The sequence below is a fragment of the Streptomyces fildesensis genome (genome assembly GCF_016107395.1).
GTDB lineage: Bacteria > Actinomycetota > Actinomycetes > Streptomycetales > Streptomycetaceae > Actinacidiphila > Actinacidiphila fildesensis.
Genome location: NZ_JAAIKO010000043.1, coordinates 1 through 56,189, shown reverse-complemented (window position 1 = coordinate 56,189; position 56,189 = coordinate 1). Strand labels below are relative to the sequence as shown.

General features: G+C 70.9%; 55 protein-coding genes (1 of these 55 running past the window's edge). 15 read left to right on the top strand and 40 right to left on the bottom strand.

From position 1 onward, the window contains the following. The 9 genes from lepB (C6N31_RS34910) to proS form a co-directional block, all read right to left on the bottom strand. Window positions 1–828, bottom strand: partial view of a signal peptidase I gene (gene lepB / locus C6N31_RS34910; RefSeq protein ID WP_244809453.1) — the 5' portion only. The gene continues 453 nt to the left of window position 1, outside the view; the window shows 828 of its 1,281 coding nt (coding positions 1–828); its start codon is at window positions 826–828; its stop codon lies off the left edge, out of view. After that, the gene (lepB, locus tag C6N31_RS34905) at window positions 821–1,531 is read right to left on the bottom strand and encodes a signal peptidase I (RefSeq protein WP_138356440.1); all 711 of its coding nucleotides are present in this window, start codon (window positions 1,529–1,531) and stop codon (window positions 821–823) included. The genes lepB (C6N31_RS34910) and lepB (C6N31_RS34905) overlap by 8 nt, the downstream gene beginning before the upstream one ends. Before the next feature lie 33 nt (window positions 1,532–1,564). After that, entirely contained in the window at window positions 1,565–1,912 is a 348-nt protein-coding gene (gene rplS, locus C6N31_RS34900) for a 50S ribosomal protein L19 (RefSeq protein ID WP_138356441.1), read from the bottom strand. A gap of 134 nt (window positions 1,913–2,046) precedes the next feature. Then, window positions 2,047–2,859 (bottom strand): tRNA (guanosine(37)-N1)-methyltransferase TrmD, encoded by an 813-nt coding sequence (trmD, locus tag C6N31_RS34895; protein ID WP_138356442.1) that lies wholly within the window; start codon window positions 2,857–2,859, stop codon window positions 2,047–2,049. Then, entirely contained in the window at window positions 2,859–3,443 is a 585-nt protein-coding gene (rimM, locus tag C6N31_RS34890; protein ID WP_138356443.1) for a ribosome maturation factor RimM, read from the bottom strand. Before rimM ends, trmD begins: the two co-directional genes overlap by 1 nt. Before the next feature lie 148 nt (window positions 3,444–3,591). Further along, window positions 3,592–3,831 carry an RNA-binding protein gene (locus C6N31_RS34885; RefSeq protein ID WP_138356444.1) on the bottom strand — a complete coding sequence of 80 codons (240 nt, stop codon included), beginning with the start codon at window positions 3,829–3,831 and terminating at the stop codon, window positions 3,592–3,594. 2 nt (window positions 3,832–3,833) lie between these two features. Continuing rightward, entirely contained in the window at window positions 3,834–4,292 is a 459-nt protein-coding gene (gene rpsP / locus C6N31_RS34880; protein ID WP_138356445.1) for a 30S ribosomal protein S16, read from the bottom strand. 195 nt (window positions 4,293–4,487) lie between these two features. After that, the gene (locus C6N31_RS34875; protein WP_138356446.1) at window positions 4,488–5,084 is read right to left on the bottom strand and encodes a hypothetical protein; all 597 of its coding nucleotides are present in this window, start codon (window positions 5,082–5,084) and stop codon (window positions 4,488–4,490) included. Between the two features lie 306 nt (window positions 5,085–5,390). Continuing rightward, the gene (proS, locus tag C6N31_RS34870) at window positions 5,391–6,803 is read right to left on the bottom strand and encodes a proline--tRNA ligase (protein WP_138356447.1); all 1,413 of its coding nucleotides are present in this window, start codon (window positions 6,801–6,803) and stop codon (window positions 5,391–5,393) included. A 152-nt stretch (window positions 6,804–6,955) separates the two neighbouring features. On the opposite strand from proS, the gene C6N31_RS34865 reads away from it, so the two are divergent. The 4 genes from C6N31_RS34865 (at window position 6,956) to C6N31_RS34850 (ending at window position 13,529) form a co-directional block, all read left to right on the top strand. Beyond that, window positions 6,956–7,780 (top strand): SAM-dependent methyltransferase, encoded by an 825-nt coding sequence (locus tag C6N31_RS34865; protein WP_138356448.1) that lies wholly within the window; start codon window positions 6,956–6,958, stop codon window positions 7,778–7,780. Window positions 7,781–8,024: 244 nt separating this feature from the next. Then, window positions 8,025–10,502 carry an excinuclease ABC subunit UvrA gene (locus C6N31_RS34860; protein WP_138356449.1) on the top strand — a complete coding sequence of 826 codons (2,478 nt, stop codon included), beginning with the start codon at window positions 8,025–8,027 and terminating at the stop codon, window positions 10,500–10,502. 120 nt (window positions 10,503–10,622) lie between these two features. Then, window positions 10,623–12,566 (top strand): glycoside hydrolase family 20 protein, encoded by a 1,944-nt coding sequence (locus C6N31_RS34855; RefSeq protein ID WP_138356450.1) that lies wholly within the window; start codon window positions 10,623–10,625, stop codon window positions 12,564–12,566. A 111-nt stretch (window positions 12,567–12,677) separates the two neighbouring features. After that, entirely contained in the window at window positions 12,678–13,529 is an 852-nt protein-coding gene (locus C6N31_RS34850; protein WP_138356451.1) for an NAD(P)H-binding protein, read from the top strand. 44 nt (window positions 13,530–13,573) lie between these two features. Here C6N31_RS34850 and C6N31_RS34845 read toward each other — a convergent pair whose 3' ends face one another. From C6N31_RS34845 to nsdA, 6 genes are all read right to left on the bottom strand, one after another. Next, on the bottom strand, window positions 13,574–14,089 hold the full coding sequence (locus tag C6N31_RS34845) for a GNAT family N-acetyltransferase (RefSeq protein ID WP_138356452.1): 516 nt from the start codon (window positions 14,087–14,089) through the stop codon (window positions 13,574–13,576). A gap of 72 nt (window positions 14,090–14,161) precedes the next feature. Further along, complete coding sequence (gene ffh, locus C6N31_RS34840) at window positions 14,162–15,703, bottom strand: signal recognition particle protein (protein WP_138356453.1); 1,542 nt, start codon at window positions 15,701–15,703, stop codon at window positions 14,162–14,164. A 121-nt stretch (window positions 15,704–15,824) separates the two neighbouring features. After that, window positions 15,825–18,305 carry a [protein-PII] uridylyltransferase gene (locus C6N31_RS34835; RefSeq protein WP_138356454.1) on the bottom strand — a complete coding sequence of 827 codons (2,481 nt, stop codon included), beginning with the start codon at window positions 18,303–18,305 and terminating at the stop codon, window positions 15,825–15,827. Between the two features lie 59 nt (window positions 18,306–18,364). Further along, a complete protein-coding gene (locus C6N31_RS34830) occupies window positions 18,365–18,703 on the bottom strand; it encodes a P-II family nitrogen regulator (RefSeq protein WP_138356455.1) in 339 nt (112 codons plus the stop codon). Then, window positions 18,700–20,052 carry an ammonium transporter gene (locus C6N31_RS34825; protein ID WP_138356456.1) on the bottom strand — a complete coding sequence of 451 codons (1,353 nt, stop codon included), beginning with the start codon at window positions 20,050–20,052 and terminating at the stop codon, window positions 18,700–18,702. Before C6N31_RS34825 ends, C6N31_RS34830 begins: the two co-directional genes overlap by 4 nt. A 280-nt stretch (window positions 20,053–20,332) precedes the next feature. After that, a complete protein-coding gene (nsdA, locus tag C6N31_RS34820) occupies window positions 20,333–21,793 on the bottom strand; it encodes a transcriptional repressor NsdA (protein WP_138356457.1) in 1,461 nt (486 codons plus the stop codon). Between the two features lie 279 nt (window positions 21,794–22,072). Between nsdA and C6N31_RS34815 the strand changes: the two genes are divergently transcribed. Beyond that, window positions 22,073–22,756, top strand: coding sequence for a bifunctional DNA primase/polymerase (locus tag C6N31_RS34815; RefSeq protein ID WP_198359009.1), 684 nt, complete (start codon window positions 22,073–22,075; stop codon window positions 22,754–22,756). 121 nt (window positions 22,757–22,877) lie between these two features. Here C6N31_RS34815 and ftsY read toward each other — a convergent pair whose 3' ends face one another. After that, a complete protein-coding gene (ftsY, locus tag C6N31_RS34810) occupies window positions 22,878–24,083 on the bottom strand; it encodes a signal recognition particle-docking protein FtsY (RefSeq protein ID WP_138356459.1) in 1,206 nt (401 codons plus the stop codon). Between the two features lie 323 nt (window positions 24,084–24,406). On the opposite strand from ftsY, the gene C6N31_RS34805 reads away from it, so the two are divergent. Then, complete coding sequence (locus tag C6N31_RS34805; protein WP_138356460.1) at window positions 24,407–25,393, top strand: LLM class flavin-dependent oxidoreductase; 987 nt, start codon at window positions 24,407–24,409, stop codon at window positions 25,391–25,393. Here the strand turns inward: C6N31_RS34805 and C6N31_RS34800 are convergent. From C6N31_RS34800 to C6N31_RS34785, 4 genes are all read right to left on the bottom strand, one after another. Next, the gene (locus C6N31_RS34800) at window positions 25,390–26,808 is read right to left on the bottom strand and encodes a sugar porter family MFS transporter (protein WP_138356461.1); all 1,419 of its coding nucleotides are present in this window, start codon (window positions 26,806–26,808) and stop codon (window positions 25,390–25,392) included. The two genes, C6N31_RS34805 and C6N31_RS34800, sit on opposite strands and share 4 nt — an antisense overlap. 214 nt (window positions 26,809–27,022) lie before the next feature. Further along, window positions 27,023–30,715, bottom strand: a complete 3,693-nt coding sequence (locus C6N31_RS34795) for an SMC hinge domain-related protein (protein WP_198359008.1) — start codon at window positions 30,713–30,715, stop codon at window positions 27,023–27,025. A 180-nt stretch (window positions 30,716–30,895) separates the two neighbouring features. Further along, entirely contained in the window at window positions 30,896–31,099 is a 204-nt protein-coding gene (locus C6N31_RS34790) for a hypothetical protein (RefSeq protein ID WP_138356463.1), read from the bottom strand. A gap of 343 nt (window positions 31,100–31,442) precedes the next feature. Beyond that, the gene (locus tag C6N31_RS34785) at window positions 31,443–31,724 is read right to left on the bottom strand and encodes an acylphosphatase (protein WP_138356464.1); all 282 of its coding nucleotides are present in this window, start codon (window positions 31,722–31,724) and stop codon (window positions 31,443–31,445) included. Between the two features lie 121 nt (window positions 31,725–31,845). Here C6N31_RS34785 and C6N31_RS34780 point away from each other — a divergent pair, with 121 nt between their 5' ends. Next, window positions 31,846–32,730 carry a CAP domain-containing protein gene (locus tag C6N31_RS34780; RefSeq protein WP_138356465.1) on the top strand — a complete coding sequence of 295 codons (885 nt, stop codon included), beginning with the start codon at window positions 31,846–31,848 and terminating at the stop codon, window positions 32,728–32,730. A 94-nt stretch (window positions 32,731–32,824) separates the two neighbouring features. Then, window positions 32,825–33,247 carry a winged helix-turn-helix transcriptional regulator gene (locus C6N31_RS34775; RefSeq protein WP_138356466.1) on the top strand — a complete coding sequence of 141 codons (423 nt, stop codon included), beginning with the start codon at window positions 32,825–32,827 and terminating at the stop codon, window positions 33,245–33,247. Between the two features lie 48 nt (window positions 33,248–33,295). Here C6N31_RS34775 and mutM read toward each other — a convergent pair whose 3' ends face one another. The 10 genes from mutM to C6N31_RS34725 form a co-directional block, all read right to left on the bottom strand. Further along, window positions 33,296–34,171, bottom strand: a complete 876-nt coding sequence (mutM, locus tag C6N31_RS34770; RefSeq protein ID WP_138356467.1) for a bifunctional DNA-formamidopyrimidine glycosylase/DNA-(apurinic or apyrimidinic site) lyase — start codon at window positions 34,169–34,171, stop codon at window positions 33,296–33,298. Window positions 34,172–34,241: 70 nt separating this feature from the next. Beyond that, window positions 34,242–34,979 carry a ribonuclease III gene (gene rnc / locus C6N31_RS34765; RefSeq protein WP_138356468.1) on the bottom strand — a complete coding sequence of 246 codons (738 nt, stop codon included), beginning with the start codon at window positions 34,977–34,979 and terminating at the stop codon, window positions 34,242–34,244. 19 nt (window positions 34,980–34,998) lie between these two features. Continuing rightward, entirely contained in the window at window positions 34,999–35,172 is a 174-nt protein-coding gene (rpmF, locus tag C6N31_RS34760; protein ID WP_138356469.1) for a 50S ribosomal protein L32, read from the bottom strand. 2 nt (window positions 35,173–35,174) lie between these two features. Next, a complete protein-coding gene (locus C6N31_RS34755) occupies window positions 35,175–35,795 on the bottom strand; it encodes a YceD family protein (protein WP_138356470.1) in 621 nt (206 codons plus the stop codon). Between the two features lie 202 nt (window positions 35,796–35,997). Next, on the bottom strand, window positions 35,998–37,065 hold the full coding sequence (locus tag C6N31_RS34750; protein WP_138356471.1) for a cell division initiation protein: 1,068 nt from the start codon (window positions 37,063–37,065) through the stop codon (window positions 35,998–36,000). A 56-nt stretch (window positions 37,066–37,121) separates the two neighbouring features. Then, window positions 37,122–37,601: a pantetheine-phosphate adenylyltransferase gene (gene coaD, locus C6N31_RS34745; RefSeq protein WP_187145035.1), complete on the bottom strand. Its 480-nt coding sequence runs from the start codon at window positions 37,599–37,601 to the stop codon at window positions 37,122–37,124. 26 nt (window positions 37,602–37,627) lie between these two features. Beyond that, entirely contained in the window at window positions 37,628–38,209 is a 582-nt protein-coding gene (gene rsmD, locus C6N31_RS34740) for a 16S rRNA (guanine(966)-N(2))-methyltransferase RsmD (RefSeq protein WP_138356499.1), read from the bottom strand. A 69-nt stretch (window positions 38,210–38,278) separates the two neighbouring features. Further along, a complete protein-coding gene (locus tag C6N31_RS34735; protein WP_138356473.1) occupies window positions 38,279–38,797 on the bottom strand; it encodes a hypothetical protein in 519 nt (172 codons plus the stop codon). Window positions 38,798–38,904: 107 nt separating this feature from the next. After that, window positions 38,905–41,106, bottom strand: coding sequence for an ATP-dependent DNA helicase RecG (gene recG, locus C6N31_RS34730; RefSeq protein WP_187145034.1), 2,202 nt, complete (start codon window positions 41,104–41,106; stop codon window positions 38,905–38,907). A gap of 46 nt (window positions 41,107–41,152) precedes the next feature. Next, a complete protein-coding gene (locus C6N31_RS34725) occupies window positions 41,153–42,925 on the bottom strand; it encodes a DAK2 domain-containing protein (protein WP_198359007.1) in 1,773 nt (590 codons plus the stop codon). A gap of 208 nt (window positions 42,926–43,133) precedes the next feature. Between C6N31_RS34725 and rpmB the strand changes: the two genes are divergently transcribed. Continuing rightward, window positions 43,134–43,319: a 50S ribosomal protein L28 gene (gene rpmB, locus C6N31_RS34720; protein ID WP_138356476.1), complete on the top strand. Its 186-nt coding sequence runs from the start codon at window positions 43,134–43,136 to the stop codon at window positions 43,317–43,319. Between the two features lie 142 nt (window positions 43,320–43,461). On the opposite strand, the gene thiD is transcribed toward rpmB, so the two are convergent. Together thiD and C6N31_RS34710 are read right to left on the bottom strand one after the other, a co-directional pair. Next, window positions 43,462–44,262, bottom strand: coding sequence for a bifunctional hydroxymethylpyrimidine kinase/phosphomethylpyrimidine kinase (gene thiD / locus C6N31_RS34715; RefSeq protein ID WP_198359006.1), 801 nt, complete (start codon window positions 44,260–44,262; stop codon window positions 43,462–43,464). A 10-nt stretch (window positions 44,263–44,272) separates the two neighbouring features. Next, window positions 44,273–45,253 (bottom strand): thiamine-phosphate kinase, encoded by a 981-nt coding sequence (locus C6N31_RS34710; protein WP_138356478.1) that lies wholly within the window; start codon window positions 45,251–45,253, stop codon window positions 44,273–44,275. Window positions 45,254–45,401: 148 nt separating this feature from the next. Here C6N31_RS34710 and C6N31_RS34705 point away from each other — a divergent pair, with 148 nt between their 5' ends. Both C6N31_RS34705 and C6N31_RS34700 read left to right on the top strand, forming a co-directional pair. Next, window positions 45,402–45,635 carry an Lrp/AsnC family transcriptional regulator gene (locus C6N31_RS34705; protein WP_138356479.1) on the top strand — a complete coding sequence of 78 codons (234 nt, stop codon included), beginning with the start codon at window positions 45,402–45,404 and terminating at the stop codon, window positions 45,633–45,635. 20 nt (window positions 45,636–45,655) lie between these two features. Further along, entirely contained in the window at window positions 45,656–46,135 is a 480-nt protein-coding gene (locus C6N31_RS34700; RefSeq protein ID WP_138356480.1) for a DUF3515 domain-containing protein, read from the top strand. A 220-nt stretch (window positions 46,136–46,355) separates the two neighbouring features. Here the strand turns inward: C6N31_RS34700 and C6N31_RS34695 are convergent, their stop codons facing one another. Genes C6N31_RS34695 through C6N31_RS34685 form a run of 3 tightly spaced genes read right to left on the bottom strand, consistent with a single transcriptional unit; the run spans window position 46,356 to window position 49,388 of the window. Next, window positions 46,356–47,510: a D-alanine--D-alanine ligase family protein gene (locus tag C6N31_RS34695; RefSeq protein WP_138356481.1), complete on the bottom strand. Its 1,155-nt coding sequence runs from the start codon at window positions 47,508–47,510 to the stop codon at window positions 46,356–46,358. A 12-nt stretch (window positions 47,511–47,522) separates the two neighbouring features. Beyond that, the gene (locus C6N31_RS34690; RefSeq protein WP_138356482.1) at window positions 47,523–48,524 is read right to left on the bottom strand and encodes an NAD(P)H-dependent glycerol-3-phosphate dehydrogenase; all 1,002 of its coding nucleotides are present in this window, start codon (window positions 48,522–48,524) and stop codon (window positions 47,523–47,525) included. Beyond that, the gene (locus tag C6N31_RS34685) at window positions 48,525–49,388 is read right to left on the bottom strand and encodes a lysophospholipid acyltransferase family protein (protein ID WP_138356483.1); all 864 of its coding nucleotides are present in this window, start codon (window positions 49,386–49,388) and stop codon (window positions 48,525–48,527) included. A 228-nt stretch (window positions 49,389–49,616) separates the two neighbouring features. Between C6N31_RS34685 and cofC the strand changes: the two genes are divergently transcribed. Then, window positions 49,617–50,252, top strand: coding sequence for a 2-phospho-L-lactate guanylyltransferase (gene cofC / locus C6N31_RS34680; RefSeq protein ID WP_164297878.1), 636 nt, complete (start codon window positions 49,617–49,619; stop codon window positions 50,250–50,252). A 75-nt stretch (window positions 50,253–50,327) separates the two neighbouring features. Further along, entirely contained in the window at window positions 50,328–50,555 is a 228-nt protein-coding gene (locus tag C6N31_RS34675) for a hypothetical protein (protein WP_138356484.1), read from the top strand. A gap of 92 nt (window positions 50,556–50,647) precedes the next feature. On the opposite strand, the gene C6N31_RS34670 is transcribed toward C6N31_RS34675, so the two are convergent. From C6N31_RS34670 to leuC, 4 genes are all read right to left on the bottom strand, one after another. Further along, the gene (locus tag C6N31_RS34670) at window positions 50,648–51,289 is read right to left on the bottom strand and encodes an HU family DNA-binding protein (protein WP_138356485.1); all 642 of its coding nucleotides are present in this window, start codon (window positions 51,287–51,289) and stop codon (window positions 50,648–50,650) included. Between the two features lie 124 nt (window positions 51,290–51,413). After that, window positions 51,414–51,647: an SCO5555 family protein gene (locus C6N31_RS34665; RefSeq protein ID WP_138356486.1), complete on the bottom strand. Its 234-nt coding sequence runs from the start codon at window positions 51,645–51,647 to the stop codon at window positions 51,414–51,416. Between the two features lie 153 nt (window positions 51,648–51,800). Continuing rightward, window positions 51,801–52,394, bottom strand: a complete 594-nt coding sequence (gene leuD, locus C6N31_RS34660; protein ID WP_138356487.1) for a 3-isopropylmalate dehydratase small subunit — start codon at window positions 52,392–52,394, stop codon at window positions 51,801–51,803. 5 nt (window positions 52,395–52,399) lie between these two features. Beyond that, entirely contained in the window at window positions 52,400–53,830 is a 1,431-nt protein-coding gene (gene leuC / locus C6N31_RS34655; protein ID WP_138356488.1) for a 3-isopropylmalate dehydratase large subunit, read from the bottom strand. A gap of 160 nt (window positions 53,831–53,990) precedes the next feature. On the opposite strand from leuC, the gene ndgR reads away from it, so the two are divergent. Next, window positions 53,991–54,707: an IclR family transcriptional regulator NdgR gene (ndgR, locus tag C6N31_RS34650; protein WP_138356489.1), complete on the top strand. Its 717-nt coding sequence runs from the start codon at window positions 53,991–53,993 to the stop codon at window positions 54,705–54,707. A gap of 134 nt (window positions 54,708–54,841) precedes the next feature. On the opposite strand, the gene C6N31_RS34645 is transcribed toward ndgR, so the two are convergent. After that, window positions 54,842–55,333 carry a DUF4188 domain-containing protein gene (locus C6N31_RS34645; protein ID WP_164297868.1) on the bottom strand — a complete coding sequence of 164 codons (492 nt, stop codon included), beginning with the start codon at window positions 55,331–55,333 and terminating at the stop codon, window positions 54,842–54,844. A gap of 83 nt (window positions 55,334–55,416) precedes the next feature. Here C6N31_RS34645 and C6N31_RS34640 point away from each other — a divergent pair, with 83 nt between their 5' ends. Then, window positions 55,417–56,064 carry a MerR family transcriptional regulator gene (locus tag C6N31_RS34640; RefSeq protein WP_187145332.1) on the top strand — a complete coding sequence of 216 codons (648 nt, stop codon included), beginning with the start codon at window positions 55,417–55,419 and terminating at the stop codon, window positions 56,062–56,064. Window positions 56,065–56,189 lie beyond the last annotated feature (125 nt).

Here is a 56,189-nt window from a genome sequence, read left to right as displayed (position 1 = left end):
CACCAGATCCAGTGGCACCGTCCCCTGACCTGCCTGGTCCATGTGGAAACGGGAGTCGGCGGAGTTGGAGCGGTGGTCCCCCATCACCCACACCCGCCCCATGGGCACCTTCACACTGAACTGCGACTGCGAGGGGATATCACCCGGATTGATGTACGGCTCGATCAACGGAGTGCCGTTGACGGTAATCCGGCCGTCCTTGTCGCAGCACTTCACGGTGTCACCGCCGACCGCGACCACCCGCTTGATCAGGTCCTGTTCGCCCGAGGCCGGCAGCAGTCCGATGAAGGTGAAGAACTCCTTCACCTGCTTGACCACCACCGGATCCGGCTTGGGCTTGGGCTCGTTCGCCAACCAGCCGCCCGGGTCCTTGAAGACCACGACATCGCCGCGCTGCGGCGTGCTGCCGAACCACGGAGTCAACTTGTCGACCAGCACCCGGTCGCTGATCCTGATGGTCTGCTCCATCGAACCGGACGGGATGACGAAGGCCTGCAGCAGGAACGTCTTGAGCACCAGGGCGATCAGCAGCGCCACGACGAGCAGCAGCGGTACCTCACGTGCCGCCGACCGGCGCCGCTTGCGCTTGACCTTGCGGGCCAGCTTGCGCCGTTCCGCCCGGGTGGGCCCGCCGCGCGGCACGGATCCGTAGCCGAAGCCGTCGCCGGATCCGCCGCCATCGCCGCCGCCATCGCCGGTGCCGGATCCGTTGCCGGAATCGCGCCCCGGGCCCGTCCGGGCGTCCGTGCCGGCATGCATGCCGGCACGGACCGGCCGGACCGCGCCCGGCCGGTGGTGCCCGTACCGCGGCCTGCCGCGGTTACCCACGGCCCCGACCTGGTTCGGGTATGGCGGCGAAGACCGCCGGACGGTCCAGGGACCGCATACGCCCGATCGGCCAGCCGATCCAGTCGGCCCGCCCGATCACCTCGTCCAGCGGGACGGTGCCGCCGCCGGGCTCGCCGAGATGATCCCGGGAATCCCGGGAGTCGCCACGGTGGTCACCCATCACCCACAGCCTCCCTGCCGGCACTTGGATGTCGAACGGTACCTGGGAGGGTGTATCGCCCGGATACAGATAGCCCTCGTCCAGCGGATGACCGTTCACCATGAGCCGGCCCAGCGCGTCGCAACAGGTGACCCGGTCCCCGCCGATACCGATCACCCGCTTCACATAGTCGGTCCCGCCGGTCCGGAGGAACGATCCGTCACCGTCGAAGACGACGATGTCGCCCCGCTCCGGCTCCCGGCCGAAACGGTACGCCAGCTTGTTCACCAGCACCCGGTCCCCGATCTGCAGCGTCCCCTCCATCGATCCGCTCGGAACGAGGAACGGCTGCACCAGGAAGGCGTTCGCCAGGAAGAGGGCGGCCACACAGGCGACGGCGGGCAGCGCCGTACGCCACCAGCGGGCCACGGACCACCACGGAGGCAGGGACGACGGGGACACAGCGAAGCGCGACCGCCGCTTCCCCTGCTGTTCAGCGGGGGAAGAGCGATCGCGCTCCGGGAGTTCTGCGTCCGTGTCCATCGAGCGGAGAGCCTATACGGCCCCGCGATGGGCTCAGTTGTCGCGCTTCTCCTTGATCTTCGCGGCCTTGCCGCGCAGCTCACGGAGGTAGTACAGCTTGGCGCGACGGACGTCACCGCGGGTCACGATCTCGATCTTCTCGAAGATCGGGCTGTGCACCGGGAAGGTACGCTCGACGCCGACGCTGAAGCTGACCTTGCGGACCGTGAAGGTCTCGCGGACGCCGGCGCCCTGGCGGCGGACGACTACGCCCTTGAACTGCTGCACACGCGAGCGGGTGCCTTCGATGACACGCACGTGGACGTTGATGGTGTCACCGGGGCGGAACGCCGGGACGTCGTCACGCTTCGAGGCGTTGTCGACGGAGTCGAGAATATGCATGAAGATCTTCTGCTTCCTTCGCCCATGCCACAGGTCATCGGCGGAACTGTCGTGATGATGATTCGGAATGCCGCTCCGTCGGGCGAACGTCGGTCCCCCTGTGGCAGGGGCGCCGCCGGACGTACAGCAGGCGCCTATTCTTCCACGGCGGAGGCCGAGCGCCCAAATCGGCCGTCCGGCAGCTCTTCCCAGCCCAGCTCCACCAGGAGTCTGCGGTCCAGCTTGTCGAGCGCGGCCGGGTCGCAGCGCTCGATCAGGTCCGGCCGGTTGGCGGTGGTGCGGCGGAACGCCTCGTCACGGCGGAAGCGGGCGACCTTGCCGTGGTGGCCGCTCAGCAGCACCTCCGGCACCTCGCGCTCCCGCCAGACGGGCGGCTTCGTGTAGACCGGCCCCTCGAGGAGGTCGGCCATCGCGCCGGGCGCGAAGGAGTCGTCGCGGTGCGACTCGGCGTTGCCGAGCACGCCGGGCAGCAACCGGGCCACCGCCTCGACGATCACCAGGACCGGGGCCTCGCCACCGGCCAGGACGTAGTCGCCGATGGAGACCTCGCGCACGTCGAAACGGTCGCCGTACTCCTCGATGACCCGGCGGTCGATGCCCTCGTAGCGGGCCGGCGTGAAGACCAGCCAGGGCCGCTCGGACAGTTCGACCGCGAGTTCCTGGGTGAACGGCAGACCACTGGGCGTCGGGACGACCAGCACCGGCCGCTCCTCCCCCGCTTCCGAGGTCACCGCGTCCAGCGCCTCGCCCCACGGTTCCGGCTTCATCACCATGCCGGGGCCGCCGCCGAACGGGCTGTCGTCCACGGTGTTGTGCCGGTCGTGGGTCCAGTCGCGCAGGTTGTGGATCCGCACATCGAGCTGCCCGCGGGCCCGCGCCTTGCCGACCAGCGACACGTTCAGCGGTTCCAGGTACTCAGGGAAGATCGTGATGACGTCGATACGCATCAGGCAGTGCCGTCAGCACCGTCGGAGTCGCGGGTGCCGCCCTCGGTGTCGCGGGTGCTGGCGATCTCGGCCTCGGCCTCGTTGAGCAGGCCGGGCGGCGGGTCGATCACGGCCCGCTGGTTCTCCAGGTCGATCTCCGGGACGATCTCGCTGACGAACGGGATCATCACCTCGGTACCGTCCGGGCGCTCGACGATCAGCAGGTCCTGTCCCGGCAGGTGCGAGATCTCCAGGATGCGGCCGACCTCCGTACCGTCCACGGTCACCACGTCGAGGTCGACGAGCTGGTGGTCATAGAACTCCTCGGGGTCCTCGGGCAGCTCCGCCGGGTCCACCTCGGCGATCAGCAGGACGTTACGCAGCGCCTCGGCGCCGTTGCGGTCCCGTACGCCCTCGAAGCGCAGCAGCAGACGGCCGCTGTGCACCTTGCCGGACTCGATGGTCAGCGGGCCGGCGGTGGCCGGGTCCGTGGCCAGTACCGCGCCCGGTCCGAGCCGTACCTCCGGCTCGTCGGTGCGCACCTCGACGGTGACCTCACCCTTGATGCCGTGGGCGCGCCCGATCCGGCCGACTACCAGCTGCACTCTGCTTGCCCTTCACTAAGAATCTGTTCACGCACGGAAGAACCTGTTCCCGCAGGACGGATCCGTTCACGACGATCCGTCCCGGAACACGACAACGGGCCGGGGCCGGCAATCGCCGCCCCCGGCCCGTGCCGGTACTGCATTGGTCTCAGCGGACCTGATCCACGTCGACGAGGTCGACGCGGATGCCACGGCCGCCGAGGGCGCCCACGACAGTACGCAAAGCGCGTGCGGTGCGGCCGTTGCGGCCGATCACCTTGCCGAGGTCGTCCGGGTGGACCCGGACCTCGAGGACGCTCCCGCGGCGCAGGGTCTTCGCAGACACCTGCACATCATCGGGATTGTCGACGATGCCTCTCACGAGGTGCTCGAGAGCCTCCTCGAGCATGCTCAGGCCTCGGTGGTCTCGGCCGGGGCCTCAACAGCGGCCTCGACAGCGTCATCGGCCTTCTTCTCGGCCTTCTCCGCCTTCTTGGCCTTCGGGGTGATTGCCTCACCCTTGGGCTCGTTGCCGGCGTCCTTGGCAGCGGCCTCGAAGAGGATCCGCTTGTCGGCCTTCGGCTCGGCGACGAGCATCGGAGCCGGGGCCGGCAGGCCCTTGAACTTCTGCCAGTCGCCGGTGACCTTGAGGATGGCCATCACGGGCTCGGTCGGCTGTGCGCCGACACCCAGCCAGTACTGGACACGCTCGGTGTCGACCTCGATGCGCGACGGGTTCTGCACCGGGTGGTACAGGCCGATCTCCTCGATGGCCCGGCCGTCACGGCGGGTACGGGAGTCGGCGATGACGATGCGGTAGTGAGGCGAACGGATCTTGCCCAGACGCTTCAGCTTGATCTTGACTGCCACGGGAGTGGGTTCTCCTGGAATTGACGAGGTTGGGCACAGCGGACACCCACGTGGGGTTGTGGGATTCGTGCGCCCAGCGGACGCGTCAGCCGAAGGAGAGAGGGTTCCTGCACGGCTGTCGAGTTCTCAGCTGGCTATTCTGCCACACGGTGACACGCCCGGCTAATCCGAGCGGACCAGCGGCTTCGGCTCACCTCACCCGACGCCGGCGCCGACGACCTCCGGGATCCGGAACGCCTGTCCGCAGGCCCCGCACATGATCGGCGCCTGGGCGAGGACGGACGGTACGACGCGGACGTTGCGCCCGCAGTCGCAGACGGCCTTGACCCGCACTCCCCCACCGGACGAACCGTGCCGCGCCGCCGGACCGCGGAAACTGCGTCCCGTGTCCGCGGTGGTCGCGACGGTGTGTGCCTTCAGGGCCCGGTGCAGCCGGTCCATGGTGGCTCGATAGCGCTTCTTGGTGTCGGGGCGCAGACCGACCAGGGAGAAGCCGCTGCTGGGATGCGGCTCCTCGGCATGGTCGAGGCCCAATTCATCGGCGATCGCCAGAAAACGGCGGTTGTGGTAGCGGCCGGCTCGCGACGTGTCACGGACGCCGCGTGCTGCGGCGACTCCGTGCACGGCCTCGTGGAGCAGCCTTTCGAAGGAGAGCTCGGTCCCGCAGGCGGACGAGGACTCTCCGATAAGGGACTCTGGCGCGGCCAGATCCGGCAGTTCGGGGTGGTGCCGTTGAATGTCGGCCCACGCGACTGCCAGCTCGGCGGCGAGAACTGGTGGTGTCGTGCTCACGCCGTGACAACGAGCCGGGGTGGCCCAGTGTTCCGATTCCGGGCCACCCCAAATAATTTGCACTCATCGGTCAGTTCCGGAGGATGCGTCCGGCGCGGGGCGGGAGCGGAGGATAGTGGAGAATCCGAACACCCGCCCCGAAGTCGGGACGTATCACCGAAAAATTACGACCGTTTCCGGCCAGCTACCTTCGGCTACCGACGGAGGACCGTCAGCGACCAGCGGTAATGGCCCAGCCCGCGAGCTCCGCACGGAACTCCGTACCGATCCGTACAGAGTTCAGTACGTGGGATCGGTGCGCAGGACTCAGTACGCGCGGGCTACGACCGCGAGCGTGCCCGGGGCGTCGTCGGAGTCCGGCACGGTGCCGTCCTCGGCGATCAGGCAGCGCACGGAGACGCTCTGCTCGGCCAGCTTGGCCTCGCCCTCCGGACCGAGATCGGCCCACGGGATGCGGGCCCAGCCGGTGGCGGCGGCCTCGGCCGCCTCCCCGATGGTCGCCACGTCCACGGTGCGCGACTCGCGGCGCTCCAGGCTCTCCCGCAGCAGCTGTGCCTGGTCCTCCTCAAGGATCCCGGGGATCAGGGCCTCCAGCGCGTCGAGCGCCACCGGCTCCTTGCCGCCGGGGATCCGGCGGGCCAGCATCGCGGTGCCGTTCTCCAGGTCGCGCGGACCGACCTCGACACGCACCGGAACGCCCTTGAGCTCCCAGTCCACGGCCCGGCGGCCGAACGGCGTGTCGGTACGGGCGTCCACCTGGACGCGGATCCCGGCCGCCTTGAGGCGGGCGCCGATCTCGTGCACCTTGGCGATGACCGTGTCGTCGCCCTTGATGGCCAGCACGACCACCTGGACCGCGGCGAGCCGCGGCGGGACGCGCAGGCCGTTGTCGTCGCCGTGCGACATGATCAGGCCGCCGACCATCCGGGTCGAGACGCCCCACGAGGTCTGCCAGACGTGCTCCTGCTTGCCCTCGCCCGACAGGTACGAGGTGTTGAACGCCTTCGCGAAGTTCTGGCCCAGCTCATGGCTGGTGCCCAGCTGCAGGGCCTTGCCGTCGCCCATCATGCCCTCGAGGGTGAGGGTGTTGATCGCGCCGGCGAAGCGCTCCTTGGCGGTCTTCCGGCCGAGCACCACATCGATGCCGAGGACGTTCACCATGAAATCGGCGTACACGTCCTGATGGATCCGCGCGGCGTAGGCACGCGCGTCCTCGTAGGTGGCGTGGGCGGTGTGGCCCTCCTGCCAGAGGAACTCGGTGGTGCGCAGGAAGATCCGCGGACGCATCTCCCAGCGGACGACGTTCGCCCACTGGTTGATCAGCAGGGGCAGGTCGCGGTAGCTCTGCACCCACTTGGAGAAGTACTCGTTGATGATCGTCTCGGAGGTGGGGCGGACGACGATCGGCTCGTCCAGCTCCTTGCCACCGCCGTGCGTGACGACCGCCAGCTCGGGGGCGAAGCCCTCCACGTGCTCGGCTTCGCGCGTCAGGTACGACTGCGGGATGAAGAGCGGGAAGTAGGCGTTCTGGGCGCCCGCGTCCTTGATGCGCGCGTCCATCTCCTGCTGCATCCGCTCCCAGAGGGCGTATCCGTAGGGCCGGATCACCATCGTGCCGCGCACCGGGCCGTTGTCGGCCAGTTCGGCCTTGTTGACCAGGTCCTGGTACCAGCGGGGGAAGTCGACCGCCTGAGGCGTGAGAACGGGGGGCTTTGCCATGCCGCAGATGTTACGGGGCGATGACCGCCGGACGTGAATCGGGCCGCCCTCTGGACGGGAGCCCAAAACCGGAGTTGTCTGGCTTTCGGGGACATGCACAAAGCACCGGGGGGCACACGAGGACGGCGACTCGGCTGATTGGGGCGGCTCCGATGACACCCACGCTCGTTCGCGGATCCAGAACACGCGCCGATACCAGGGCGCGGGACTGGGCCGAGATCCAGGAGCGGATGCTGGTACCGCTCTACGAGGCCGTGTACGACCGGCTCGACGTCGGCCCCAGCACCCGGCTGCTCGGGCTCGGCTGCGGATCCGGCCTCGCGCTGCTGATGGCCTCGGCCCGCGGCGCGGCCGTCACCGGCTGCGATCCCGACGAACGCCGGCTCGCGCTCGCCCGTGAGCGGCTGCTCCCCGAACCGCGGTGGGGCGCTCCGGCCCGGCGCAGGGCCCGCGCGGAGTTACGTTTCGGCGGTCCCGTCCGCCCGGCGGACCGGGCGGCCGCGCCGTTCACGATGGTGACGGCGCTGGATCCGGCGTCGCCCTGCGACGAACTGCGGCCCGACCTGACGGCGGCGGCCCGGCTCACGGAGCGCGGCAGTCCCGTGGTGCTGGCCGGCTGGGGTCCCTCCGAGCGATGTGCCACCTTCCGGGTGCTGTGTGTCGCGGCGCGGCTGGCGGAGCCGCGCGGCCACACGGTCAGGAGCCGGCTCAGCGGTCGCGACGACCTGGAGGAGCTGGCCCGGGACGCCGGGCTGCGGCCGGACGGCTCCGGCCGGGTGGCCTGCCCCTTCGGCTATCCGGACATGGACAGCGCGGTCCGCGGACTGCTCTCCACCGGCCTGTTCGACCCGGCCGCGGAGGCCACCGACCAGCCGCAGGTGGAGAAGGAGCTGGCGGAGGCGCTGCACCCGTACCGGCGGGCCGACGGGACGGTCCGGATGGAGAACGTCTTCCGGTACGTGGTCGCCCGCGTCTGAACTCCGTGCCGTACGCCCGCGGGGAGGCGACCCCGCGGGCGTACGGCACATCCGCGGACCACGCCGACCGCCCCGGACACCGGGGCTTCTGACGGGGCGGCACCCGGTTCCACGCCTCCGTGGCAGCACCCATGGCACTCCGATGCCAGCGCCGCTCGCGCCAATTCCGGAGTAAATCGTACGATCAGGTCACAACCGGTAGCTTCCTGCCGCCGCACCCCCCGATGGGACGGAGAGGAGCCCGATGACCGATCCGTACCTCCGGGTGCGCGGCGCGCGGGAGCACAATCTGCGCGGGGTCGATGTGGACCTGCCGCGGGACGCGCTGGTCGCCTTCACCGGGGTCTCCGGCTCCGGCAAGTCCTCGCTCGCCTTCGGCACGATCTACGCCGAGGCGCAGCGCCGCTACTTCGAGTCCGTGGCCCCGTACGCGCGGCGGCTGATTCACCAGATCGGCGCACCCAAGGTCGACGAGATCACCGGTCTGCCGCCCGCCATCGCCCTGGAGCAACGGCGGTCCGCGCCGGGTTCGCGCTCCTCGGTGGGCACGGTCACCACGTTGTCGAACTCGCTGCGCATGCTGTACTCACGCGCCGGCAGCTATCCGCCGGGCGTCACCGAGCGGCTGGACTCCGACGCGTTCTCCCCCAACACCCCGGCGGGCGCCTGTCCGGAGTGCCACGGGCTGGGCACGGTGCACCGGGTCAGCGAGGACTCGCTCGTCCCCGATCCGTCGCTGACCATCCGTGAGGGTGCGGTGGCCGCCTGGCCGGGGGCCTGGCAGGGCAAGAACCTGCGCGACATCCTCGACGCGCTCGGCCATGACATCGACGCGCCCTGGCACAAGCTGCCGCAGGAGGCGCGCGACTGGATCCTGTTCACACCGGAGCAGCCGGTCGTCACCGTCCACCCGGTGCGGGACGCCGACCGCATCCAACGCCCCTACCAGGGCACGTACATGAGCGCCGAGCGCTATGTGCTGCACACCTTCGCCGACTCCCGGAGCGAGGCGCTGCGCAAACGGGTCCGGCGGTTCATGACGAGCTCGCCCTGCCCGGTGTGCGGCGGGCGGCGGCTGCGCCCGGAGTCGCTGGCGGTCACCTTCGCCGGCCGGGACATCGCCGCCCTGGCCGCCCTGCCCCTCACCGAACTGGCCCGGCTGCTGCGGGAGACCCCGCATGGGACCGGCTCCGTGGCCGGCACGATCGCCGGGGACCTCGTGTCCCGGATCGAGGCGCTCGGCGAGCTGGGGCTGGGCTATCTGAGCATGGACCGGCCGACGCCGACGCTCTCGGCGGGCGAACTGCAGCGTCTGCGGCTCGCCACCCAGCTGCGCTCGGGGCTGTTCGGCGTCGTCTACGTCCTCGACGAGCCGTCAGCCGGGCTGCACCCGGCCGACACCGAGGCGCTGCTGACGGTGCTCGACCGGCTCAGGGCGGCCGGGAACTCGCTCTTCGTGGTCGAGCACGACATGGCGGTGGTGGCGCGCGCCGACTGGGTCGTCGATGTCGGGCCGCTGGCGGGCGAGCACGGCGGCCGGGTGCTGCACAGCGGTCCGGTGGCCGGGCTGGCGTCGGTCGCCGAATCGGAGACCCGCCGGTTCCTGTTCCCCGAGGGGCCGCCGGCCGCCGCGCGCGTACCGCGCGAACCGTCCGGCCTGCTGCGGCTGCACGGTGTCACCCGGCACAATCTGCGCGGCCTCGACGCGGTGGTGCCGCTCGGGGTCTTCACGGTGGTGACCGGTGTTTCGGGGTCCGGGAAGTCGACGCTGGTCAGCCAGGTGCTGGCCGATGTCCTGACGGAACACCTGGGAACGTCCGCCGAGGAGGATCCGGAGGAGGCCGGAGCGGACGAGGTCCCGGCCGGCGGGGGAAGCGCTGCCTCGTACGCCACCTCGGTGACGGGCCTCGAGGCCGTCGGCCGGCTGGTACGGGTCGACCAGCGGCCCATCGGCCGCACGCCACGGTCCAACCTGGCGACGTACACGGGTCTGTTCGACGCCGTACGCAAGCTCTTCGCGGCCACCGACGAGGCACGCAAGCGCGGCTACAACGCCGGGCGCTTCTCGTTCAACGTCGCCACCGGCCGCTGCGAGACCTGCCAGGGCGAGGGGTTCATCGCCGTCGAACTCCTCTTCCTGCCCGGCAGTTACGCCCCCTGCCCGACCTGCCACGGTGCCCGCTACCGGCCGGAGACCCTGGAGATCACCTACCGCGGCGCGAGTGTCGCCGACGTCCTGGCGATGACGGTCGACGCGGCGTACGACTTCCTGGCCGACGTTCCCGCCGCGGCCCGGCCGCTGAGGACCCTGCAACAGGTCGGGCTCGGCTATCTGCGGCTCGGCCAGCCGGCCACCGAGCTGTCCGGCGGGGAGGCCCAGCGGATCAAGCTGGCGGCCGAACTGCAGCGCGCGGGCCGCGGGGCGCGCTCGCACACCCTCTATCTGCTGGACGAGCCGACCACCGGGCTGCACCCGGCCGACACCGAACTGCTCATGCGCCGGCTGCACGGGCTCGTCGACGCGGGGAACTCCGTCGTCGTGGTCGAGCACGACATGGATGTGGCGGCCGGTGCCGACTGGATCATCGACATGGGTCCGGGGGGCGGCGACCGGGGCGGGCGGATCGTCGCGGAAGGGGTTCCCGCGCTCGTCGCCCGGTCGCCGCGGAGCATCACCGCCCGCTATCTGGCGCCGAAGATCCCCGGCAGTCCGCCGGTCTGACCACCGACGCCCGCATATCCGGGACTCTTGACATGTACAGGAGGCATCGCTGCACTTGGTGAGGCACCGAGTTGTCCAGACCACTCCCGCGTCATCCCTCTCAGGCAGGAGTCCTCGACCATGCGGTTCTCCCCCCACGCCCGCTTCTCCCGCGGGCCGGCCGCCGTTCTCGGCGTGCTGTTCGGCCTGCTGCTCGCCCTCGCCGTACCGCTCGCACAGGGGCCGGCGCACGCCGCCGGCGCCGTGCCACGCACCATCCCCGCCCTCCAGCAGTGGACCGCCGGCAGCGGTGCGTACACCTTCGGCCCCGCCAGCCGGGTCGTGGCCGACAGCGCCTACTCGTCCGCGCTCGGCACCACCGGGCGGGTCTTCGCCGACGATCTGACACAGCTCACCGGGCGGACCGTCACCCTGGTCAGCGGCCCGGCCTCCGCCGTGCGGCCCGGTGACCTGTTCCTCACCCTCGGCTCCACGGACACCACGCTCGGCACCGAGGGCTACGCCCTCACCGTCGGCTCGTCCGTCACCGTCCGGGCCCGGGCCGACGCCGGGGCCTTCTACGGCACCCGCTCGGTGCTCCAGCTCCTCAAGCAGTCCCCCACCATCGCGGCCGGGACGGCACGCGACTGGCCCGCCAAGGCCGAGCGCGGGCTGATGGTCGACGTCGGGCGCAAGTACTTCACCGTGCCCTGGCTCCAGGGCCAGATCAGGGACCTCGCCTATCTGAAGATGAACTACTTCCACCTGCACCTGTCCGACACCTACGGCTTCCGGCTGGAGAGCACCAGCCACCCCGAGATCACCTCCGCCGCGCACTACACGAAGCGGGAGATCACCGATCTCATCGCGCTCGGCGCCCGGTACCACGTCACCGTCGTGCCCGAGATCGACGTGCCGGGCCATATGAACACGACGCTGACCGCCCATCCCGAACTGCGGCTCGTCAACAGCGCGGGCACACCGAGCAACCAGTACATCGACCTGTCCAACCCGGCGGCCTACACCCTCATCCAGGATCTGATCACCGAGTACCTGCCGCTGTTCCCCGCCAAGTACTGGCACCTGGGCGCGGACGAGTACGTCACCAACTACGCCAGTTACCCGCAGCTGCTCAGCTACGCCCGCGCCCACTACGGGCCCGCCGCCACCGCCAAGGACGTCTACTACGGCTTCGTCAACTGGGCCGACGGCATCGTCCGGGCCGGCGGCAAGACGATGCGGATGTGGAACGACGGCATCAAGCAGGGCGACGGCACGATCACCCCGAACGCCGACATCACCGTCGACTACTGGTTCAACTACGGGCTCACCCCGCAGCAGCTCGTCGCGGCGGGCCACACCGTCATGAACTCCAGCTGGACGCCGACCTACTACGTGTACGGCGGCGACAAGCCCAACACCCCGTACATGTACGAGACCTGGAACCCCGAGATCTTCCAGGGCGGCACCACCCTCACCGACCCGTCCCGCAACCGGGGTTCGGTGCTGCACGTCTGGTGCGACAACCCCAACGCCGAGACCGAGCAGCAGACGGCGGCCGGCATCATGACCCCGATGCGTGCCCTCGCGCAGCAGACCTGGGGCTCCCCAGGACTCGTCCCGACGCTGGCGGAGTTCCAGCCGATCGTCACCACCGTCGGCCGCCCGCCCGGCTGGCCCACCGACACCGCCGCCGGCGACCTGGCCCTGGGCCGCCCGGTGACCGTCTCCAGCACCGAGACGCCCGCCTTCCCCGCGGAGGGCGCGGTGGACGGCAGCTACGCCAGTCGCTGGTCCAGCGCCTATTCCGATCCGCAGTGGCTGCGGATCGACCTGGGCAGCAGCCGGGCCGTCAACCGCGTCAAGCTCACCTGGGAGACGGCCCACGCCACGGCGTTCCAGATCCAGCTGTCCGACGACGGCACGTCCTGGAGCACGGTCTACTCCACCACCAGCGCCTCCGGCGGCACCCAGAACCTGACCGGCCTCAGCGGTTCCGGGCGGTACCTGCGGATCTATCTGACCAGGCGCGGCACCGTCTACGGCTACTCACTGTGGGAGGTCGAGGCGTACCACGACGCCTAGGCCGTGTCGTCAAAGTCCCGGCTGCCCGGCGCTTGACTTCAACCTTGGTTCAACTCGCAGGCTGAACACCACATACCGAGCAGCACGCGAGAGATCATCAAGGAGAGCGTCATGATCCTGGTCACCGGAGCAACCGGCAAAGTCGGCGGGCAGGTCGTGTCCCAACTGCTGGGCCGGGGCGCGGCCTTCCGCGCCCTGACCCGCGACCCCGGCGCGGCCCGGCTGCCCGCCGGCGTCGAGGCCGTGGCCGGGGACCTGTCGGATCCGGGGAGCCTGGACGCGGCGCTCGACGGCGTCGACGCCGTCTTCCTGGTCTGGCCGTTCCTCACCACCGAGGCGGCGCCCGGCGTCCTGGAGCGGGTCGGGAAGCACGCGCGCCGCATCGTCTACCTCTCGATGCCGGGAGCGCAGGAGCGGACGGACGGGCCGACGGATCCGATCACCGCGTTCCACGGCGGGATGGAACGGCTGATCGAACGGTCCGGCCTCGAATGGACCTTCCTGCACCCGGTCGGCTTCGCGTCCAACACCCTCGGCTGGGCGGAGCAGGTCCGTGCCGACAGCGTCGTCCGTGATCTGAACGGGGCACTGGCCCGGCCGCTGATCCACGAGCGGGACATCGCGGCGGCCGCCGTCCGCGTACTGACGGACGGCCCGGACGCCGGGCACGCGGGCGCCGCGTACGTGCTCACCGGCCCCGCCCTGGTGACCCAGGCCGAGCAGGCGCACGCCATCGGCGAGGCGATCGGCCGCCCGGTGCGGTTCGAGGAGATGACGGTCGCGGAGAAGCGGCAGCAGATGCTGGCCTGGCTGCCGCCGTCGGGGGTGGACGCGGTCCTGACGGCCTGGGCCGGTATGGCAGGGTCCCCCGAGCCGGTCACCTCCACCGTCGAGGAGCTCACCGGCACCGCCCCGCGCACGTTCCGCGAATGGGCCGCCGACCACGCCGCCGACTTCCGCTGACGCCGTCCGCGGCCGCGCCGTGCCCGGACGGGCGGCGGGACGGGTCAGGCGCCGGGCCACTCCTCGGCGGTGAGCGCGAAGCGCTCGTGGTCACGCCAGTCGTCGTTCAGATAGAGCATGCGCGGTGAGAAGCCCTCATGGCGGAAGCCGAGCCGCTTGGCCATGGCGAGGGAGCGGCCGTTGTCCGGCTGCACGTTGATCTCCAGCCGGTGCAGCCCGAGACCGTCGGGATAGCTGGTGAAGCAGCGGTCGACGACCTGCCGCAGACCCTCGGTCATCCGGCCGGTGCCCGCGTACGGGAGGTAGCTGTCGTAACCGAGAACGCCATTGCGGAACCGGGCCCGGACGATGTTCGCGACATTGACCTTGCCGACGATGCCGCCGTCCTCGTCGTTGATGATCAGAAACGTGCGCAACGACGGACCCTGGCGGCGCAGCAGCTCGTGGAAACCGTCCGGATCCACAGGGTTCCACGGGCTCAGATGATCGGCGGACCGCAGGACGGCCGTGGCGTACGCGTCGGCGTCGCCCGGTCGTGGTTCTCGGATGGATACGCGCATGGCGCCATCATGCCCCGGACGCGAAGAGCGCCCCCTGCTGGGGGCGCTCTTCCGCTGCGGTGCGGGAGGGCGTCAGCCCATGAACTTCTTGAACTCGTCGGGGAGTTCGAAGTTCTGCGCCTCCGGAGCGGCTGCCGCGCCGAAGGGGTTGTCGGCCTGCTCGGCACGGCGGGCGGCCTCCGCCGCCTCGTCCGCCTTGCGCTTCATGGGGTTGCCGCTGCGCTGCTTGCCCTTGGCCTGCTTGACCTGCTTCTTCTTCTTGTTGCCGCCGCCCATGCCGGGCATCCCCGGCATCCCGGGCATGCCGCCGCCCTGGGCCATCCGCGACATCATCTTGCGGGCCTCGAAGAACCGCTCGACGAGGCTCTTGACCGCGCTGACCTCGGTGCCGGAGCCCTTGGCGACGCGGACCCGGCGCGATCCGTTGAGGATCGTCGGGTCCTGGCGCTCGGCCGGGGTCATCGACTTGATGATCGCGGCGGTGCGGTCGACGTCGCGCTCGTCCAGGTTGGCGATCTGGTCCTTGATCTGCCCCATGCCGGGCAGCATGCCGAGCAGCTTGGAGATGGAGCCCATCTTGCGGACCTGCTCCATCTGGGACAGGAAGTCGTCGAGCGTGAACTCCTTCGGACCCTTGGCCAGCTTCTCGGCCATCTTCTGGGCCTCGGCCTGCGAGAAGGTCTGTTCGGCCTTCTCGATCAGGCTGAGCATGTCGCCCATGCCGAGGATGCGGGACGCCATCCGGTCCGGGTGGAAGGTGTCGAACTCGTCGAGCTTCTCGCCGTTGGAGGCGAACATGATCTGCTTGCCGGTCACATGCGCGATGGAGAGCGCGGCACCACCGCGGGCGTCACCGTCGAGCTTGGAGAGCACCACACCGTCGAAGCCGACGCCGTCGCGGAACGCCTCGGCGGTGTTGACCGCGTCCTGGCCGATCATCGCGTCGACGACGAAGAGGATCTCGTCCGGGCTGACGGCGTCACGGATGTCGGCGGCCTGCCGCATCAGCTCCTCGTCGACACCCAGCCGGCCGGCGGTGTCGACGACGACCACGTCGTACTGCTTGGACTTCGCGAACTCGATGGAGTCCTTGGCGACCTTGACCGGGTCACCGACGCCGTTGCCCGCCTCGGGCGCGAAGACCGCGACACCCGCGCGCTCCGCGACGACGGAGAGCTGGGTCACGGCGTTCGGGCGCTGGAGGTCACAGGCGACGAGCAGCGGGGCGTGGCCCTGGCTCTTCAGCCAGTGGCCGAGCTTTCCGGCCAGGGTGGTCTTACCGGCACCCTGCAGACCCGCGAGCATGATCACGGTCGGCGGCTGCTTGGAGAACCGCAGCCGGCGGGTCTCACCGCCGAGGATGCCGACGAGCTCCTCGTTGACGATCTTGATGACCTGCTGCGCCGGGTTCAGCGCCTGCGAGACCTCGAGCCCGGAGGCCCGCTCCTTGACCTGCTTGATGAACGCACGGACCACCGGGAGCGCGACATCCGCTTCCAGCAGGGCGATACGGATCTCGCGCGCGGTGGCGTCGATGTCCGCCTCGGAGAGGCGGCCCTTGCCCCGGAGGTTCTTGAACGTCGCTGCAAGGCGATCGGAGAGGGTATCGAACACGGTGGTTGCGGGTCCTCGCGTCAGGGGTTGGCGGTGGTCGTCCCCCAGGGTATCCGCTGGTGTGCCCTCCATCGCCGGGCAGGCGGGATTGAGCCTGCCCGGCGACGGACGACCGCGGGGCTCAGCGCAGCGCCCGCTCGACCTCGCGGGCGACCTCCGCCGCCCGCACCTCGCCCAGCGGAGCGCCGTCCGCGCCGACGACGTAGAACGCGTCGACCGCGTTCGCGCCGAGCGTGCTGATGCGGGCGGAGCGCACGTTCACCCCGGTCGCGGCCAGGGCGTACCCGATCCGGTGCAGCAGTCCCGGTGCGTCCTGGGCGCGGATCTCGATCACCGTGGCGACCTGGGAGCTGCCGGCGGCGACCGTCACCCGGGGCGGCGGCGCGGCGAGCGTGCGACGGCGCGGATAGGCCGCCTCGCGTTCGGCGAGACGTGCCTCGATGTCGAGCGAACCGTCGAAGGCCCGCCCCAGGTCGGCACGGAGCCGGGCGGCCTCCGGCAGCGCACCGTACTCGGCGGCGACCCGCCAGCTGAGCAGCGTCACCGGGCCCTCCCCGATCGGGTCGACGGACCGCAGGTCGGCTGCGCGCACGGTGAGCCGGTGCAGGGCGAGCACCCCGGCGGCCTGCGCGAGCAGTCCCGGCCGGTCCGGGACGGCGAGCAGCAGCTCGACGCCCAGCCCCTCGGGGGTGTTCTCGTCGCCGCCCTCGGGGTCGGGTTCGGCATGGGCGTGCAGCGCGAGCACCGGGCCGCCGGTGCGGGCGGCCTCGACGGCGAGGCGTTCCTCCTCGGCCGTCGGCTCGGCGGTGGCGGGCTCCGGCACCTCGCCGCCCGCGAGCAGCTCCGCGACCCGTTTGACCAGGTCGGCCAGGAGCGAGGCACGCCAGTTGCTCCACGCGGCGGGGCCGGTGGCCAGCGCGTCGGCCTCGGTCAGCGCGTGCAGCAGCTCCAGCGTGCCGTTGTCGCGCACCACGTCGGCGACGCCCTTCACGGTCACCGGGTCATCGAGGTCGCGGCGGGTCGCGGTCTCGATGAGCAGCAGATGGTGGCGGACGAGCAGCGCCAGCGTCTCCACGTCGGCGGGGTTGAACCCGATGCGGGTGGCGACATCGCGGGCGATGACCTCGCCGGCCTCGCTGTGGTCGCCGGGCCAGCCCTTGCCGATGTCGTGCAGCAGAGCCGCCATCAGCAGCAGGTCGGGGCGCCCGACGCGGCGGGTGAGACCGGAGGCGCGGACCGCCGTCTCGACGAGGTGCCGGTCGACGGTCCAGCGGTGGACGGCGTTGCGCTGCGGGCGGCAGCGGACCCGTTCCCAGTCCGGCAGCAGCCGGGTGATGAGCCCCTCGGCCTCCAGCGCCTCCCAGACCTGGACGGTGGCCTCGCCCGCGCCGAGCAGCGTGAGCAACTGCTCACGGGCCTCGGCCGGCCAGGGCACCGGCAGCGGGCGGGCGGCCGCCGCCAGCCGGCGCACCGCGTGCAGGCTGAGCGGCAGCCCGGCCTGGGCGGCCGCGGCGGCGGCCCGCAGCGGCAGTACGGGGTCACGTTCCGGCTTCGCGGCCAGCGCGAGAACGGCTTCGCCCTCGTGCTCGACGACGCCTTCGGCGAGCGGGGTGCGCTCGGCGGGGGCGGCGGCCGGGCCGGAGCGGCCGATGCCGAGCAGACCGCGGCGGCGCGGGCGCGCCTCGCGGGACCGCAGCACCCGGCCGACCTCGCGCCAGGTGACGTCGGCGGCGTAACTGATGGTGCGGGCGGCCTCGTAGACCTGGCGCAGCAGCGCGTCGGCGTCGAGCAGGCCGAGGGCTTCGGCGACCTGGTCCTGTTCCTGGAGGGCGAGCCGGTCGGTGGCCCGGCCGGTGACCAGGTGCAGGGCGTCACGGGCGTCGAGCAGCCGGGTGCGGGCCTCCTCCAACCCTTCGCGGGGGGCGTCGGCGAGCCAGGACGCGGCGACGGCGCGCAGCGCGGTGGCGTCGCGCAGCCCGCCCCTGGCCTCCTTGAGGTCGGGTTCGAGCAGGTAGGAGAGCTCGCCCTGGCGTTCGGCCCGTTCCTGGCACAGCTCGTGCAGGGCGGGCAGCCGCTTGGGGGCCTGGTTGCGCCAGTCGGCCAGCGTCGCGGTCCGCAGGGACGCGGTGAGGGACGGATCGCCCGCGATGTGCCGGGCGTCGAGCAGCCCGAGCTGGACCTTGAGGTCCTCGGCGGCGGTCCCGCGGGCCTCGGCGGCGGTGCGGACCGAGTGGTCCAGGTCCAGGCCCAGGTCCCAGACCGGGTACCAAATCCGGTCGGCGAGCGCGGAGATCCGGTCCTTGGCGACGGAGGAGTCGTAGAGCAGCAGGAGGTCGAGGTCGCTGCGCGGGGAGAGCTCGCCGCGCCCGTAGCCGCCGACGGCGACCAGGGCGTATCCGGCGACGCCGGTCTCCCCGGCCGCGCCCGCGGCCAGCCCCGCCAGCCATCTGTCGGTGAGTCCCGACAGGGCGGAACGGCGCGGCGGCCCGGACCGCGCCTCCTCGTTGAGGAGACGCAGCCGGGCCGCCGCGTAGCCGCTGGGACCCTCAGGGGTTCCGGCGGCGGATTCGTCGTCCGCTTTCGCTTCGACGCTTTCCGTCACTTGTGCTCCAGCGCTGGGCGCTTGTTGCCAGATCCGGTCCGAATGAGCACGGACCAGTTCTAGAGGGCGTCCGGGCCGCGTTCGCCGGTGCGTACGCGGACCGCTGTCTCGACCGGGATACTCCACACCTTGCCATCACCGATCTTGCCGGTGCGGGCGGCCTTGACGATGACTTCGATCAGCTGATCGGCGTCACTGTCCTCGACCAGGACCTCTATACGGATCTTCGGCACCAGGTCGACGGTGTACTCGGCGCCACGGTAGACCTCGGTGTGGCCGCGCTGCCGGCCGTAGCCGCTGGCCTCGGTGACCGTCAGGCCGTGCACCCCGAAGGCCGACAGGGCTTCCTTGATCTCGTCCAGCCGGTGCGGCTTCACAACTGCCGTGATGAGCTTCACGCGTCCACCTTCTTGTCCGAGGCGCCGGCCTCGCTGCTCGTGCTGCCGGGGACGGGTACCGCGGTGGTGCGGACCGTGCCGCCGCCCGCTCCCGCGAAGTCGTACGCCGTCTCGGCGTGTTCGATCTGGTCGATGCCGGTGATCTCGTCGTCCTCGGTGACCCGGAAGCCCATGACCAGGTCGATGAGCTTGGCGAGGATCGCGGAGGCGACCAGGGAGTACCCCAGGACCGCGCCGACGCCGACCGCCTGCTTGCCGAGCTGGTCGAGGCCGCCGCCGTAGAACAGGCCCTTGGCGGTCTGGCCGACGCCGCCGGTGGCGAAGAGGCCGATGAGCAGGGAGCCGACGATGCCGCCGACCATGTGGACACCGACGACGTCCAGCGAGTCGTCGTAGCCGAACTTGTACTTCAGGCCGACTGCGGCGGCGCACAGCACACCGGCGATCAGGCCGACGGCGATCGCGCCGAGCGGGGAGACGGAACCGCAGGCGGGGGTGATGGCGACCAGCCCGGAGACCGCGCCGGAGGCGGCGCCCAGGGTGGTGAAGGAGCCGTGCCGGATCTTCTCGTAGGCGAGCCAGCCGAGCATCGCGGCGGCGGTGGCGACCTGCGTGTTGGTGAACGCGACGGCGGCGACGCCGTCGGCACCGAGCCAGGAGCCGGCATTGAAGCCGAACCAGCCGAACCACAGCAGGCCCGCGCCGAGCATGACCAGCGGCAGGCTGTGCGGCCGCATCGGGTCCCGCTTGAAGCCGACCCGCTTGCCGATGACCAGGATCACACCGAGGGCGGCGGCGCCCGCGTTGATGTGGACCGCGGTACCACCGGCGAAGTCGATCACGCCGTACTTGAAGAGCCAGCCGTCCGAGCCCCAGACCCAGTGCGCGACCGGGAAGTACACGACCGTCGCCCACAGGGTGATGAAGAGCGCCCAGGCGGTGAACTTCACGCGGTCCGCGAGCGCACCGCTTATCAGCGCCGGGGTGATGATCGCGAACATCAGCTGGAAGACGGCGAAGACGTAGACCGGGATCCCGTATCCGGGCCACAGCTCGGCGATGCCGATGTTGCGCATCCCGAGCCAGTCGGTGCCGCCCATGAATCCGTTGCCGGAGTCGAAGGCGAAACTGAATCCGTAGAGCGTCCACAGAATGGTGATGATGCCGAGGCTGATGAAGCTCATCATCAACATGTTCAGCGCACTCTTGACGCGGACCATGCCCCCGTAGAAGAAGGCCAGGCCCGGTGTCATCACCATGACCAGGGCGGCGCTGAGCAGCATGAACGCCGTATTTCCGGTATCGAGCTTGGGCGCATCAGCGGCAAGCGTCAGGATGGCTGGTGCCATCGGCGTCTCCTCGTCATCCGAGCGGCCCTGCGGGACGGTGCTGGGTGGGCCGGTTATCGCCCAGAGGTTGTCCCAGCCGGGTTTCGCCCGATGCCGCAGGGTGTTTCGACGCGGTGACGAAGAAGTCCTATGTGTTACGTGAAGATGAACCGCTCCCGGCAGGCGCGGGCGCCGTATACGGGACCGGCCGCGGAAGGCACCCGGTTGACCAGGCGTGGGGGAGCCGAGTCGGGCTGATCGGGTGGCCTGCCGCGGCCGGGGTTCTGGAGGGATCCGCCGGTCAGGCGGTTTCGGCCACTTCCGGGAGCTCGACCGCCAGCCGCTCGGAGAGATCGATGACCTCCGCGATGTCTCCGAAGTCGCGCATCGCGGTGTCGGCGGTCTTGCGGATCCGGGTGTTCACCCGCTCGGAGCGCACTTTTCTGGCCACGGAGATGGCCTTGTGCGTCATGTCGGCGGCCTGTTCCGGGTTCCGCTCCAGGAGGTGGACGGTGGCCATACCGATGAGGTTGAGGGCGTACGCCCGCTGGTGGACGGAGTCCTGGCCGAACAGCTCGACCGCCCGCTCCATCACGGGGTGGGCGAGCGAGGCGTAGGTGGAACTGCGGCCGGCGACGTAGGCGAGGTCACGGTAGGAGTGGGCGTTCTCCGCGTTCAGCTCGGCCTCGTTGAAGAAGCTGATCCAGTCCGGGTCCTCGCCCTTGCGGGCCTCGGTGAAGGAGTCCTCGGCCATCCGGACGGCCCGGTGGCACTTGCTGACCTGGCCCATGTTGGCGTAGGCGCGCGCCTCGACGGCGTGCAGCATCGCCTGGGTGGTGGCGGTGGCCGAGTCCCGGCTGCCGTACTGGGCGAGGTGGATGAGTTCCAGCGCGTCGTCCGGCCGGTTCAGATGGATCATCTGGCGGCTCATGCTGGAGAGGATGAACGCGCCCAGCGGCCGGTCGGCGGCCTCCTTGGCGGCGTGCAGCGCGAGCACGAAGTACTTCTGCGCGGTGGGCTGCAGACCGACGTCGTAGCTCATCCAGCCGGCCAGCGCCGCGAGGTCGCCGGTGACCCGGTAGAGCCGCTTGGCGACCGCGTCCGGGTGCGACTCCTGGAGCAGGTCGGTCACCTCGTGCAGCTGGCCGACGACCGCCTTGCGGCGCAGTCCGCCACCGCACTGGCTGTCCCAGGTGCGGAACATCACGGTGGTGGTCTCCAGCAGCTGCAGCTCCGGCTCGGACAGCCGGTTCGGCCGGTTGCCGGTGTCCCGGGGCACACTGGCGGCCGGCGCCGGGAAGCCGCCGAGCGAGGGGGGCACCAGCCACCGCTGCATCGGCTCGACGAGGGCAGGTCCCGCCGAGAGGGCCAACGAGGCCCCGAGGAAGCCGCGGCGGCCGAGCATCAGGTCGCTGCGGGAGAACTCGTTGATCAGCTGGACCGTCTGGGGGCCCGCCCAGGGCAGGTCCACGCCCGATTCCGACGGTGACTGGTGCGCTGACCGCAGTCCCAGGTCCTCGACCGGGACCACGCAGCCGAACCGTTCGGAGAACAGCTCGGACATGATGCGCGGGATCGGCTCGCGCGGCTGCTCACCGTCGAGCCAGCGCCGCACCCGGGAGGTGTCGGTGCTGATGTGGTGGGCGCCCATCTGCCGCGCCCTGCGGTTGACCTGACGGGCCAACTCGCCCTTCGACCAGCCACTGCGCACGAACCACGAGTTCAACTGCGCGTTGGGCTGCTTGTCCTGTGTGCCGCCCACCGGTAGGCCCCCATCCGAGTCGCCCAACGCCCTTACGGCCAAGGCCCGCTGAGTCCAGGCCCTGCTGCCTTGCCTCCGGCATACCCGGAGGGGACACATGTCTGGCGCTCACGAACCGAAAGTAATCCTACGATCACCCATCCGGCGAGTGCCACAGCGGAAACGCCACCATTCGCCACCCCTTCGAATGAACTCGTCTGCGGCTGTACACGATTCACTTGACACACCCCGGTCAGGCAGGGGCGTAACCATCGGCGACTGCGATCCGTTGGGGGTGTCATGGGTTTCACGATCGGCGGCATTCGGGATATCCGGGCCGGCTCGCGCCGCCGGGAACGCGCCACGGCGTGCACCACGGTGGCGGAGTACACGGGGTTGTGCGGTTGGGCGGTCACGCCGGGAGCGCGCGCCGTCCGGGGCGGCGGGGCCTGCTCGTGCGGTGACCCCGGCTGCAAGGAACCGGGGGCGCATCCCCTGGTGTTCGCCGACGAGATCCCGGCCGGCGCGACCCTGGAGCAGGCCACCGAGGCGTGGGACCAGGTGCCGGGAGCGGCCGTACTGCTGCCGGTGGGCCGGACGTTCGACGTCATCGACGTGGCGGAGCAGTCCGGACGGCGCGCCCTGGTGCGGCTGGAGCGGATGGGTCTGCGGCTCGGTCCGGTGCTGGCCACCCCCACGGGCCGCGCGCAGTTCTTCGTGGCGCCGGGCGCCGCGGCCGAACTCCCGCACCTGCTCTACCGGATGGGCTGGGACGACGCCGACCTCGACCTGCGCTGCCTGGGGCTCGGCGACCACGTCACGGCCCCGCCGTCCGACCTCGGCGGGCTCGGCCCGGTGCGCTGGCTGCGGTCACCGCTGCTCGACTCGGTGCACCAGCCGCCCGAGGCGCGGTTACTGCTCGGCACCCTGGCGTACGTCTGCCACCGCGACCGCACGCCCGGCCCCTGGCTCGTACGGACCTGAGCCCGCACCGCACCCGGCACGGAGAGAAGCCATCACCCGGGGAGGTGCGTAAGGGGCGCCCTCCAGGGAAGGGCGCCCCTTACGTATACAACCGCTCGTACACCGCTCGCGTCGGTGCGGGTCAGTCGCCGATCAGGGCGTCGACGAACGCCTCCGGCTCGAAGGGCGCCAGATCGTCCGGGCCCTCGCCCAGCCCGATCAGCTTCACCGGAACGCCCAGCTCGCGCTGGACCGCGATCACGATGCCGCCCTTGGCGGTGCCGTCCAGCTTGGTCAGCACGATGCCGGTGATGTCGACGACCTCGGCGAAGACCCGGGCCTGGACCAGCCCGTTCTGCCCGGTGGTCGCGTCGAGCACCAGCAGCACCTCGTCGACCGGGCCGTGCTTCTCGATGACCCGCTTGACCTTGCCCAGCTCGTCCATCAGACCGGTCTTGGTGTGCAGCCGGCCCGCGGTGTCGATCAGGACGGTGTCCGCGCCCTCGGCGATACCTTCCTTCACGGCGTCGAAGGCGATCGACGCCGGGTCGCCGCCCTCGGGACCGCGCACGGTCCGGGCGCCCACCCGCTCGCCCCAGGTCTGCAGCTGGTCGGCGGCGGCGGCACGGAAGGTGTCCGCCGCGCCGAGCACCACACTGCGGCCGTCGGCCACCAGGACGCGGGCGAGCTTGCCGGTGGTCGTGGTCTTGCCGGTGCCGTTGACACCGACGACCAGCACGACGGCCGGGGTCGTCTCGTGGCTCTCGGTCTTCAGCTCGCGGTCCAGCGAGGGGTCGACCAGGGTCAGCAGCTCCTCGCGGAGCAGGGCGCGCAGATCGGCGGGGGTGCGGGTGCCGAGCACCTTCACCCGGGTACGCAGCCGGTCCACCAGCTCCTGGGTCGGAGTGACACCCACATCGGCGGTGATGAGGATGTCCTCGATCTCCTCCCAGGTGTCCTCGTCGAGGTGCTCGCGGGAGAGCAGCGCGAGCAGCCCCTTACCGAGCGTGTTCTGCGAGCGGGACAGCCGGGAGCGCAGCCGCACCAGGCGGCCGGCGCTGGGTTCCGGCTGTTCGAGTTCGGGAGCCGCGGGTACCGGCAGCTCCTCCACGGCGACCGGCGCGCCAGGCGTCTCGGGGAGGACGACCTCTTCGATCGTCCGGCGCGGCTCGTCCCGAGGGACCTCCGCTTCGTCCCCGACGCGTGGCTCGGCGGGCGGCGCGGTGATGGTCGGCGTGCTCGGCGGCGCGGGCGGCAGCTGCTTCTTGCGGCGGCTGCCGACCACCAGTCCGCCGGCGGCGACGACCGCGACCAGGGCGATGACTACAGCAAGGATGACGGTTTCCATATCTTTCCCAGTATCGGTCACGTGCGCGGGTGGCCGCGACAACGTGGCCCTCCGGGCCGGTCCCGGGTGCCGGCCGGTGCGGGCCGTTGCCGGGTCGGGGCCGGGCTCTCCGGCGTGGGGGTCCGAAATCGACTATTTACGGTCCCCCGACCTTCGGCCGGGGGTGCCCCCAACTGCGATCCCGACCCCATGCGTCCGATCCGGGCCGGGCCGGGCCGGGGCGGGCGAACCGTGCGTGGTCCCGCGGGTCCACTCCTCTATCAATCTGACGCTGCGTCAGTTAGCGTCCGTCTGGTCCATCCCGGCGAAGGGAAGCGTCCGCCATGCCCGTCACGGTCATCCGTTTCAACCTCGTCGATCCCGCTGCCGAGCCCGCGTCGCTCAGTGCCCGCTACAAGGCGGCCCTCGAGATGGCGGCCTACGCGGACGACCGCGGCGTCGGCACCGTCCAGACCGAGGAGCACCACGGCGCCGCCAATGGGTGGCTGCCCTCGCCCCTCACGTTCGCGGGAGCGGTCTTCGGTGCCACCCGGCGGATCGCGGTCACCGTCTCCGCCCTGATCGGCCCGCTCTACGATCCGCTGCGGCTGGCCGAGGACATCGCCGTACTGGACCTGCTCAGCGGCGGCCGGCTCGTCACGGTGGCGGGGATCGGCTACCGGCAGGCGGAGTACGACGCGCACGGCCGGGACTGGACGCACCGCGGCAAGCTCCAGGACGAGGTCCTGGAGACACTGCTCACCGCGTGGACCGGGGAGCCCTTCGAATACCGCGGCAGGACGGTGCAGGTCACGCCGCGACCGTTCACCCAGCCGCATCCGCTGCTGCTGGTCGGCGGCAGCTCGAAGGCGGCCGCCCGCCGTGCCGCCCGGCTCGGTCTGCCGCTCTTCCCCAGCGCGTACCTGCCGGAGCTGGAGGCGTACTACCAGGAGCGGCTCGCCGAGTACGGCACCGAGGGCTGGTGCATGATGCCGCCGGCGAAGGTCCCGCTGCTGCACATCGCCGAGGACCCCGACCGCGCCTGGGCGCAGTACGGCGAGCATCTGCTGCACGAGGCGCGGATGTACGCCTCCTGGCAGTCGGCCGACATCCGCTCCGCCGTGCGCTCGGCCGCCACCGGCGTCGAGGAACTGCGCCGCGAGGGGGTCTACCGGATCGTCACGCCCGACGAATGCGTCGCCCTCGCCGAGGCCGGCGGGGACCAGGCGAGCCTGGTCCTGCACCCCCTGTGCGGGGGCATGCCGGTCGACGAGGGCTGGCGCAGTCTGCATCTGCTGGCGGAGCAGGTGCTGCCGCGTCTCAAGGACTAACCCATCTCCTCCAGGGTCTTGCCCTTGGTCTCCTTCACGAACTTGAGCACAAAGGGGATCGAGAGCAGGGCGAAGCAGGCGTAGATGACGTACGTCCCCGACAGGTTCCAGTCCGCCAGGCTCGGGAAGCTCGCGGTGATCGCCCAGTTGGCGATCCACTGGGCGGAGGCCGCCACGCCGAGCGCCGCGGCGCGGATCCGGTTCGGGAACATCTCGCCGAGGAAGACCCAGACGACGACACCCCAGGAGAGGGCGAAGAAGAGCACGAAGACGTGGGCCGCGATGAGCGCCACGGTGCCCTGGGTGTTCGGGAGCGTCCCGTCGGCGGTCTTGGCGGCGAAGGCCCATGCCTCCAGTGCCAGGGAGACGGTCATACCCGCAGAACCGATCAGGGCGAGCGGCCTGCGGCCGATCCGGTCGACGAGGAGGATGGCGATCACGGTGCCGATGATGTTCACGATCGAGGTGGTGAACGAGTACAGGAAGGAGCTGCTCGGGTCGATGCCCACCGACTGCCACAGCGTGGACGAGTAGTAGAAGGCCACGTTGATGCCGACGAGCTGCTGGAAGACCGAGAGTCCGATACCGATCCAGACGATCGGCAGGAAGCCCATCCGGCTGCCGAGCAGGTCACGGAAGGTCGACTTGTGCTCGCTGCGCATGGCGTGTTCGATCTCGGCCACCCGTGCGTCGAGGTCGATGTGCTTGCCTTCGACGTCTTCGAGCACCTTCTTGGCGTGGGCGGTCCTGCCCGCGGAGATCAGGAAGCGCGGCGACTCGGGGATCGCGAAGGAGAGCAGCCCGTAGAGGACGGCCGGGACGACCATCACGCCGAGCATGACCTGCCAGACCTCCAGGCCCATCAGCTGCCCGCGCTGGTCGCCGCCGGCCGCGTTCAGCAGGCCCCAGTTGACGAGCTGCGAGACGGCGATGCCGATGACGATGGCTGCCTGCTGGAAGGAACCGAGCCGGCCGCGGTAGGCGGGCGGGGAGACCTCGGCGATGTACGCCGGGCCGATCACCGAGGCCATACCGATGGCGATACCGCCGAGCACCCGCCACATGGCGAGGTCCCAGAGGGCGAACGGCAGCGCGGAGCCCACGGCGCTGACCGTGAAGAGCGAGGCGGCGATCTGCATGACGCGGATACGGCCGATGCGGTCGGCGATCCGGCCGGCCGTGGCGGCGCCGATGGCGCAGCCGATCAGGGCGATCGCGATGACCTGGGCGAGGGTGCCGGAGCCGATGTCGTACTTGCCGCGGATGCCCTCGACAGCGCCGTTGATCACGGCACTGTCGTAGCCGAACAGGAAGCCGCCCATGGCGGCCGCCGCGGTGATGAAGATGACATGGCCGAGGTGATCCGGATGGGCCAGACGGCCTTCCCGACCGGCCACAGGTTCGGTACTGGTCAACGTGGACTCCTGGGGCTCGGCGGTGAGCCCTCACATGAGGGGCTGGATCCTCCAGTGTCAGCCGCCCCCCGGACGGCCACCACTCGAAGATAAAAGTGACGCTGCAGAGACTATGCCTTCAAGTTTCGAAGTCAACAGGGGGCCTATCAACCCATCTGGCGCAGATGAGCACATGGCTCAGCCGCTTGAGTTCAGCACTTGAATGCATATGGGCCTAGGCCAGCTTGCGCTTGCCCTCACGCAGCCGCTGGCTGATCACTTTGGAGACCCCATCGCCCTGCATCGATACGCCGTACAGGGCATCGGCGACCTCCATCGTCCGCTTCTGGTGCGTGATGACGACAAGCTGTGAACTCTCCTGAAGCTCCTCCATCAGCCCGATCAGCCGCTGCAGATTGGTGTCGTCCAACGCCGCCTCGACCTCGTCCATCACATAGAACGGACTCGGCCGGGCCTTGAAGATCGACACCAGCAGCGCCACCGCGGTCAGCGAGCGCTCACCACCCGACAGCAGCGACAACCGCTTGACCTTCTTCCCGGGCGGCCGCGCTTCAACCTCCACACCTGTGGTGAGCATATTGTCCGGATCTGTCAGCATCAGCCGGCCCTCGCCACCGGGGAAGAGCCGGGAGAACACCCCCTCGAACTCCCGCGCCGTGTCGTGGTAGGCCGCGGAGAAGACCTGCTCGACGCGCTCGTCGACCTCCTTGACGACCTGCAGGAGATCCAGCCGGGTCTTCTTCAGGTCCTCCAGCTGCTCCGTCAGGAACTTGTGGCGCTCCTCCAGCGCGGAGAACTCCTCCAGTGCCAGCGGGTTGACCTTCCCCAGCTGCTGGTACGCCTTCTCCGCGGACTTCAGCCGCTTCTCCTGCTCCGCGCGCACGAACGGCTTCGGCCGGTTGCGCGGGTGCTCCGGATCCTCGGGCAGCTCCTCGCCCTCGGCGGGCAGTGACGGCGGCACCGGATGGTGCGGGCCGTACTCGTCGACCAGCCCGGACGGCTCGATGCCGTGCTCCTCCAGCGACCGGGTCTCCAACTGCTCGATGCGCAGCCGCTTCTCGGCGCCCAGCACCTCGCCCTTGTGGACGAAGTCGGTCAGCTTGTCCAGTTCCGCCTTGAGCTCCCGGCCCTGCCGGCGCTCCTCCCCCAGCTGCGCCTCACGCTCCGAGCGGGCCCGCTCGGCCGCCCCGCGCTCCTCGTCGGCGCGGCCCAGCGACACCGTCACGTACTCCAGCAGGGCTCGCGCACCGGCCAGCACCGCGGCGGCCACCCGGGCCTCGTACTCCAGCCGGGCCCGGCGCTGCTCGGCGCGGGCCCGGGTCTCACGCTCGATACGGGCCGCGCGGTCCAGCCCGTCCGCCCGCCCGGCCAGGCCCTTCACCCGCTCCTCGTGGGTGCGCAGCTGGAGCCGCGCCTCCATCTCGGTCTGCCGCGCGTTGGCCCCGTCGGCGGACAGCCGGTCCCGTACGGAGGTGTCCGGCTCCTCCTCGCCGGGTGCCTCCACGGCCTCCCCCAGCCGCACCGACAGTTCCTCGAACTCCTCCATCGCCGCGGCCAGCGACTCCTCCGCCCGCCCCACGGCGGCGGCGCTGCGCTCGGCCTCTCCCCCGGCGGCGCGTGCCTGGCCGGCGAGCCGCCCCAGCTGCTGGGCGACCGACGACTTCTCCTTCTCCGCCGCCCGCCGCGCCTGCGCCAGCGAGTCCACGGTCCGCGCGCACGCCGTGCGCCGCTCCTTCGTCTCCCGCTGCTCCTCCGCGAGCGACTCGCACAGCGCCGCCAGCCGCTCCAGCTCACGGGCCGCCTCGTCGACGGCGGCCCGCACCTCCAGCAGGCTGGGCACGCCCGCCGACCCACCGTGCGCGAAGTGCGCGGCGAGCACATCGCCTTCGGCGGTGACGGCGGTGAGTTCCGGGTGCGCGGCCACGAGAGCCTCCGCGTCGTCGAGGCTCTCCACGACGACCGTGTCACGCAGGAGACGGCGGACGGCGGGGAGCAGATCGTCAGGCCCGCCGACCAGCCCGGCCGCCTGCCGCGCCCCCGCGGGCAGCGGGGCGGTTTCCGCACGCGCGTGCGGTACGGAGGCGGCGGCCACGGCGGCCTGCGGCAGCGTCGCCGACTGGGGTCCGGTGGCCGGGTGGTGGGCAGGAGTGCCGGCGCCGGGAACACCGGGCCACACCTCGGACGACGTGCCGTCCGCCAGCAGCAGGGCCGCACGGCCGGCGTCGTCCTTGCGCAGCAGCCGCAGCGCGTCGGCGGCGGCCGCGGGGCCCGATACGGCGATGGCGTCGGCCGCCGCACCGAGGGCGGCGGCGACGGGGATCTCGAAGCCGGGCGCCACGGTGAGCAGTTCGGCGGCGGGACCGAGCAGGCCGGTGAGCCGGTCGCCCGCGGCGAGCAGCGCGCCGGTGCCGTCCTTGCGGCGCAGGCCCAGCGCCAGCGCGTCGCGCCGGGCGGTGAGGGCGGCCCGCTCGCGCTCGGCCGCGGTGGCCGCGTCGCGGACGGCCGAGAACGCCTCCTCGGCCGCCGCCTGCTCCTCCGTCGCGGCCGCCAGGCGCTCCTCCAGTTCGGAGTCGTCCGCCTCCAGGCCGTCCACCCGCTCCTTGAGCTCCTCGTACTCCTCCTGCGCGGATTCGGCGCGGTCCCGTGCCTCGTCGCGGGCCGTGGCGAGCCGGCCGATCTCCGCCTCCGCGGAACCGGCCCGGCCGCGCGCCGCGTTGACCTGGCCCTGCAGCCGCGCCAGCCCCTCCCGGCGGTCCGCGATCGCCCGCGCCACGGACCGCAGCCGCTGCTCCTCGGCCGCGAGCTCCTGTTCCAGGGCGGCGCGGTGGCCGACGGTGTCGTCCAGTGCCCGCCGCGCCGCGTCGAGAGCCTCCGTCAGTTCCGCCTCCTGCTCGCGGATCCGGGCCGCCTCACGTTCCATGTCCTCCGGCTCCCGGCCGCGCCGCTCCTCCGCGGGCTGGCCGGTGGCGTGCCGCACCCGCTGTTCGGCGAGGCCGATGGTGCCGCGTACCCGTTCGGCGAGCTGGGAGAGGCCGTACCAGGTGGCCTGTGCGTCGGCCAGCCGCGGTGCGAGCGCCCTGACCTGCTCCTCCAGAGCGGTCTCGCGCCGCAGCGCGGCGGCCAGGTCCCGTTCCACCGCGTCCCGCCGCTCCTTGAGCGACGCCTCGTCGGCGACCTCGGCGCTCAGCGCTTCGCGCAGGGTGACCAGATCGTCGGCGAGCAGCCGCAGCCGGGCGTCGCGCAGATCGGCCTGGATGACGGCGGCCCGCCGGGCGACCTGTGCCTGCCGTCCCAGCGGCTTGAGCTGCCGCCGCAGTTCGTTCGTCAGGTCCTGGACGCGCGCGAGATTGGCCTGCATCGCGTCGAGCTTCCGCAGCGCCTTCTCCTTGCGCTTGCGGTGCTTGAGCACACCGGCCGCCTCCTCGATGAAGGCGCGGCGGCCCATCGGGTCGGCGTGGAGCACGGAGTCGAGCTGGCCCTGGCCGACGATGACGTGCATCTCGCGGCCGATGCCGGAGTCGGAGAGCAACTCCTGGATGTCGAGCAGCCGGCAGGTGTCGCCGTTGATCTGGTACTCGCTGCCGCCGTTGCGGAACATGATCCGCGTGATGGTGACCTCGGCGTACTCGATGGGCAGCACACCGTCGGAGTTGTCGATCGTCAGCGACACCTCGGCGCGGCCCAGCGGCGGGCGCCCCGTGGTGCCGGCGAAGATGACGTCCTCCATTTTGCCGCCGCGCAGCGACTTGGCCCCCTGCTCCCCCATGACCCAGGAGAGCGCGTCCACCACATTGGACTTACCGGACCCGTTGGGGCCTACGACGCACGTGATGCCGGGCTCGAAGCGCAGCGTCGTGGCGGAGGCGAAGGATTTGAATCCGCGCAGCGTGAGGCTCTTGAGATGCACGCCGTCGGACTCTACCTTCCGTGTTCGGTTTCGCCAGGGAAGGTGCAGGGCACATCAGACGATGACAACAGTGATCGTCGGGGGGCCTGCGGGTGAAGACGGAACGACGAAGGGACGCCGAGGCGTCCCTTGCAAAAAACTCTAGCGGTGCCGTGGCACCCGTCCGGTGATGCGTCCGGATCAGGCGGGTACGGGCTCCGCGCGAGATACATCGATGCTGCTGAGCAGCGACTCTTCGTGCGACGCCACAGTCAGTGCGTCGTTCTCGGTCTGCATCCGAACAAGCTCGGACTCCAGATCCTGAACGCGCTGCTGAAGCCTTCGCATCTCGGCGAGGAGTCGCGGGTCGGGGCCGCCGACGTAACCGAGAAGCGCCTTTGCCATGATTGATGGTCCTCCACGCTGAGTGACCGACCGGGAGCGGTAGGGTCGTGGGTGAGGGGTATGTGCACCCGCGCGGTGCGCCGAAGCCGCCGCTTTGATTGCATTACGGCTACGATGCGCGGGGCTTCCAGCGTCTCACCAAATAGTTGGACGGTCAACACGATCACAGCCCAGCGATCGGGTCAGCCTCAGAAAACACGGCGAAAGAGCGCCGGCGGCTGCCCGTGGGGCGTCGAGATCATCCTCGATGTCGGCAGCCTTGCACGACACTCCGGATATGGCAACTGTCCCGGGCAGCCTTGCCGTAGGCGATTGCCTACCGCATGTACGCGGGGCGTGACACTCAGCGGATCTCGAACCCGTCGTACCCGCCGCGCGGCCGGCCCCAGATCTCGGTGACGCCGTCGACACGGCCGGGCGTGTCCCCGGTGGCCAGCCAGTCGAGCAGCTGTTCGCACCGTGTGCGGTCCCCCTCGGCCACCACCTGCACCCGGCCGTCGGCGAGGTTGCCGGCGTAACCGTCCAGACCGCCGATCCGCATCGCGTTGGCCCGGGTCCACCAGCGGAAGCCGACGCCCTGGACGCGCCCGCGCACCCAGGCCGTAAGCCGGACATTTTCGTTCATGTGTGCACGCTATCCCGTCAGTTGCACAGGCTTCACTCCAGTCCCGTGCGTCATTCGCTACAGTCGGCCCGCAACAGGACTCACCCGTTCGGGTTAATCCGAGACCGTGAGGACAGCATTAATGGGCCGCCACAGTCGCAATGCCACCGAGGCCGTCGCGCCGACCCGGAGCCGTCGGGGCCACCGGGGCCCTCGGCGACGGCACAGCGCCGTTCGCACCGGGCTGCTGGCGTCGTCCGCCGCTCTGGCCGTGGGCGCCGTCGCGATGTCGTCAGGACTGTTGTCGTCGCTGAACGGAGGACCGGGGGGCATCACCGCCCAGGGCAGCCCCGGCGGGACGCGCACCCAGCCGGACGGCTCGTCCGGCCCGTCGCTGCCGGAGACCGGCTCCCCCTCCCCGAGCACCACCGGCCGCACGAACGTGCCGAGCAGTCCGACCACGACACGCGGCGGCAATCCGTCAACGGCGGCGCCGACGACACCGCCGACCTCGGCCGCCGCGCCCAGCACCACCCCGGCCCCCAAGGTCACGCCCACCCGGAAGCCGGTCACTCCGCGGCCCACCACCCCGTCCCCGACGCCGACCCGCACCGCGACGCCGATACCGACGCCGACCCAGGACGGAACCGCCGTCACCGCCCAGGCCGCGGTGCTGAAGCTGGTGAACGCCGAACGCGTCAAGGTCGGCTGCTCCCCCGTGACCGCGGACCCGTCGCTGGCCAAGCTCGCCCAGGCCTTCAGCGAGGACATGGCGATCCGGGACTTCTTCGACCACACGGACCCGGACGGCGACACCCCCTGGGACCGGGCCAAGTCGGTCGGCGTCACCAACCTCGGCGGGGAGAACATCGCCCGCGGCCAGGCCGACGCGGAGGCCGTGATGACCGCCTGGATGAACAGCGCGGGGCACCGCGCCAACATCCTGAACTGCGACTACAAGACCCTCGGCGTCGGCGTCCACTACGCGCCGGGCGGCCCCTGGTGGACGCAGGACTTCGGCTTCTAGGAGAGCCCGCGGGAGAGCGGGAGAGGGAGACCAAGGGCTAACTTTTCGAAAGCGCAAGCCCGGGGTCAGCGCAACCCAGGAGTACGCTCATGCCATGGACACCTGCAGGAGCGACTCCGGGCGCGACGGGCTCCCGTTCAGCGTCTTCGAGCGCGACTGCCCCTCCCGCGGCACGCTGGAGCACGTCACCGGCCGCTGGGGCAGTCTGACGCTCGGCGCGCTCGGTGAGGACACCGTGCGCTTCAACGAGCTGCGCCGCCGGGTCGACGGCGTGAGCGAGAAGATGCTCTCCCAGACGCTGCACGCCCTGGAGCGCGACGGGCTGGTGCACCGCGAGGCGCAGACGACCAATCCGCCGCGCGTCGAGTACCGGCTCACCGAGCTGGGCCGGGAGACCACCCGCAGGCTGCTCGACCTGATCCAGCTGGTCGAGGGCCGGATGCCCGAGGTGCTGGCCGCCCGGGAGACCTACGACGCGGCGCACGCCGCCCGGAACGCCCCGAAGGCGAGCGCGTAAGTCCTGAGCCGTCAGCCCCAGAGCCGTGCGCCCTGAACCCTGAGCCCGCTACTGGGGATCGCGGCCGGCAACCGGCGGGCGCTGGCAGCGCGGGCAGAAGTAGCTGGAGCGGTTCATCCACGGACGGCGGCGGATCGCGGTACCGCAGCGGCGGCAGGGCTCGTCCTCGCGCCCGTACGCGTCCAGCGACCGGTCGAAGTACCCGGATTCGCCGTTCACGTTGACGTACAGGCTGTCGAAGCTCGTGCCGCCGGCCGCCAGCGCGTCGCTCATCACCTCGCGGATGTGTGTCACCAGCTCGGCCGTCCTGGGCCGGGTCATCGTCGCGGTGGGCCGCTCGTAGTGCAGCCGGGAGCGCCACAGCGCCTCGTCGGCGTAGATGTTGCCGACCCCGCTGATCAGCGACTGGTCGAGCAGGGCGCGCTTGATGGTGGTCCGGCGGCGGCGCAGCGCGGCGTGGAACGCCTCCTCGTCGAAGGCGTCCTCCAGCGGGTCCGGCGCGATGTGCGCGAGCGGTACGGGCAGCGCCAGCGGACTGCCCGGCACGACGTCATGGAGCGACAGACCGCCGAAGGTGCGCTGGTCGACGAAGCGCAGCTCGGTGCCGAGCTCGTCGTCGAACCGGATCCGGACCCGCAGATGGGTCTCGTCAGGGGCCGCGTGCGGCTGGATCAGCAGCTGGCCGCTCATCCCGAGGTGCCCGAGCAGCGCGGTCGTCCCGTCCAGCGGCAGCCACAGGTATTTGCCCCGGCGGCGGGCCGGGCCGATCAGCGCGCCGGCGAGCCGGTCCGTGAAGTCCCCGGCGCCCGCGAGGTGGCGGCGGACGGCGCGCGGGTGCAGCACCTCCGCGTCCGCGACGGTGCGCCCGGTGACCCAGCGCTCCAGCCCGATGCGGACCACTTCGACCTCAGGCAGCTCGGGCAACGCCCCTCCTCCGGGTACGCGTCGAGCCCACCGACTGATCGTCGGTGGGCTCGTTCTGACGGGTGTGCGATCAGCTCGCCGCTGAGGCGGATTCGCGGATCGCACGCCAGGCGGCCTCGGCCGCCTGCTGTTCTGCTTCCTTCTTGCTGCGGCCGGTGCCGGCGCCGTACTCGACACCACCGACGCGGGCGGCAGCCGTGAAGGTCTTCTCATGGTCGGGACCCGACTCGGTGACCACGTATTCGGGAACACCGAGGCCCTCGCTCGCGGTCAGCTCCTGGAGACTGGTCTTCCAGTCCAGGCCGGCCCCGAGGTTGGACGACTTCTCGATCAGCGGATCGAAGAGGCGGTGCACGAACTCGGACGCGGCATCCAGACCCTGGTCCAGATAGACCGCGCCGATGACCGCCTCGAGGGTGTCCGCGAGGATCGATGCCTTGTCCCGGCCGCCCGTGCCTTCCTCGCCCCGTCCCAGCCGGATGAATCCGCCCAGGTCGAGTTCGCGACTCACTTCCGCCAGCGCACGAGAGTTGACCACCGCGGCCCGCAACTTGGCCAGCTGGCCTTCGGGCAGGTCGGGGTGGGTGCGGTACAGCGTGTCCGTGACCACCAGGCCGAGCACGGAGTCCCCGAGGAACTCCAGCCGCTCGTTGGTGGGCAGACCGCCGTTCTCGTACGCGAACGAACGATGGGTCAGCGCACGCACCAGAAGGGCGGGCTCGAGTGTGTACCCGAGCCGCCCTTCCAGAAGCGTGTGAGGCCAGGCTGTGTCCGCCGGCGCCTGCTTCGGCGATTTGGCGTCTGACATGAAGCCTGTCACCCGCCGATCAGACCTCGAGGACCTGACGACGGTTGTACGTGCCGCAGCTCGGGCACGCGATGTGGCTCTGCTTCGGCTGGTGGCAGCTCTCGCACGCCACCAGGCTCACGGCAACAGCCTTCCACTGCGCACGGCGGTGGCGCGTGTTGCTGCGCGACATCTTCCGCTTCGGAACAGCCACGGCTACTTCTCCTGGTTCTCGTCGGCGCCCTGGTCGGCACCGCTCTTCTTAAATTCCTGCAGGGCCGCCCACCGAATGTCGGCGACCTCATGGTGGTGGTCCGGGTCGTCCGCGAGCCGCTCTCCGCAATCGGAGCACAGTCCCGGGCAGTCTTCCTGGCACACCGGCTGCAGCGGCAGTGCGAGCACCACCGCGTCCCGCAGCGCGGGTTCGAGATCGAACAGGTCGTCCTCGAGGAAGAGAACGTCCTCCTCCTCCGCGTCGTCACCGGCTTCGTCCTTGCGGGCGGTCCGGGTGTCGGCGTCGGGGTAGGAGTACATCTCTTGGAAGTCCGCATCGAGCTTGCGCTCGAACGGCTCCAGACACCTTACGCACTCTCCCGAGAGCGGCGCACGGACGGTACCTGTGACAAGTACCCCCTCCATGACCGACTCCAGTCGGAGCTCCAGCTGTACTGCCGTGCCCTCGGGCACCCCGATGACCTCGATACCGAGATCCTTGGGTGCCGGCACCGAACGGGAGACCTTCCGCATCGAACCAGGACGACGACCCAGCTCGTGCGTGTCGAACACGAGAGGCTCGCGGTGGTCGAGACGGGGGGTTTTCAGGGCTTCCTCTTTCATCGGTGCGGCTTGCCCTCACCCCGGAGGGTGGGCAGCCCAAAGAGCCGGCGATTCACACGGCTGGAAAGGTCAGGATACTGGACGTCCGGGCAGGACCCAACTCGCCCACCCGTCACCAACCACCACCCTTGCGACGAGACGCTTCGCGCCGCCCCGCTTTTTCTCCCCTGACCCCCTCTGACCCCCCACGTGACCAGCGCGTTCAGCGCCCCTGTTCCAGCTCCCGCAGCCGGTTCAGATCGATCATGCCGGTGTCGAAGAGGCTGGTCTCGTCCAGCGCCGCGGCCTGGTGCTGGGGCTGGTGCTGCGGCTGCTGGTCGTACGGCTGCTGCTGGTACTGGCCCTGCGGGTCGGCGTAGGTCTGCTGCCCGTAGTCCGGCTGGTAGCCGCCGTAGCCGGCCTGCTCCGGGTATCCCTGCTGCTGCTGGGCCGCGTACGGGTCGGAGTAGGCGGCCTGCTGGCCGTAGTCCTGCTGGTACCCGTAGTCCGGCGTGGCCGGCGTCGCGTCGTACGAGTAGTCCGTCTGCTGGGTCTGTGCGGGGACCGGGGCCGCCAGGCCCGCCATGAACTCGGCGTCGGTCTGGTGGCCGCCCGCCGCGTCCGCGGCGTCCTGGGCCGCCATGTGGGCGCCCAGCTCGTCGGCGACGCTGTGGCCGGTCAGCTTGAGCCGGCCGCGGCCGACGGCCTCCAGGGTCTTGGAGAGCACCGCCTCGAAGGCGCCCAGCTTGGCGTCCACGTAGTCGTCGGCCCGGCGCCGCAGCGTCTCCGGGTCGGCGCTGCGCTCGGGGGCGTCCGCGTCCTCGTAGCCCTGCTCGTCCAGACCGGGGCCCTGGCCGAGCAGCTTCTCGCGGCCGCGGTCGACGGAGCCGATGGTCTTGGTGAGCACGACCTCGAAGTTGGCGAGCTTGCTGTCCACGTAGTCGTCGGCCTCGGCGCGGATCTCCTCCGCCTCGCGGCGGGCCTCGGCCACGATGCGCTCCGCCTCGTCCTGGGACTGGCGGGCGACCTGGGTGTCCGAGATCATCGAGTCGCGCTCGGCGTGCGCCGACTCGATGATCCGGTTCGCCTCGAGGCGGGCCTCCTCGACCATCTGCTCGCGGCCGCCCAGCAGCGCCTCGGCCTGCGACAGCGAGTCGGGGAGCGCGGAGCGCACCTCTTCGAGCCTGCTCAGCAGCTCGGCACGGTTGACCACGCACGAGGCGGACATCGGCATGGACCGCGCGCCTTCGATGGCCGCGACGATCTCGTCGAGCTTCTTCTGCACGTCCACGGGCGTCAGTCTTTCCTCAGCGGGGCCCGGCCGGGTCCGGACGGGACATGCAGACTCTAGCGCTGCCCGAGCCGGTCGTTGAGAGCCGCCAGGATCGTCGGCGGCACCAAGTGGGAGATGTCACCGCCCCATTGGGCCACCTCCTTGACGAGACTGGAGGAGAGGAAGCTGTAGGTGGGGTTGGTCGGCACGAAGAGCGTCTCGACCCCGGACAGCCCGATGTTCATCTGCGCCATCTGCAGCTCGTAGTCGAAGTCGCTGACCGCGCGCAGACCCTTGACGATGGCCGGGATGTCGCGCTGCTTGCAGAAGTCGACGAGCAGCCCGTGGAACGACTCGACCTGCACGTTCCCGAATTCCGCGGTGACTTCCTGGATGAGGGCGATGCGCTCCTCGACCGAGAACAGACCCTGCTTGGACTGGTTGATCATCACCGCGACGTACACGGTGTCGTAGAGCCGGGAAGCGCGGGCGATGATGTCGAGATGTCCATTGGTGATCGGGTCGAAAGACCCCGGACAGACTGCGCGACGCAACTGAGACTCCTCGCTCTCCGGGCCGTTCATGACCCGGCGGTAACTTCGGCGGCGCGACCGTACCAAAGTGTCGCCTCGCCGTAACGGCGGGCCCTCACTGCCTCGAAGCCGTCGGGCCAGGGGGAGACTCCGCCACGGGTGCGCCGTTCCACGGTGACGATCGCGTCGTCATCCAGCCACCCCTGAATGCGGAGTGTGAGCAGGATCTCCCGCAGTTCGTCGTCGCCCATGTCGTAGGGCGGGTCCAGGAACGCCATGTCGAACGGGGTCGCGGGCGCCGGGCCGGCGATGACCTGCTCGGCCCGGCCGGCCCGCACCTCGGCGCCGGGCAGCCCGATCATCTGCACGTTCTCCCGGATGGTGCGGGCCGCTGCCGGGTCGGACTCGACCAGCAGGACGTGCTCGGCGCCGCGCGAGAGCGCCTCCAGCCCGATCGCCCCCGAGCCGCCGTACAGATCCAGCACCCTGGCACCGTTCAGCGTGCCGCGCAGCGACTCCCAGGTGGAGAACATCCCCTCCTTGGCGCGGTCCGAGGTGGGGCGGGTCCCATTGCCCGGGGGCACGGCCAGGCGGCGGCCACCGGCGGCTCCGGCGATCACGCGGGTCATCTCGTCCTTCACGTCCTCGACATCGTGGGGGAACGGCGCTGTTCGCGGCCGCTCCCCCACGATACGGAGTCACTCCCTGCCGGGCTCCTCCACCGCCCCCACCAGCGCGGTGGACGCGTAGCGGGACCAGGACAGGCAGCCGTCGGGCGGGCAGAACTCCGGGCGGCGCGGGTCGTGCCCCAGCTCACGCAGCTTGGTGCGGACCGAGTCCGGGGTCCGCCCGAAGCGGGCGGCTATCCGGGCGATGGTCTCGCTGTCGTGGAACCGCCGCAGCAGCTCCTCCTCGTGCTGCGGCACCCAGGGGGCGCCGTGGCCGGGGAACAGCTCCCGGAGCACGTCACGGTCGGGGATGGGCTCGGACACGTCGGCTACGAGCGCGAGGGCGCGCAGCGCGCGGTTGAGAGCGATCCGCAGGGACGGTACGTCCGCCATGGGCAGCCGCAGATCGCCGGACGCGAGAAGGGTGTCGGGGTCGTCCTCACTCCATCCGGAGAGGGTGAGAGTGACGTTGGTGTCGTCGTCGCTGGCGAGCTCGATCCGGAAGACCTTGTCGCCGAGCGGCAGTTCGTTGAGATGACGGAACGACATGCTTTTGCCCCCAAAGGTCCATCGACTTGGACTACGTCCATTCTCTCAGGGGGGTCTGACAATCGCCCTGCTCAGCACGGCAGTTCAGCCCTGTTCAGCGGCCCGGTTCAGCCCTTGTCGAGGTACTCCTCGCGGTCCGCGTCGACCAGGCTCTCCAGGGCGCTGCGCAGGTCCGGGTGGTCGGCCAGTTCGGGGTCCGCGGCGACCAGTGCGGTGGCCTCGTCGCGGGCGGCGGCGATGACCTCCTCGTCGTCGATCACGGTCAGCATGCGCAGCGACGAACGGGTGCCGGACTGGGCCTGGCCGAGGACGTCGCCCTCGCGGCGCTGCTCCAGGTCGATACGGGACAGCTCGAAGCCGTCCAGGGTCGCCGCGACGGCGGAGAGGCGCTGCCGGGCGGGGCTCGCCTCGTGCGCCTCGGAGACGAGCAGGCAGAGCCCTGGAGCGGAACCCCGGCCGACGCGGCCGCGCAGCTGGTGGAGCTGGGAGACGCCGAAGCGGTCGGCGTCCATGATCACCATGACGGTGGAGTTCGGGACGTTCACCCCGACCTCGATGACGGTGGTCGCCACCAGGACGTCCACCTGGCCGGCGGCGAACCGGCGCATCACGTCGTCCTTGGCGTCCGGCTGCATCCTGCCGTGCAGCACCTCGACCCGCAGCCCGGCCAGCGGGCCCGCGGCGAGCTGCTCGGCGATGTCCAGGACGGCCAGCGGCGGGCGGCGCTCCGCGTCGTCCGGCTTCTTCTTCGCGTCCTCCTCGTCGCCGATGCGGGGGCAGACCACGTACGCCTGGTGGCCCTTCGACACCTCCTCCCGCACCCGCTCCCAGGCGCGGGACAGGAAGTGCGGCTTGTCCTTGGCCGGGACGACATGGGTGGCGATCGGCGAACGGCCGGCCGGCAGCTGGTCCAGGACGGACGTCTCCAGGTCGCCGAAGACGGTCATGGCGACCGTGCGCGGGATCGGGGTCGCGGTCATCACCAGCAGGTGCGGCGGTTTGGCGGCCTTGGCGCGCAGCGCGTCGCGCTGCTCGACGCCGAAGCGGTGCTGCTCGTCGACCACGACCAGGCCCAGATCGTGGAACTGGACCTTGTCCTCGATCAGGGCGTGCGTGCCGATCACGATCCCGGCGTCACCGCTGATGAGGTCCAGCAGGGCCTGACGGCGGGCGGGCACCCCCATGGAGCCGGTGAGCAGCACGATCTTGGTGGCGTTCTCCGCGCCACCGAGCATGCCCCCGCCGGCGAGGTCGCCCATCATCTCGGTGATCGACCGGTGGTGCTGCTGGGCGAGCACCTCGGTGGGCGCCAGCATCGCGGCCTGGCCGCCGGAGTCGACGACGGCGAGCATGGCGCGCAGCGCGACCAGCGTCTTGCCGGAGCCGACCTCGCCCTGGAGGAGCCGGTGCATGGGGTGTTCGGTCGCCAGGTCGGCGAAGATCTCGGCGGAGACCTTCTGCTGGCCTTCGGTGAGGGTGAACGGCAGCCGGGTGTCGAACGTGGTCATCAGCCCGTCGGCGTGCGGCACGCGCGGGGTGGCGGGCAGCGCGGAGTCCGCGGCCCTGCGGCGCGCCAGGGCCACCTGCAGGACGTACGCCTCGTCCCATTTCAGCCGGTCCCGCGCCTCGGCGATGTCGGCCTTGGTACGCGGCCGGTGGATCTTCTCCAGCGCCTCGGAGAGCGGCGCCAGGCCGCGCGCCTCGCGCAGCGCGGCCGGCAGCGGTTCGCCGACGCCCGCCCAGCTGGTGCCCCGCATCGAGTCGAGGACCGTCTGCACGGACTGCGCGATCTGCCAGGAGCTGATCTGCTTGCACGCGGGGTAGAGCGGGATCTGCTGGTTGGCGAACGCGGCCGCCACGTCCGACTCCCCGCCCTTGGCGTCCTCCGCGTCCAGCAACTGGTAGTCGGGGTGGGCGAGCTGGCGGGTGCGGTTGAAGACCGAGACCTTGCCGGAGAACATCCCGCGGCGGCCGGGGATCAGCCGGTGGGCGTGGGCGTGCGCCGCCTTGCTGAAGAACACCAGGGTCAGCGAACCGCTGCCGTCGGTGACGACGACCTCCAGGCGGACGCCCGTGCCGCCGTTGTACGTCCTCTTGTCGGCCTTGGCGATCTCCGCGACGACGGTGACGTGCTCGTCGAGCGGGAGGTCGGCCAGCCGCGTCAGCTCGCCGCGCTCGGCGTACCGGCGCGGGTAGTGGTGCAGCAGGTCGCCGACGGTGTGCAGGTCGAGGTGGTCGGCGAGCACTTTTGCCGTGCGGCCGCCGACCGACTTCTTCAGGGGTTCGTCCAGGGCAGACATCGGGTCCATCTTTGCGCACGGCAGTGACAAAGCGGGTGCGGCCTGCGGCGAGCGGTTATTCGACGCCGATGAGGAGCGGGCAGGTCTGCTGGCCGCCCTGGTAGACGACGGTGTCCACCGCGATGTGGCCGGCCTGGACGTGCGCCTCGATGCGGTCCGCGAGGTCGGGCGGGGCACCGGCGCCGAGGACGAGGGTGACCATCTCGCCGCCCGCGGCCAGCATGCGGTCGAGGACGATCGTGCCGGTCTCGACCAGGTTCCCGCCGATGACCGCGACATCGCCGTCGATCAGCCCGAGGACGTCGCCGGCCTGGCAGATGCCGGCCATGGTCCAGGACTGGTGCTCGGCGACGGCCAGTTCCGCGTAGCGGGTGGCGCCGGCCGCCGAGGTCATGGCGACGACGTCCTCGTCGAAGCGCCGTGCGGGCTCGTGGACGGCGAGCGCGGCGATGCCCTGCACCGGGGAGCGGGTGGGGATCAGGGCGACCCGGACGCCGTCGGCGCGGGCCCGGTCGGCGGCGGCGCCGGCGGCGTGCCGCAGTTCCACGTCGTTCGGGAGGAGCACCACTTCGCGGGCGTTGGCACGGCGGATCGCGGCCGCGATCTCGCCGCTGGCGGGCGGGTCGCCGGGGCGGACGGCGACGACGGTCGCACCGGCCCGGGCGCAGAGGTCGGCCAGCCCGTCACCCCGTACGACGGCGACGACGGCGCGCCGCACCCGCTCCGGTGGCCGCCCGCTGTCCCCGGCACCCTCGTGGTGCCGGGAAACCGCATCGGGCACCACGGGGGTGTCGGTGTCCGTGTCGGGCCGCTCACGGACCTGATCGCCGAAGTGGGTGACGCGGATCCGGTAGGGGCGACCGGCCTCGATACCGGCCTCGATGGCGGCTCCCGCATCGTCCACGTGGACATGGACGTTCCACAGGCCGTCGCCGCCGACGACCACCAGGGAGTCCCCGAGGGCGTCCAGCCGCCCGCGCAGCGCGGGCAGGGCGGTGTCGGACGCCTCCAGCAGGTAGATGACCTCGAAGGCGGGCCCGCCGGGCACGACGTGCGGGTCCGAGCCGTCCTCGTCGCGGCAGCCGTACGGGACGGGCGGCGCGTGATCGGCCAGCGGTCCCATCGGCACCTCACCGGCCAGCGCGTCGGCGAGGGCGCCCAGCACGGCCACCAGGCCGCGTCCACCCGCGTCCACGACGCCGGCCCGGCCGAGTACGGCGAGCTGGCCGGTGGTGGCGGCGAGTGCGATGCGCGCGCCCTGGTGGGCGGCTCTCGCGACGGAGACCGGACCGCCGCCGTCCCGCTCCGCGGCGGTGGCCGCCTCGGTGGCGACGGTGAGCATCGTCCCCTCGACGGGGTGGGCGACCGCCAGGTACGCGGACCCGGCGGCCCGGCGCAGCGCCCGGCGCAGCAGTTCGGCGGTGTCCTGATCACCGGCCGCGGCGGCACCCCCAACGGCTCCGTTGCCCGCCGCCTTCGACGCCACGTTTCCCGTCGCAGGATCGTCCGTGAGCGCTTCCGTCATGCCGCGCAGCAGCTGGGCGAGGATCGTGCCGGAGTTGCCGCGGGCGCCTATCAGGGCGCCGTGGGACATCGCGCGGAAGGCCTGGGCGAGGTCGGGGGTGTGTCCGGAGGCGGCATGACCGTCGAAGACGGCGTCGACGGACTGGGCGGCTGATTCCATCGTCAGGTACAGATTGGTGCCGGTGTCCCCGTCGGCGACCGGATACACGTTGATCGCGTCGATCTCCTCGCGGGCCCGGCCCAGCGCCTGGAGGGCCAGTCGGCACCACGCGCGCACCGCGGAAGCGTCGAGCGTGTGCGGCACCAAGTCCTCCTGCGGACACCTGAAGCGGAGACTGCTGCAGGTGAGGGTATCCGTGACACCGGTCACGGCGGCAGTCGGCCCGGGGCGGCGGACCCCGCGCCCGTGGTAATTTCGTTGTGCGGGAGTGGCCGTTGTATGCTGCTCCGGTTGTCCGGGAATCTCCCGGGCTTTTCACTGTAAGTGCATCTCGAAGTCTTTGGAGTGACCCGTGGCTGCCAACTGCGACGTCTGCGGCAAGGGGCCGGGCTTCGGCAACGCTATTTCCCACTCGCACCGCCGTACTCCCCGCCGTTGGAATCCCAACATTCAGCGGGTGCGTGCTGTGGTCGGTCGGACGCCGAAGCGCCTCAATGTCTGCACCTCGTGCATCAAGGCCGGCAAGGTCTCGCGCTGACGCGTACACGTCGTAGCAGCGCAGCCTTGCGGCTACTCGAAGCCGGTCCACCTCAGGGTGGGCCGGTTTTCTTGCGTTCGGGGCCGGTTTTCCTGCGCTCAGGGCCGGTCGCCGGGCGCTGACGTCACCAGCAGCTCGGCGCTCAGAGCTCCCGGCGCTGCCGCCAGGCGTGGTCCACCGGGCCGATGCCGCCGCCCAGCCGGAAGCCGGCCGCGATGGCGCCCGTGACGTAGTCCTTGGCGGCGCCGACCGCCGCCGGCACCTCCAGGCCCAGCGCCAGGTACGAGGCGATGGCGCTGGCCAGCGTGCAGCCGGTGCCGTGGGTGTGCCGGTTGTCGTACCGGACGGCGCGGAACCAGTGCTCCCGCGAACCGTCGGAGAGCAGGTCCACGGCGTCGCCGTCGAGATGGCCGCCCTTGATCAGGACCCAGCGCGGCCCGAGCGCCAGTACCGCTTCCGCGGCCTCGCCCATCGCCGCCTCGCCGTCCACCACGACACCCGTCAGCTGCGTGACCTCGTCGAGGTTCGGGGTGGCGACGGTGGCCACGGGCAGCAGCTCGGTGCGGACGACCTCCAGAGCCCCGGCCGTCAGCAGGGAGTCCCCGTGCTTGGAGATGCCGACCGGGTCGACGACCACGGGGGCGCCCACGTCCGCCAGCAGAGCGGCCACCTCGGAGGCGATCGCGGCCGAGGAGAGCATGCCAGTCTTGACGGCCTGGACGCCGATGTCGTCGACCACGGCGCGGAACTGCGCGCGAACGGCCGCCACCGGCAGCTCCCAGGCCCCCTGGACGCCCAGCGAGTTCTGCGCGGTGACCGCGGTCAGCACGCTCATGCCGTGCACGCCGAGCGCCAGCATCGTCTTCAGGTCGGCCTGGATGCCCGCACCGCCGCCGGAATCGGATCCGGCGACGGTGAGCACCCTGGGCGGGGACGTTCGCATACCCGTGAACCTAGTCCCCGGCGCCCTGCGCCGTGGTGTCGCCGAAGTGGTCCCAGCCGCCGGCCTTGTCCCAGGCGGCGCCGTCCACGGTGACGTGCGGGGTGCCGGGGGCCTTGAGCACCTCGCCGATCACCCGCCAGCGGGCCGGGAGCTTCACGTCGGGCGGGAAGGCCGCGACGATCGCGTGGTCCTCTCCCCCGGTCAGCACCCAGTGCAGCGGGTCCACGCCGACCGCCTGCCCGATGTCGGACATCTGCGCGGGTACGTCGATGTCCGCGGACTTCAGGTTGATCAGCACCCCGCTGGCCGTCGCGATGTGCCCGAGGTCGGCCACCAGTCCGTCGCTGACGTCCGTCATCGCGGTGGCGCCGAGCTCGGCCGCCGCGGGGCCCGCGTGGTACGGCGGCTCGGGCCGCCGGTGCGCCTCGACGAAGGCGCGCGGCGAGCGGAAGCCGCGGGAGAGCACCGCGAGGCCGGCCGCCGACCAGCCCAGCCAGCCGGTCACCGCGATGACGTCGCCGGGCCGGGCGCCGGACCGGGTGACGGGCTCGCGGTTGCGCAGGTCGCCGAGGGCGGTGATCGCGACCGTGATCGTGTCGCCGCGCACCACGTCGCCGCCGACCACGGCGGCACCCGCCACCTGGCACTCGTCGCGGATGCCGTCCATCAGCTCGATCGGCCAGGTGGCCGGCAGCTCTGCCGGGACGACCAGCGCCAGCAGGACCGCGGTGGGCACCGCGCCCATCGCGGCGATGTCCGCGAGATTCTGTGCCGCGGCCTTGCGGCCGACGTCGTAGGCGGTCGACCAGTCACGCCGGAAGTGCCGGCCTTCGAGCAGCACATCGGTGGTGGCGACCACCCGGCGGTCCGGCGCGGCCACCACCGCCGCGTCGTCCCCAGGCCCCAGGCGTACATTGGGAGTGGTCGTGAGCCGGGAGGTCAACTCCCTGATCAACCCGAACTCCCCCAACTCGCCCACGGTCCCCTTCATCTGTTTGTCCCTTTCACGTCGTCATTCCCCTGGAGATTCCGCTCAAAGCGAGTGCTCGGTACCGCGCGGGTCTCCCCGCGCCGTGCGGCGACGCGATAACGTGGCGTCCCCCCTCCCACATGATCCTCGAAGCCGCCCTGGAGGTTCCGTGGTACAGGCGTACATCTTGATCCAGACCGAGGTTGGGAAGGCCTCGGCAGTAGCGGAGACGATTGCGAAGATCTCCGGCGTCATTCAGGCCGAAGATGTCACCGGTCCCTACGACGTCATCGTCCGGGCCCAGGCAGACACGGTCGACGACCTGGGCCGCATGGTGGTCGCGAAGGTACAGCAGGTGGACGGGATCACCCGTACTCTGACCTGTCCCGTCGTCCATCTGTAGCCCCCGACTATGCTCGTCCGGTGATAGCTTTTCGCCGGTTCGCGCTGATTTCCGTTGCCGCCGTCGCGTGCTTGTCCGCGGCGGCGGTCTTCGTTTCCGCAGCCGGTCCGGCCGATGAGACGCCCGTTCCGGCTCCGGACGCGCGGGCCGCCGTCTACTGCCGTGCGCTGCACCGGGATCTGCCGCACTCCGTCAATGGACTCGGCGTGCATGATCTCAGGCCCGCGTCCGACTTCACCGCCGGGTGGGGAAATCCGGCGATCGTGCTGCGCTGCGGGGTGCCGAGGCCGCAGGCGATGAACGATTCCAGCGCGGACTCGGTGGAGGTGGACGGCGTCGGCTGGCTGATCCAGGCCCAGGGCGACGGCAGCTTCAAGCTCACCACGACGCTGCGCAAGGCGTACGTCGAGGTCACCCTCCCCAAGAAGTACGCCGGCGACGTCGGTCCCCTCACCGACCTCGCCGGCGCCGTCAAGAAGACGATCCCGAACGAGCTCTAGGGCGTGTTTCGAAAGGAGCGCCGTTCGCCCGGAGGGCGTGGCCCACGGCGTCTGGTGCGTGCGCTCGCAAGGCGGAGGGTCGTCCTCGTACTGGACCGTACGTGGACGAGCCCGACAACGCAGCGAGGGCGCGTGCCAGGCGTCGTGGGCCAGGCGGGACTTTCGCAACACGCCCTGGGCCGCGCCCTGGCGCGGGCGGCGGCCTGGAGCGAGCCGTGTTCTAGCGCAGCCCGGTCCGGCGGCGCAGTGCGGCCTGGATCAGCCGGTCCACCAGCTCCGGGTACTCCACGCCGCTCTCCTGCCACATCCGCGGGTACATGGAGATGGGCGTGAAGCCGGGCATCGTGTTGATCTCGTTGATGACGAACTCTCCGCTGTCGAGCAGGAAGAAGTCCGCGCGCACCAGGCCCTCGCAGGAGACCGAGTCGAAGGCCGCGACGGCGAGCCGCTGCACCTCCGCGGTCTGCTCGGGGGTGAGCGGCGCCGGCACGATGCCCTCGGCCGAGTCGATGTACTTGGCCTCGAAGTCGTAGAAGTCGTGGGCGGTGACCGGCGGGATCTCCGCCGGAAGGCTGGCGCGCGGGCCGTCCTCGAACTCCAGGACGCCGCACTCGATCTCACGGCCGCGCAGCAGCGACTCGACGATGACCTTCGGGTCGTGCCGCCGGGCCTCCTCGATCGCCTCGTCGAGACCGGACGCGTCCTCGACCTTGCTGATGCCCATGGACGAGCCCGCGCGGGCGGGCTTCACGAAGAGCGGCCAGCCGTGGTCCGCGGCGAACTCCACGATGCTCCGGCGGGCGGTCTCCTGGTCGTTCTCCCAGTCACGCGGCCGGATCACCAGATACGGCCCGACCGGCAGGCCGAAGGAGATGAAGACCCGCTTCATGTACTCCTTGTCCATGCCGACGGCCGAGGCGAGGACGCCCGCACCCACGTAGGGCACGCCGGACAGCTCCAGCAGGCCCTGCAGGGTGCCGTCCTCGCCGTAGGGGCCGTGCAGCACGGGGAAGACGACATCGACGTCGCCGAGGGCCTTGGGCACCACTCCGGGCTCGCTGTAGACGACCTCGCGGTTGGCCGGGTCGACCGGGAGCACGACGGTGCCCTCGTGGTCGGTGACCTGTTCCACGGTCGGCATCCGGCGGTCGGTGATCCCCATCCGGTCCGGGTCGTCGCTGGTCAGCGCCCAGCGGCCGTCCGTCGTGATCCCGATGGGAAGGACGTCGTACTTCGACCGGTCGATGGCCCGCAGCACGCTGGCCGCGGTGACCACCGACACCCCGTGCTCGGAGCTGCGTCCGCCGAAGACGAGCGCTACCCGAGGCTTGCGCTGCGGTTGGTCGGGAGTCTGGGAAGAAGGCAGATTGCTCATGGTTCGTTGACCCTACCGCTCGGATTTCGCGGAGCGGGACATCAGCTCCTTGACGGCCACGACCGGCGGCTTCCCGTTGTGCACGATGTCCACGACGGTGTCCGTGATCGGCATGTCGACACCGTGCCGGCGTGCCAGATCGGCCACCGACTCGCAGGACTTCACGCCCTCGGCAGTCTGCCGGGTGACCGCGATGGTCTCCGCGAGCGACATGCCGCGGCCGAGGTTGGTGCCGAAGGTGTGGTTGCGGGACAGCGGCGACGAGCAGGTGGCGACCAGGTCGCCCATGCCGGCCAGCCCCGCGAAGGTGTGCGCGTCGGCCCCCATCGCCAGGCCCAGCCGCGTCGTCTCGGCCAGCCCGCGGGTGATCAGCGAGGCCTTGGTGTTGTCGCCGAGCCCCATGCCGTCGGCGATGCCGACGGCGAGCGCGATGACGTTCTTGACCGCTCCGCCGAGTTCGCAGCCGACCACGTCGGCGTTGGTGTACGGGCGGAAGTAGGCGGTGTGGCACGCGGCCTGGAACCGCTGGGCCACCGACTCGTCGCGGCAGGCGACCACGGAGGCGGCGGGCTGCCGGGCGGCGATCTCCTTGGCCAGGTTGGGGCCGGAGAGCACCGCGACCCGCTCGGGGCCGGCCTTGGCCACCTCTTCGATGACCTCGCTCATCAGCTTGGCGGTGCCGAGTTCGACACCCTTCATCAGGCTGACCAGGACGGCGTCGGGGCGCAGCAGGGGCGCCCACTCGGCGAGGTTGCCGCGCAGCGTCTGCGACGGGACGGCCAGGACGACGAATTCGGCGTCCCTGGCGGCCTCGGCCGGGTCGGTGGTGGCCCGTACGGCCTCGGGGAGCGCGATTCCCGGCAGGTAGTCGGGGTTCATGTGGGTGGCGTTGACCGCCTCGACCAGCTCGGGCCGGCGTCCCCACAGCGAGACGTCACATCCGGCGTCGGCGAGCACCATCGCGAACGCGGTGCCCCAGGAGCCGGTTCCGTACACCGCGCAGCGCGTTGACACTTACGACTCCTCCTGCTGATCCGTCGGGTTCTTCACGGGCTGCCGTACGGGCTCGGGTTCCGGTGCGGGCCGCGGCACGGGCTCCGGTGCGGGCTTCCGCGTGGTGCCGCCGGTCTTCGCGGCCCGTTCCGCCTTGTCCGCCCGGCGGGCACGAGCCGCCTGGCGCGGGTCGTAGAGCGCGGCGGGCGCGGGCTCCCCGCGCAGCACGGCGAGCAGCTCGGTGATCTCCACCATGATCACCTCGGTGACCTCGCGCAGCACCTCCGCGGTGGGCTCCTCGCCGTAGAACCGCGACAGGTCGACGGGCGGGCCGGCGATCACCCGCAGGGTCTTCCGGGGAAAGAGGAAGAACTTCTTTCCCTTGGCGTACGGCGGCATCGCCTCGTTGGCGCCCCATTGCGCGACCGGGATCACCGGCGCCTTGGTGAGCAGCGCGACCCGTGCGGCGCCGGTCTTGCCGGTCATCGGCCACTGGTCGGGATCACGGGTGAGCGTGCCCTCCGGATAGAACGCGACGCATTCGCCGGAGTTGATCGCGGCGACGGCGGCGCGGAACGCGTTGGCGGCGTCCGTGGACTCCCGGTAGACCGGAATCTGACCTGTTCCGCGCAGCATCATGCCGACAAAGAAGATCTTGAAGAGCCCGGCCTTCGCGAGCAGGCGCGGAACCCGTCCGGTGTTGTACTGGAAATGGCCGTACGACAGCGGGTCGAGGAATGAGTTGTGGTTGACGGCCGTGATGAATCCACCGCCGGCCGGAATGTGCTCCATTCCGCGCCAATCCCGCTTGAAGAGGACAAGAAGCGGCGGTTTCGCGATGGCGGCTGCGAGCCGGTACCAGAAGCCGATTCTGCGGCGGGACACCAGAACTTCCTCCTCATTGCACGAGGCTGCACCAGTGCAGCCGCACAAGTGTCGCCGGTACGCACACCGTAACGCCAGGGCGGGCGGGGCGAGGGGCGCGCCCCCGGGGAAGCTGCGTCGCCGGTGCCTGCGGGAGTCCCCTGGCGGGGAATCGGGCCAAGGAACAAGGGGTGGGTCCGTGGCCGTCGGGCGGGTGGGTCACCGCACAATGGTTCGGTGCCCGTATCCGTGATGTGGTCCCTCGTCGTACCGCTGAAGCCGCTCGCCGTGGCCAAGAGCCGGCTGGCGCCGGCCGCGGGGACGGTGCGGCCGGGGCTGGCGCTGGCGTTCGCCCAGGACACCGTGGCCGCCGCGCTGGCCTGCGCACAGGTGTGGAGCGTCACCGTCGTCACCGACGATCCGCTGGCGGCGGCGGAACTGGCCGCCCTGGGGGCCCGGATCGTGCCGGACGCTCCGGCGGCCGGACTCAACGCGGCTCTCGCGTACGGCGGGCACCTCATCCGGTCCGCCACTCCCGATGCGGCCGTGGCGGCCCTGAACGCCGATCTCCCGGCCTTGCGCCCGCTGGAGCTGTCCGCAGTGCTCAACAGCGCCGCGAGGGCCTCAGGGAGGGCATTTCTGGCCGATGCGGCGGCGATCGGCACCACGTTGCTCACCGCGCCGCCGGGTCATGACCTGGCGCCGGCGTTCGGCGGTGCCTCGCGGGCCCGGCACCGGGCCTCCGGCGCCCGGGAGATCACGCTGCGCGGTGTGGACTCCGTGCGCCAGGACGTCGACACCCCCGCCGACCTGCGGGTGGCGCTGGCCCTGGGGGTCGGCCCGCGGACCGCGGACGTCGCCGCCGGGCTGCTCATCACCGACTGACCGGCGCGGCACCTGTCCCCACGGGAGGCCGCACGCGGTGTCGCGGCGGTGGGCGCATTCACTAGGCTTCCGGTCATGCAGGCGACCGCGTACACATACGACCCCGGGACACGTGCCGGCAGCGTGCTGCTCGACGACGGGACTCCGCTGCCGTTCGACGCGGCGGCCTTCGACGCGGGGGGCCTGCGGCTGCTGCGGCCGGGCCAGCGGGTGCGGATCCGCACCGAGGGGGACGGCGACGACCGCCGGGTGGTCTTCCTGACGCTGCAGACCTTCGCGGATCCCCAGGCGCCCAAGGCGTAGCGGCGGCCCGGGAGCCGCCGGACCTGCCGGAGAACGGCGCGGGCCGGGCTCCCTGGTGGGGAGCCCGGCCCGTCGCGGCCTGCAGGTGGTGACTACTTCTTCGCAGTCCGCTTCACAGCGGTCTTGCGGGCGGCACTCTTCTTGGCCGGGGCCTTCTTCGCCGTGGCCTTCTTGGCCGGGGCGGACTTCTTGGCGGCGGCCTTCTTGGCGGTGGCGGCCTTCTTGGCCGGGGTCGCCTTCTTCGCCGCGGCGGTGGTCTTCTTCGCCGTGGTCTTCTTGGCGGTCACCGTCTTCTTCGCGGGAGCCGCCTTCTTGGCGGTCACGGCCTTCTTCGCCGCGGTGGCCTTCTTGGCGGTGGCCTTCTTGGCCGCGGCCTTGGCGGTGGTACGGGTGGAAGCCCCGCCACTCAGGCTGCCCTTGGGCGCCTTCTTGACCGCGACATCGTTCTTCGGGAGCTTCTTGGCCCCGCTGACCAGGTCCTTGAAGCCCTGACCCGCGCGGAAGCGCGGCACCGAGGTCTTCTTGACCCGGACCCGCTCCCCGGTCTGGGGGTTGCGGGCATAGCGGGCGGGACGGTCGACCTTCTCGAACGAACCGAATCCGGTGACCGAGACCCGGTCGCCGGAGACGACCGCGCGGACGATCGCGTCGAGAACCGCGTCAACCGCGTCCGCGGCGGCCTGGCGGCCACCTACCTTGTCGGCAATCGCTTCTACGAGCTGCGCCTTGTTCACGTCTTCCCCTTCGGAAACTTTGCCCGGCGAATGAGTACGGGCTTTTTCGCACGTTAGGCGGATATATACCGCAAATCAAATACGAAACGGGCGAATCACCCTTGTGCCGCAACGAACTCGGCTCTCAGACAGTTCCTTGATCAAGAAATCTGCCCTGGTCGAGCTCCCGCAGGAAGACGTCCAGACGCCGTGCCGCACCGGCGAGATCATGCTTGGCCGCAGCAGTCACGACGAGGAGTTTCCGGTTCAACTCCAGCCTTACGTCATCGGGTACTTGGAGATTCGCGACGCGCGCGTGCGCCTCCTTCAGCCGGGCGGCGAGGACCCCGTAGAGCTCGAGTTGGCCATCGCGTTCCATGTACCGATTGTGCCATCTGCGGTGAGTTGTCGCGCACGACAGGACCAATGTCTCGCGCGACAGGGCCAATACGGTGGTCCGGGCATGCCGAAGCGCCCCCCGCGGACCGCGGAAGGCGCTTCGAAATCCGGCCGGATCCCTTCGCAGGGACGGTCAGACCTGCACGGTGCTCGGCTTGTGCGCCGGGCGGGAGCGCTCATAGGTGGTGATGTCCGCCTCGTTGGCGAGGGTCAGGCTGATGTCGTCCAGCCCTTCCAGCAGGCGCCAGCGGGCGTTGTCGTCCAGCTCGAACGCCGCGGTGATGCCCTCGGCGCGCACTTCCCTGGCCACCAGGTCGACCGTGACCTCGGCGGTCGGGTCGGCCTCGGTCAGCTTCCACAGCCGCTCGACGGTCTCCTGTGGCAGCACGACCGTGAGCAGGCCGTTCTTGAGCGAGTTGCCCCGGAAGATGTCCGCGAAGCGGGACGAGATCACGGCTTTGAAGCCGTAGTTCTGCAGCGCCCACACCGCGTGCTCGCGGGACGAGCCGGTGCCGAAGTCGAAGCCGGCGACCAACACGGTCGCCCCCGCGCGCTCGGGCAGGTTGAGAACGAATTTCTCGTCCTTGCGCCAGGCCTCGAAGAGCCCGTCCTCGAAGCCGTTGCGGGTGACCTTCTTCAGCCAGTGGGCCGGGATGATCTGGTCGGTGTCGACGTTGCTGCGGCGCAGCGGGACGGCCCGGCCGGTGTGTGTGGTGAACGCTTCCATCGGTATCAGGCCTCCACAGCGGTACGGGCGTCGGAGTCGGTCAGGTCCGCGGGCGAAGCGAGGTGCCCGAGTACCGCCGTGGCGGCGGCGACCTGCGGCGATACCAGGTGCGTACGGCCGCCCTTGCCCTGCCGTCCCTCGAAGTTGCGGTTGGAGGTGGACGCGGAGCGCTCACCAGGGGCGAGTTGGTCGGGGTTCATGCCCAGGCACATCGAGCAACCGGCGTGCCGCCATTCGGCGCCGGAAGCGGTGAAGACCTTGTCCAGGCCCTCGGCGACGGCCTGCAGGGCGACCCGGACCGAGCCGGGGACGACCAGCATGCGGACGCCGTCAGCCACCTGTCGGCCCTCGACGATGGACGCCGCGGCCCGCAGATCCTCGATCCGGCCGTTGGTGCAGGAGCCGACGAAGACGGTGTCGACCTTGACCTCGCGCAACGGCTGGCCCGCGTGAAGTCCCATGTACTCCAGGGCCTTCTCGGCGGCCTGGCGGTCGCTGGGGTCGTCGAACGACGCCGGGTCCGGCACCGAGGCGCTCAGCGGGGCGCCCTGGGCGGGGTTGGTGCCCCAGGTGACGAACGGGGCCAGTGAGGCACCGTCGATGTAGACCTCGTGGTCGAAGACCGCGTCGTCGTCGGTGCGCAGGGTCTGCCAGTACTCGACGGCGGCGTCCCAGTCCGCGCCCGTGGGGGCGTGGTCACGGCCCTGCAGATAGTCGAACGTGGTGCGGTCGGGGGCGATCATGCCGGCCCGCGCGCCCGCCTCGATCGACATGTTGCAGACGGTCATCCGGGCTTCCATCGACAGCTTCTCGATGGCCGGGCCGCGGTACTCGATGACATAGCCCTGGCCGCCGCCGGTGCCGATCTTCGCGATGATGGCGAGGATCAGGTCCTTGGCGGTGACATCGGCGGGCAGTTCGCCACCGACGGTGATCGCCATGGTCTTGGGGCGGGCCAGCGGCAGGGTCTGGGTGGCCAGAACGTGCTCGACCTGGCTGGTGCCGATGCCGAACGCGAGCGCGCCGAAGGCGCCGTGCGTGGAGGTGTGGCTGTCGCCGCACACCACGGTGGTGCCGGGCTGGGTCAGGCCCAGCTGCGGTCCCACCACGTGGACGACGCCCTGCTCGACGTCACCCAGCGGGTGCAGACGGACACCGAACTCCGCGCAGTTCTTACGCAGCGTCTCCAGCTGGGTACGGGAGACCGGGTCGGCGATCGGCTTGTCGATGTCGAGGGTCGGAGTGTTGTGGTCCTCCGTGGCGATGGTGAGATCGGTCCGCCGCACCTGGCGCCCGTTCAACCGCAGACCGTCGAAGGCCTGGGGGCTGGTCACCTCGTGCAGCAGGTGCAGATCGATGTAGAGAAGGTCGGGCTCGCCCTCGGCGCGCCGGACGACATGGTCGTCCCAGACCTTTTCCGCGAGTGTCCTACCCATCGCTGTCCCTCCGACCGGCGTCGCTGCCGGCCAACTCGTCTGATGTGGACTCCGTCCGGTCCCCTGGTTCCGGTCGGCGTCCCTGCCGTGCTCCCCAGCCTGACGCTTTCGCTGGAAAATTGAACTTGCGTTTCACAGTGTGAGACGCGAATATCGTTGCATGGACAACTCTAGCGGCGTCGGCGTTCTCGACAAGGCGGCTCTGGTGCTCAGCGCGCTGGAGTCCGGACCGGCCACCCTGGCCGGGCTTGTCGGCGCCACGGGCCTCGCCCGCCCCACCGCGCACCGCCTCGCGGTCGCGCTCGAACATCACCGGCTGGTCGCCCGTGACATGCAGGGCCGCTTCATCCTGGGCCCCCGGCTCTCCGAGCTCGCCGCCGCGGCGGGCGAGGACCGGCTGCTGGCCACGGCGGGACCGGTCCTCACCCACCTGCGGGACGTGACCGGCGAGAGCGCCCAGCTCTACCGGCGCCAGGGCGACATGCGGATCTGTGTGGCCGCCGCGGAACGGCTGTCCGGGCTGCGGGACACCGTGCCGGTCGGCTCGACGCTGCCGATGAAGGCCGGGTCCGCCGCCCAGGTCCTGATGGCATGGGAAGAGCCGGAGCGGCTGCACCGTGGTCTCCAGGGTGCCCGATTCACGGCCACCGCGCTCTCCGGCGTACGCCGGAGGGGCTGGGCCCAGTCCATCGGCGAGCGGGAGCCGGGCGTCGCCTCCGTCTCCGCGCCGGTGCGCGGGCCCTCGAACCGGGTGGTCGCCGCCGTCTCGGTCTCCGGACCGATCGAGCGGCTGACCCGGCACCCGGGCCGGATGCACGCCCAGGCCGTCATCGACGCCGCGGGACGGCTCTCCGAGGCCCTGCGCCGCAACGGCTGAGACCGCGCTTTCCCACACCACCCGTACCGAGCGCGCCGGTGCCGGGGGCTCCGTCCAAGCCCCCGGCACCGGCGCGCACCTGTTTCCCGTCCCCGGACGGCAGCCTGCCCGGTGCGTCAGCCCGCCCCGGTACGTCAGCCCGCCCGGTACGCCAGGCGCTCCTTGGCGCTCTCGCCGCGGCGGCCGACCGGAATGACCCCGGTGGCCTCGCCCAGGCCGAACGCCGGCATGTTGATGTAGACCTGCTCGTAGCTGCCCGCGGGCACCGCGTAGGTCTCGTGGAAGAAGCCGACCTTGTTCTTCCCCGCCCGCACCCGCCGGTTGAAGGCCGCCCACGCCGGGCGGTGCTCGCCGTCCTGCGCCGAGGCGTAGGCGATCAGCTGCTCACGCGACTCCCAGTACTGGGTCACCTCGAAGACCCGCGGCATGCCCAAGTGGAGCCGGAAGCCCAGCAGTCCTCTCTCCTTCTCCCGCGACAGCTCCTTGAGCATGCGCGGCATCGCCCTCATCACCGGCCACCAGCTGCGCAGGGCCCAGAAGTTGTTGATCCGCATTCCGATGAGAAAGACGATCACCTCACCCTCCGCAGCGGCGGTGGTCCGGCCCTCGAACAGTTCGGCGCTCATGGTGGCTCCCCGGTGTCGATGTATTGGATAGCTTCACTATCCATGGTTGGATAGTTCCACTCTCCAAGGAAGGGCGCAAGAGGATGAAGCTCGCGGAACTGAGTGAACGCAGCGGACTCCCGGCCGCCACGATCAAGTACTACCTGCGGGAGCAACTGCTGCCCCCCGGCCGCCGGATCACCGCCACCCAGGCGGAGTACGGCGACGACCATCTGCGCCGGCTGCGCCTCGTCCGGGCCCTGATCCAGGTCGGGAGGATGCCGGTGGCCACCGCGCGCCAGGTGCTGGCGGCGGTCGAGGACGAGTCGCTGGACCAGAACACGCGGCTGGGTGCCGCCGTCTGGGCGCTGCCGCAGGGTCCGAAGCCGGTCGAGGACGATCCGGCGACCGCGGTCGCCCGGCGCGAGGTGGAGCTGCTCATGCGGCGGCTCGCCTGGCAGGAATGCCTGGACGCCGGCGAGGAGGCCCCGGCCTGGGCGACGCTCGTGGTGGCGGTGTCGGCACTGGTCCGGCTCGGATATCCCTGTGACGCCGACGACTTGGCGCCGTACGCCCGGGCCGCGGCCCAACTGGCCGTTACCGACCTGGACCTTGTCGAGGGGTTCAGCACCCCCCTCGAACAGGTCGAGGCGGCGGTCGCGCTCACCGTGCTCTACGAGCCGGTCCTGCTGAGTCTGCGCCGACTCGCGGAGGCCGAGGAGTCCAACCGCCGTTTCGGCACCGGAGATTGAGCGCCGGCCCGGCGGGGTGCGGGGACACAGCAAAGAGGCCCTCCGCCGTGGCGGAGGGCCTCTTCGATACGTACCCCCGACCGGATTCGAACCGGCGCTACTGCCGTGAGAGGGCAGCGTGCTAG

Excerpts from the sequence above, each read along its gene's own strand:
- C6N31_RS34755 (WP_138356470.1), bottom strand. The coding sequence starts at position 35,795 with ATGAAAGAGGAAGCCCTGAAAACCCCCCGTCTCGACCACCGCGAGCCT.
- C6N31_RS34790 (WP_138356463.1), bottom strand. The coding sequence starts at position 31,099 with ATGGCAAAGGCGCTTCTCGGTTACGTCGGCGGCCCCGACCCGCGACTC.
- proS (WP_138356447.1), bottom strand. The coding sequence starts at position 6,803 with ATGGCAAAGCCCCCCGTTCTCACGCCTCAGGCGGTCGACTTCCCCCGC.
- leuC (WP_138356488.1), bottom strand. The coding sequence starts at position 53,830 with ATGGGTAGGACACTCGCGGAAAAGGTCTGGGACGACCATGTCGTCCGG.
- C6N31_RS34695 (WP_138356481.1), bottom strand. The coding sequence starts at position 47,510 with ATGAGCAATCTGCCTTCTTCCCAGACTCCCGACCAACCGCAGCGCAAG.
- C6N31_RS34640 (WP_187145332.1), top strand. The coding sequence starts at position 55,417 with ATGAAGCTCGCGGAACTGAGTGAACGCAGCGGACTCCCGGCCGCCACG.
- thiD (WP_198359006.1), bottom strand. The coding sequence starts at position 44,262 with ATGCGAACGTCCCCGCCCAGGGTGCTCACCGTCGCCGGATCCGATTCC.
- C6N31_RS34815 (WP_198359009.1), top strand. The coding sequence starts at position 22,073 with ATGGGTTTCACGATCGGCGGCATTCGGGATATCCGGGCCGGCTCGCGC.
- C6N31_RS34885 (WP_138356444.1), bottom strand. The coding sequence starts at position 3,831 with ATGCTCGAGGAGGCTCTCGAGCACCTCGTGAGAGGCATCGTCGACAAT.
- leuD (WP_138356487.1), bottom strand. The coding sequence starts at position 52,394 with ATGGAAGCGTTCACCACACACACCGGCCGGGCCGTCCCGCTGCGCCGC.
- rsmD (WP_138356499.1), bottom strand. The coding sequence starts at position 38,209 with ATGACCCGCGTGATCGCCGGAGCCGCCGGTGGCCGCCGCCTGGCCGTG.
- C6N31_RS34805 (WP_138356460.1), top strand. The coding sequence starts at position 24,407 with ATGCCCGTCACGGTCATCCGTTTCAACCTCGTCGATCCCGCTGCCGAG.
- C6N31_RS34775 (WP_138356466.1), top strand. The coding sequence starts at position 32,825 with ATGGACACCTGCAGGAGCGACTCCGGGCGCGACGGGCTCCCGTTCAGC.
- C6N31_RS34845 (WP_138356452.1), bottom strand. The coding sequence starts at position 14,089 with ATGCGCGTATCCATCCGAGAACCACGACCGGGCGACGCCGACGCGTAC.
- rplS (WP_138356441.1), bottom strand. The coding sequence starts at position 1,912 with ATGCATATTCTCGACTCCGTCGACAACGCCTCGAAGCGTGACGACGTC.
- trmD (WP_138356442.1), bottom strand. The coding sequence starts at position 2,859 with ATGCGTATCGACGTCATCACGATCTTCCCTGAGTACCTGGAACCGCTG.
- C6N31_RS34860 (WP_138356449.1), top strand. The coding sequence starts at position 8,025 with ATGACCGATCCGTACCTCCGGGTGCGCGGCGCGCGGGAGCACAATCTG.
- rnc (WP_138356468.1), bottom strand. The coding sequence starts at position 34,979 with ATGTCAGACGCCAAATCGCCGAAGCAGGCGCCGGCGGACACAGCCTGG.
- C6N31_RS34825 (WP_138356456.1), bottom strand. The coding sequence starts at position 20,052 with ATGGCACCAGCCATCCTGACGCTTGCCGCTGATGCGCCCAAGCTCGAT.
- C6N31_RS34780 (WP_138356465.1), top strand. The coding sequence starts at position 31,846 with ATGGGCCGCCACAGTCGCAATGCCACCGAGGCCGTCGCGCCGACCCGG.
- C6N31_RS34675 (WP_138356484.1), top strand. The coding sequence starts at position 50,328 with ATGCAGGCGACCGCGTACACATACGACCCCGGGACACGTGCCGGCAGC.
- C6N31_RS34735 (WP_138356473.1), bottom strand. The coding sequence starts at position 38,797 with ATGTCGTTCCGTCATCTCAACGAACTGCCGCTCGGCGACAAGGTCTTC.
- C6N31_RS34785 (WP_138356464.1), bottom strand. The coding sequence starts at position 31,724 with ATGAACGAAAATGTCCGGCTTACGGCCTGGGTGCGCGGGCGCGTCCAG.
- lepB (WP_138356440.1), bottom strand. The coding sequence starts at position 1,531 with ATGGACACGGACGCAGAACTCCCGGAGCGCGATCGCTCTTCCCCCGCT.
- ndgR (WP_138356489.1), top strand. The coding sequence starts at position 53,991 with ATGGACAACTCTAGCGGCGTCGGCGTTCTCGACAAGGCGGCTCTGGTG.
- C6N31_RS34710 (WP_138356478.1), bottom strand. The coding sequence starts at position 45,253 with ATGAAGGGGACCGTGGGCGAGTTGGGGGAGTTCGGGTTGATCAGGGAG.
- C6N31_RS34665 (WP_138356486.1), bottom strand. The coding sequence starts at position 51,647 with ATGGAACGCGATGGCCAACTCGAGCTCTACGGGGTCCTCGCCGCCCGG.
- C6N31_RS34865 (WP_138356448.1), top strand. The coding sequence starts at position 6,956 with ATGACACCCACGCTCGTTCGCGGATCCAGAACACGCGCCGATACCAGG.
- C6N31_RS34850 (WP_138356451.1), top strand. The coding sequence starts at position 12,678 with ATGATCCTGGTCACCGGAGCAACCGGCAAAGTCGGCGGGCAGGTCGTG.
- C6N31_RS34645 (WP_164297868.1), bottom strand. The coding sequence starts at position 55,333 with ATGAGCGCCGAACTGTTCGAGGGCCGGACCACCGCCGCTGCGGAGGGT.
- C6N31_RS34855 (WP_138356450.1), top strand. The coding sequence starts at position 10,623 with ATGCGGTTCTCCCCCCACGCCCGCTTCTCCCGCGGGCCGGCCGCCGTT.
- recG (WP_187145034.1), bottom strand. The coding sequence starts at position 41,106 with ATGGACCCGATGTCTGCCCTGGACGAACCCCTGAAGAAGTCGGTCGGC.
- ftsY (WP_138356459.1), bottom strand. The coding sequence starts at position 24,083 with ATGGAAACCGTCATCCTTGCTGTAGTCATCGCCCTGGTCGCGGTCGTC.